This window comes from Flavobacterium wongokense (assembly GCF_021608265.1).
Taxonomy (GTDB): Bacteria; Bacteroidota; Bacteroidia; order Flavobacteriales; family Flavobacteriaceae; genus Flavobacterium; species Flavobacterium wongokense.
Window position 1 is genome coordinate 1 of sequence record NZ_JAKIHP010000001.1, and the last position, 57,671, is coordinate 57,671.

A 57,671-nucleotide genomic window follows, 5' to 3' on the forward strand; every position below is an offset into this window, starting at 1 on the left:
CAGCAATGAACAATCCCTCTCTTGCGGGGTGCAAATATAAAAACTAATATCTTCTACATCCAAATCTTTTTGAATGGTTTTAGAGAAGATTTTTTTAAAGCCTTGAATTCAAAGCATATTGCTTAATAACTTTAACAATATCTTAGCAAAAATGATGGCTTTGTAGCCCTGACTGAAATGAAAATCCTCGCTTGTTTTAGAATTAAACAAGCGAGATTGTAATGAAGGGCAGGAAAATGGATTGCTAAAATGCCCCAACCTTTCGCTCCTAATTGGTAGAATTTACTTTTTGAGTGCCTGTGCTTTCTTTTCCCAAAAGTCGTATAGTTGGTCTATATCTACTGGGTTGGCTGGTTTTTGTGGATACAGTCTGCCTCTTATGAATGCCCTATCGAGGATTGTTTCTATTAGGAAATCTTCGTTGACTTCATAAGGCGCGTATTTTGTTTTGAGATTGATATCAAATAGTCTAGCGGTATTGTTGGACCAAAAAGCTTTCCATCCGCTTTTGTAATCTTTGATTAATTCGAAAGTAGTATACCCTGTCTGGCGATGGATAAGTTTGACTAATATCTGGCCTTGCTTTCGGGAGAGTTTTTTTAATTGGCCTGTAAATTCATTCTCCATATAATCCTCTACTATTTTAAAGTATTTCTTTTTCTCCCTGTTGGTTTTCATTTTGTCCATATTCTTATTGAGCATTGTCAATCTTTCGGCCGCAATTTTTGCTATGGGATAAACTTTGTAAACCCTGTTTTGAAGTAAAAGAAATTCCTTTTTTTCTGCTGCATTCCATTTATGCCTATATACAACAACTTCTTCCAACGGAACGATAGTGTCGTTTTCATCTTCTACAACCTCTTTTTTAATGATGGAATCGTTTGTGATTTGAGCATTGGAAATAAAAGAAACTGTAAACAATAAAAAGAAATAAAGTAGCTTGTTCATTGATTTGAATTATTAGGGTAAAAATATAGAATATCCTTAACAACTCTAATGCCAAATTTATATTTTAGCAAAAAAAATATTTTATGGCAGCTAAATCCATCCTTAACAAATCATCGCTTACTTTTTTAGAAACCTATTTAAATAATGCTTCACCTACGGGTTATGAATCGAATGGTCAAAAGATTTGGATGGAATATTTGAAACCATACGTAGATACTTTTATTACCGACACTTATGGAAGCGCTGTTGGTGTAATCAATCCCGATGCAAAATATAGAGTGGTCATCGAAGGACATTCTGATGAGATTTCGTGGTATGTAAATTATATTACCGATAATGGACTTATATATGTAATTCGAAATGGTGGCTCTGACCATCAGATTGCTCCATCAAAAAGGGTTAACATCCACACCAAAAAAGGAATAGTGAAAGGAGTTTTTGGCTGGCCCGCAATTCATACCCGTAACCGTGGCAAGGAAGAATCGGCTTCGTTACATAATATATTTATTGATTGTGGCTGTTCCACTAAAGCGGAAGTTGAAAAATTGGGAGTTCATGTTGGTTGTGTCATTACGTATCCTGACGAATTCATGATCTTGAATGGCAACAAGTTTGTTTGCCGTGCGATTGACAACAGAATGGGTGGTTTTATGATTGCAGAAGTTGCCAGGCTTTTAAAGGAAAACAAAAAGAAACTGCCTTTCGGTTTATATATTACCAATTCCGTTCAGGAAGAAATTGGGCTTCGCGGTGCCGAAATGATTACCAATACCATCAAACCAAATGTAGCAATCATAACTGATGTCACTCATGACTCTTCTACTCCAATGATTGAGAAGAAGATTGAAGGCGATCTGCAAATAGGCAAAGGACCAGTCATTGCTTATGCTCCAGCGATTCATAATACATTGCGCGATTTAATCATTGATGCTGCTGAAGCCAATAAGATTCCGTTTCAGCGCAGTGCCATTTCAAGGGCAACAGGAACAGATACTGATGCATTTGCCTATAGTAATGGCGGAGTTCCATCGGCATTGATCTCATTACCTTTAAGGTATATGCACACAACAGTTGAAATGGTTCATCGTGAAGATGTTGAAAATGTCATCAAATTGATTTATGAAAGTTTGCTGAAAATTGAAAACAACGACACTTTTTCGTATTTCAAATAATATCAAAAGCCTCCCGATTGGGAGGCTTTTTTAAACCTTCGCATTCCTGCGAAAGCAATCAACCTAAACTTATAATTTTAACTCTGCAGCTTTTATCGCGTTATTGTGGACTTTAACGCTTTTAACTGTATGATTGATTCTCTCAAAATCCAAAGGGAATGTTTCGTCAGAAAGATTGCTTTCAATGATTTGATTTTGTTCTGCAATCCTGTCTTCAACAGTGTAACCTAAAGAAAGTGGCTGAGCTGCTTCTTCTTTACTTTCTGTAACCAATTTGTTTTCGGCAATAACATCTTCAACTGTTTTTACATAAGTTGATTTGATGACTGTGTTGGGGTCAAAAATTGCAGGATCATTTCCGGCATTTAGATTTGAATTTGAGAATTCCTGATTAACAAAAGTCAATTGACTTTCGCTTTGTGTGTTAACTACATTGAATGTAGTAAATTCTTGTTGGTCTAAATCTTGAGATTTAAACTCGTTAGCTGCTTTTGCAGTTGTGAAAGTTAAAGCAATTAGTCCTAAAAAAATGATTGATGATTTCATGATGATTTGATTTTTGTGATTGATGATTTATTTGTTTGGATTAATATCCTATGCAAATATATGGCTAAAAACAGGTATCTTGTTTTACATAGTACTTAAATTTAACAAAATTTTAACTTTTTAAACGGTTTTATTGAGGTTGGGATATAGTTATTGGAAATTAAAAATGAAAAAGCACCGTCTATGAACACAAACGGTGCTTTCCTCCTTGATAATTAAGCTTGTTTCAAAAATTCTAAAGCTTCCATTGATTTTGAGTTCTCAGCATATTGCATTGCTGTATTCCCTCTTTCATCTTTAAGTTTTTTGTCTGCACCTTTTTCCAATAAGTATTTGATGATTTCTACTTTGTTGTAACGAGCTGCAAACATTAGTGGTGTTAAACCGTTTACCATTTCGTTTACATCGGCGCCATATTCGACGAATTTTTTAACTGTCGCCAAGTCTCCTTTTAGAATAGCGTTGCACAATGGGGAATTTCCGTAATTCACAATTTCAGTAGAAGTTGTAACAGTTGAAACAGTGCTTGCTCCGGCTACATTTGTAAAAGCTACCAGAGCTAATCCTAGGATAATGATTGTTTTTTTCATGATGATGATGATTTAAAATTGTTAATGATTAGAAGTAAGACTATATAGTTTAAAATTCGTTACAGCGTAAATAAAAATTATAACATATTTTTAACAAATAGCCTGATTACTAACACATCACAAAGAAAAACCATCCGTGTTGAGGGATGGTTAGTTTATCTTTATTTGTATGTTATATCATTAGCTTCAATAAAGTTTTACTATTTTGTTGTTTTTCAAAATTCCCTTAAATTTCAAGGTGTCACCCTTTCTTAGATTATACACCATCATTGCGAATCCATATTTCCACTGTGGCTCACCCTGACTATAATAACCCTTCCTATCTTTCCAATACAAATCATAACCTTTCATTTCGGGAAACTTATCAAGCATTCCAGTTAGTATTTTATGCTTCCTAAAATATTCTCTCTGCTCAGGTGTCATTTTAGGATTGTCTGAAAATTTATAGTGAACTAATAGTGTGGTATTAATATTGTAATCGGTTTTAAACTCTACTTCTTCAACTCCCAATTTGTCTTTTTCTATCGCGTCATCAGGTAGAGTCGTAACAAATAAGTCATTTAGAGAAAGCTTATACGCTAAATTATTGACCGTAACATTAATCGAATCCCTCCCATATCCCTGGTAATCTCTATTGTAAATTATTTCATAGACATAGCCCGGCCTACCCGAAACACGAGGTAAGCTACGCTTAAAGCGACTATATTTGTACGAGTTGATAGTTCCGATTTTTATAAGTGAAACAGCGACAGGTTTATGATTAAAAGGTGAGAAACTTAAATTATCATCTGTGATTACCGCCTTGATTTCAGGAAGATTTTTGATTCTATCCAACTCTTTCTGCCTTACTTTTTGAATGCTGTCAGTGTTAACCGTTTTCTCGTCTTTAATAGCCATAAACATCCCGAAAAAAGCAACTAAGGCAATGATAGCAATCACGGCACAACCGCCAACAAAAAAAAGGAGTATCCTTTTCATTATTGTCTCAGAAAGGCCAGCACGTTTTTCTCGATGCGTTCATTGATATTGGAAATATCAGCCTTAATGAATTTTTCACCAATGATATTCTCATACAATTCGATATAGCGTTCTGAAACGGTTTCTATATACTCATCAGTCATATTTGGAATTTGTTGACCTTCTTTTCCTTGAAAGCCATTTTCTATTAACCAACGACGCACAAATTCCTTTGACAATTGCTTTTGTTCTTCACCATTATCCTGTCTTTGCTGGTAACCGTCGGCGTAAAAATAGCGCGAAGAATCCGGCGTGTGGATTTCGTCAATAAGAACAATTGTCCCGTCTTTGGTTTTGCCAAATTCGTATTTGGTATCAACCAAAATAAGCCCACGCTCCAAGGCAATTTCTGTACCGCGCTTGTATAAAGCATGTGTATATTGTTCAAGAATCAAATAATCTTCTTCTGATACAATAGTGTTTGCCAAAATTGCTTCCCGCGAAATGTCTTCGTCATGTGAACCGTTATCAGCCTTGGTAGTTGGAGTAATTATAGGTATTGGGAATTTGTCGTTTTCCTTTAATCCTTCAGGCATTGACACGCCACAAATCGTTCTTTTGCCAAGAGCATATTCCCGTGCGGCATGTCCTGAAAGATAACCCCGGATTACCATTTCAACCTTAAAAGGTTCGCAAAGATGTCCAACCGCAACATTTGGATCTGGAGTTGCAATAAGCCAATTGGGAACGATGTCCTTTGTAAGATGCATGAATTTTGTCGCAATCTGATTTAATATTTGCCCCTTGTAGGGAATTCCTTTTGGCATTACGACATCAAAGGCCGACAATCTATCAGTGGCAATCATCACCAATAATTCGTCATTGATGTTATAGACTTCGCGGACTTTACCACGATAAACAGATTTTTGTCCAGGAAACTGGAAATGGGTTGTAGTTATAGTATTCATTATGTTGTGTTGTTGTGGGTGCAAAAATAGAAATTTGGTACAACATTTCAGCCATCAACTTAAATTAAAAAAAGAACCCTGTCAAAATTGACAGGGTTTGTTTTTTAATAATCATTGTTCTCAATGCTCTTATAGGCATCGATGACTTTTTTCACCAATCGGTGACGTACAATGTCTTTGTCATCCAGGTAAATAATTCCAATACCTTCCACATCTTTCAGCACAAGTATAGCTTCTTTCAATCCTGAAATGGTTCGGCGTGGTAAATCAACCTGTCCGGGATCACCGGTAATGATGAACTTGGCATTTTTTCCCATACGCGTCAGGAACATTTTCATTTGCGAGTGTGTAGTATTCTGTGCCTCATCCAAAATCACAAAAGCATTATCAAGCGTACGCCCACGCATAAAGGCTAAAGGCGCAATCTGAATGATTCCTTTTAAGATATAATCCTCCAAAGTTTGTGGCGGAATCATATCGCGTAAAGCATCATATAAAGGCTGCATGTAGGGATCGAGTTTTTCTTTCATATCGCCAGGAAGGAAACCAAGGTTTTCACCAGCTTCTACTGCAGGACGCGTCAAAATGATACGCTTAACCTGTTTTTCCTTTAAGGCTTTTACTGCCAAGGCAACTCCGGTATAGGTTTTACCGGTTCCAGCAGGACCTACGGCAAAAACCATATCGTTTTTGTTTACATAGTCAACAAGTTTTTGTTGGTTAGGGGTCATTGCCTTAATAAGCTTGCCTCCTATTCCGTGTACCAGGATTTTATCGCTGTCGGGCATGCGCTGCTCTTCCTGCGAATTACTTTGTATGACCCGGTCGATAACGTTATCATCAATATTGTTGTAGCGTGTAAAATGCAGCATTAGTCGGTTAAAGCGGTTTTCGAACTCATCTAACTCTTCTTTCTCTCCGAATGCTTTAAGGGTAGTGCCTCGGGCTACGATTTTGAGTTTAGGGTAATATCTTTTAATGGTTTCAAGATGAGCATCTTGAGCACCCCAAAATTCTTTGGGTGCGATGTCGTGTAATTCAATGATACGTTCGTTCAAATGCAGTAGTATTAAATTAAAATAATTCGCTATATATTGTTAGCTTTGTATCCAAATTTAATCAAATAAAAGAATAGCTTTTACTATTTTTGAAACCGATTTCCATCAAGTTATAAACAATTTATGTCAATAATTACCTTAACCACCGATTACGGATTAAAAGATCACTTTGTTGGTTCATTAAAAGGTAAAATATTATCCGAGTTCCGTGAAGCCTCGATTATTGACATTTCCCACAATATAGATGCCTTTAATGTTGCCGAAGCAGCTTATATTATTGGCGCAGCCTACGGAAGCTTTCCTAAAGGAACCGTACATTTGATAGGTGTTGACATCGAATTGAACAAAGAAAACCAGCATATTGCCATGCAATGGAACGATCAGTACTTTGTTTGCGCCGACAATGGCATTCTCAGCATGCTGATACAAAAGATTGTGCCGCAGAAATTGGTTGCCATCAACATCCATGACCGTTTGCCAAATGACGCTACCGATTTGGACGTTTTTGTAAAGGTGGCCTGTCATTTAGCCAAAGGCGGCCTGCCAAATGTTATTGGCAAGGAAATAAAAGCCATAAAAGAAGTAACCGAACTTCAGGCGGTGGTTCAGGAAAGCCAAATTAAGGGTTATGTAATCTACATTGACCATTTGGGGAATGCGGTGACCAATATTTCGAAAAAAATGTTTTTGGAAACCGGAAAAGCAAGGCCGTATACTATTCAGTTTAAAAACCAGACCATAAAAACCATATTACCTAAATATTCAGACATTGGGATTTCCGAAAAATATCCTTTAAAGTATTATGAAGGTGAAAAACTGGCGATATTCAATGAAGCCGGTTTCCTGGAGATTGCCATCTTCAGGAGCAATCCTGAAACAGTTGGTTCTGCAACTAGTTTATTAGGCTTGGGTTATAGGGATGTAGTTAGCATTGAATTTAAAAATCAATAAATACTAATTTGAATAAAATTTCGTTTAAGTAATATCCAAACAAAAAAAATGTTTATCAGAATAGTAAAAATGAGTTTCCACGAAGAGCATATTCCCAAATTTTTGGAGAATTTTGACGTGATGAAAGAAAAAATACGCGGTGCAAATGGGAATCGATTCCTGGAGTTATACCAGGACAAATACAATCCCTGCATCTTTTTCACCTATAGCTTTTGGGAAACCGAAGATGATTTGGAAAACTACCGTCGTTCAGAGCTGTTTTATGATGTTTGGACTTTTACCAAAAAATTATTCAACGAAAAGCCCGAAGCATGGAGTGTGGACAAGGTAGTTTCGTTACCTTAAAATTAAAAATTACGAATAAAAGAATTATATGAAATCAATAGCGTTACGCGAAATAAAATCCTTCTTTGGTTCCCCAATAGGCTACCTCGTGATTGGATTGTTTCTACTACTCAACGGCTTGTTCCTTTGGGTTTTTGATGGCGAATACAACATACTGCAAAGCGGTTTTGCCGATTTGAGTCCATTTTTCACTTTGGCACCATGGATTTTCATTTTCCTGATTCCGGCCGTGACCATGCGAAGCTTTTCAGATGAGAAAAAGCAGGGAACGATCGAATTATTATTGACCAAACCTTTATCGCTTTGGCAGATTGTGAACGGAAAATTTTTAGGTTCATTCCTATTGATTGTAATCGCATTGATTCCGACTTTGGTTTATGTTTATGTCATTTCGAGTTTGGGACTTCAGGAAGGCAATATCGATATGGGAAGAACCATGGGTTCTTACTTTGGGTTGCTGTTTTTGGTTGCGGCCTATACTTCAATTGGTATTTTCACTTCAACGCTTTCTGAAAATCAGATTGTGGCTTTTTTGCTTGCCGTGTTTTTGTGTTTCCTTTTTTATTTTGGATTCGAGGGTATTTCAAGTTATGCTAAAGGTTTTCAGGATGCAGTTGCGCGCATCGGAATGGATTACCATTTCAAAAGCATGTCGCGTGGTGTTTTGGATACAAGGGATATTTTATACTTTTTGAGTGTGGCATTTTTGTTCCTGTCATTTACTGTTTTTAAACTTAAATCCTTGAAATCGTAATGAGCGCAGCCAAAAATAACTTCAAGAAAATTGGTGTTACTATTGGGATAATAGTACTGCTAAACCTGGTTGGGCATTTTGTTTTCAAACGATTTGACCTTACAGCCGACAAACGGTATACGCTTTCGCAGACTTCATTGAATATCATCGACGAAGTCAAGGAACCCTTATATATTGATGTATTCCTCGAAGGTGATTTTCCGGGTGAATTCAAGAAACTCCAAACCGAAACCCAGCAGTTATTAGAAGAGTTTAAAGCACAGAATTCGAATATCATTTTCCAATTTGTCAATCCGCTGGAAGACGAAGACAACAAGGAAAAAACCATGCAGTCGTTTCTTGAACGTGGCCTGACTCCGGTAAACGTTACGGTAAACGACAAAGGACAGCAAACTCAGGAAGTGGTTTTTCCGTGGGCTGTAGCTACCTGTGGAAACCGTTCGGTGAAAGTGCCTTTACTGAAAAATATGATGGGCGCTTCAACAGCTGAAAAAGTGGTGAGTTCAGTGCAGCATTTGGAATACGCTTTCGCGAATGCCATTAATACAGTTGCAAAGGCCAAGCAGAAAAAAGTAGCCGTAATCCAAGGGAATGGCGAGCTGCACGATATTTTGATTGCCGATTTTGTAAAGTCGGTTAAGGATAATTATTATATAGGTCCGTTTACTTTGGATTCGGTGGCTAAAAGTCCGGTCGAGAGTCTGAAATACCTAAAAAAATACGATTTGGCCGTTATTGCCAAACCAACGGAAGCTTTCTCTGACGAGGAAAAGCAAGTTCTGGATCAGTTTATCATCAATGGCGGAAAAGCGATTTGGCTTGTGGATCAGGTGAATATGGAAATGGACAGCCTTTACAATCAATCGGGAACCAATTTGGCCTTTCCAAGGGATTTGAATCTGAACGATATGTTCTTCAAATATGGCATCCGAATCCAACCCGATTTGATTTTTGATTTGCAGAATACACCTATTGCTTTGGCAACCGGAGATGCGGGAAGTTCTACACAATACACCCAATATCCGTGGTTTTATTCGCCAATGATTTATCCAACATTGAAAAACCCAATTGTGAGCAATCTGGACGGAATTAAGTTTGAATTTGCAAGTCCGATTGAACCTTTGAAAAATGATATCAAAAAAACCGTTTTATTGCAATCGTCCAAATATTCAAGATTAATTGGAACGCCTGCAGAAGTAAGCCTGAAAATCGTTTCGGAAAGACCCGAACAAAAAGATTTTGTGGGCAAAGGAAATTATCCGGTTGCGGTTTTATTGGAAGGACAATTCCATTCGGTTTATGAAAACAGGGTCTTACCATTCAAGGATGCTACTTTCAAAAACGCCGGAAAAGACAGCAAAATGATTGTGATTTCGGATGGTGATGTCATCAAAAACCAATTAGACAAAAACTTCCAGCCAATGGAATTGGGTTATGATAAATGGACGAATAACTTGTATGCCAATAAGGAATTCATGCTGAATTGCGTCAATTATTTACTGGACGATAACGGACTTATTAACATTAGAAGCAAGGAAGTGGATTTGCCTATTTTGGATAAGGAAAAAGTCTATGCCAACTACACCCAATCACAAGTCATAACTGTTGCAGTTCCAATCGTTATTTTGTTGCTGTTTGGAGTTGTATTTACCATTTTGCGCAAGCGGAAATACAGTAAATAAGTGTTAATAAAAAACTTTTTGAAATCACCTACTTTAAGATATATTTGTAAAAATTAAATTCACTATGAAATTTATAGTATCGAGTTCATACTTACTAAAACAATTACAAGTACTGGGAAGTGTTATTAATAGCAGCAACACTTTACCCATTTTAGATAACTTCCTATTTGAGTTAGACCACAAAAATTTAAGTGTTTCAGCTTCCGATTTAGAGACAACCATGTCGGCTACTTTAGAAATTGACTCAACCAGTAAAGGAAGCGTTGCAGTTCCTGCAAAATTGCTATTGGACATCCTGAAAACATTTCCAGAGCAGCCTTTGACCTTTACTGTTGAAGAAAACAGCACAATTGAAATCAGCTCAAACTCAGGTAAATATGCGATTGCTTATGCTCCGGGAGAAGAATTCCCAAAATCGGTAAACCTTGATAACCCATCATCAACTGTAGTTCCGTCAGAAGTATTGGCGACAGCAATCAGCAAAACCATCTTTGCTGCCGGAAACGACGATTTGCGTCCGGTAATGAGTGGTGTGTTTTTCCAGTTTTCTCCGGAAGGTTTGATTTTCGTAGCAACCGATGCACACAAATTAGTGAAATATGCACGTGCCGATGTAAAAGCGTCTCAGGTTGCGGATTTTATCATGCCAAAGAAACCTTTGAATATTTTGAAAAGCATTTTAGGAACTTCTGATTCGGATGTGACTATTGAATACAATGATTCAAATGCAACCTTCTCTTTTGACAGTTATATTTTGACCTGTCGTTTAATCGACGGAAAATATCCAAATTATGAAGCGGTTATTCCAAAGGAAAATCCAAATAAGTTAATGATCAACAGAGTATTGTTATTGAATTCGGTTCGTCGTGTTGCGATTTTCTCTAACAAAACCACGCACCAGATTCGTTTGAAAATTGCCGGTGCCGAATTGAATATTTCTGCAGAAGATATTGATTACTCAAACAAAGCTGAAGAAAGATTGACCTGTGATTACCAAGGTGATGACATGCAGATCGGATTTAACTCGCGTTTCCTTTCTGAAATGTTGACCAACCTGACTTCTGATGAGATTATGTTGGAAATGTCGATGCCAAACCGCGCCGGAATCTTAACACCAATTGATGGCCTTGATGAAGGCGAAACCGTTACCATGCTTGTAATGCCGGTAATGCTGAACAATTAAATATAAACTAACCTTTATACCAGAGAACCGTAATTTCGAAAGATGTTACGGTTCTTTCATTTTCAACGCTTGTTAACCCATTGCCAGCGTTTGTTCATCCAACGCCGTCACTTATTCATTTCTACAAACTGCTGATTTAAATCTTCATTTCTTTGGGAATGATTTTAAGAGAAAGCATGAAGAATAAATATTCTTTTGCCGTTGGCATTTCAACTTTTATACTTGCATCGTTAATTATAGTGCATTGGGCTTTCATTTGTTCTTTTGATGAATTCTTCCATTTGTACAAACGCGGGTTCAGTCCACAGACCATAAAAGCTTTGCCTCTTTTTTTAAAACCATTATATAAAGGCGTTCCCAATTTAATAACACTGATTAGTTATGTGCTATTTACCTTTTCGGCTTTCTTTCTTGTAGGGCAAAAAAGGAAAACTTATTTTTATATGGGAATCAGTTCTTTTTTAATGATTGCGTACCTATTTTTATTTTTAGTTAATGCATAACTGTTTCATCATTAACAATGTTAAAAAAATAACATTAATCTTAAATAGTTGCATCTATTTTTTAATATATTTGGCAACCTAACAATTAAAAACCAATTAATAAAATGAAAAAAAATGTACTTGCAGGCTTAGTATGTCTTGCTATCGGAATGAGTGCTTCTGCACAGAAATTAGGAAGTTTTGGCGCTGATTTGGCAAAAAAATCAGTAATGGGAAAAGAAATCAGGGTTCCTTATACAGATATGATAAGCTACTACGGTTTTATCAAGCCAGGTTCTAAACCAGACGAAGTTAAAGGCGGAAAAAAAATGTATTACATCTATGTTTGGGTTCCTGTTGCAGCTCCTGAAATTGGAGTAAGAATGATTTCTCCAGTACCAGACAGCATGAAGCCTTCAGATAAGGATTATGTTTCTGCAGATTATACTGCAAATGCATCAAACACAACAAGTTTCTTCGATACTTGGATAACTTTGGAAAGAGCTGACGGAATTTTTAAAGTGGAAGATGTTGCTGGAAAAGCAAAATCTGCATCTTGGACAAAAATTGAAGTAAATGATGATTCAAGTGAAATGCCTGCAAATCCAAAAGGGAGCAAGTATAACTCTTTGATGAGAATCACAAGCGAGGTTTCAAACCCAACAAAATCTTTGGTTATGGGGTTATACAGAATTGGGTTCACCACTTACAAAACAGGTGAAGTTGAAGGAAGCTTCTTAGCTCAATTGGGTGCTCCGGTTAAACTTCCTGGAGTTCAGGTAGCGGTAAATCCGGCTGACATCAAGAAAATGTAATTCTTAACATCAATAAAAACAAAAAGCCTCTCGTTTTGAACGAGAGGCTTTTTGTTTATTCGTGTATTGCCAAAATCGGAGTTTTGGAATGCAATGCCATTTTCTGTGTAGTCGATGTGGTAAAAAGTCGCGTGAAAAAGTTCTTTTTGTGCATCACCATTGCTAATAAATCAATGCTTTGGTTGATCATAAAATCCTCAATCGTTGCCTCGATATCATCACTTGGAATTATAAAGAATTCCAGATTATCTTCATTTTCAAATACGGATTCCCAATATTGGATTTTTTCTCCCTTGAAATCGGAATCCGGAGTTTTTACATAAAGGCATTTTACTTTCGCATCCAGTTTTTTGGCCAAGGATAAAATTTCGTTTAATGCATAAATTTCATCTTCTTTGTAACGGGTCCTAAATCCAATGGTTTTGATTTGATGGAATTTGGTATCATGCGCCACGCTCAAAACCGGAACATCAATATCTGAAATTACGCTGCTGGTATTGGTGCCTATAAAGGAATCAAACCAACCGGAAGCGCCGTTGGTTCCCATTACCACAAAATCAATGTTTTCCTGTCGAACCACTTCCTTGATACAGTAAACTAAATCGCCATTCATCATAATATGGTTCAGTTCTATGGAACCTGCATTATGTTCCGTGGCAATTTCATTCAGCGTGTTCAATTCTTCTTCAAAATGATTGGAGTTGGTAACTTCCAGAGTGTCGTAAATTTCAGCATAATTGACAGGCACAACCTGACTGTCTACAATTGGCAGCTCAAAAGTATGGAGCAAAACCAAGTCGGCATTGTACAATTTCGCCATTTCAAGCGCATATACAAAAGCATTTTCAGAAGTCTCTGAAAAATCTATCGGGACAAGTATCTTTCTCATGGCAGTTGATTTTAAATTCAGCATAAAATTACAACCCGTTCATACAAATAAAACATTAATTATAAGCACGTTAACATTTTAGTTTTTATATATAATTTATGCTGAAAATCATATAAACATCGCGTCTTAAGTTTTATTACCTTTGCGCTTCCAACTTTGTTAAAATGATTTCACAAGAAACTATTGTTGCCTTAGCCTCGCCTTCAGGCGCTGGCGCCATTGCTGTCATCAGGCTTTCAGGTAAAGACGCATTGACCATTGCAGAGCAGGTTTTCCAATCGGTTTCAGGAAAAAGCATTTCCAAACAAAAAACGCATACCATTCATCTTGGTCATATTGTAGATAATGGAAAAATCTATGACCAGGTATTGGTTTCGATATTTAAAAATCCGAATTCCTATACCGGTGAAGATGTGGTCGAGATTTCCTGTCATGGTTCGACTTATATCCAGCAACAAATCATTCAATTATTATTGCGAAAAGGCTGCCGAATGGCACAAGCCGGTGAATTTACCTTGCGCGCTTTTTTAAACGGCAAACTCGATTTATCACAAGCCGAAGCAGTTGCCGATTTGATTTCATCAGACAACGAAGCCAGCCATCAGATTGCGATGCAGCAAATGCGTGGCGGTTTCTCGAACGAAATTGCCAAGTTAAGGGAAGAACTGTTGAATTTTGCTTCGCTTATCGAACTTGAATTGGATTTTGCCGAGGAAGATGTAGAATTCGCAGACCGAACCCAGTTCAGCGATTTATTGAACCGAATCGAGTTTGTCCTAAAACGACTGATTGATTCCTTTGCAGTTGGAAATGTCATTAAAAATGGAATTCCTGTAGCCATTGTGGGTGAACCCAATGTTGGAAAATCAACTTTACTGAATGCTTTGCTAAACGAAGAAAGAGCTATTGTTTCGGATATTGCCGGAACAACGCGTGATACCATTGAGGACGAATTGGTCATTGAAGGCATTGGTTTCCGCTTTATTGATACAGCCGGAATCCGTGAAACAAAAGATGTAGTTGAAAGCATTGGTATCAAAAAAACATTTGAAAAGATTGAACAGGCGCAGGTAATCGTCTATTTATTAGATAGTTTAGAATATCAGGTTTCAAGTTCCAAATTCCAGGTTGAGCTGGAAAAAATCAAAAACCAGTTTCCATTAAAACCTTTAATTATCATTGGAAACAAGGTTGACAGGCTTTCTGCCGAAGAAGTTTCAAATTTAAAGTCGCAAATCGAGAATATTTTACTACTTTCGGCGAAGGAAAAACAAGGAATTGAGAATTTAAAAGCCCAACTACTTTCTTTCGTTAATACCGGTGCTTTGCGCAACAACGAAACTATAGTAACCAACACCCGTCATTACGATTCGCTTTTGAAGGCATTGGAGGAAATCCAGAAAGTGAAATTTGGAATGCAGAGCAATTTGTCTTCCGATTTGATGGCAATTGACATTAAGCAGGCATTGTATTACTTTGGCGAAATAACAGGCGAAGTTACCAATGATGAACTTTTAGGAAATATTTTCGCGAATTTCTGCATCGGAAAATAAAATTTCAAGACTTATCGGTTGGGATTTTCTGTAAATTTATACATCTTTTCATCCTTTAAAAAATGACAATTAAATGAGTTTCAAGAGAAATTGGACAAAGCTCTCAAAATGGTTTTTGACAAGGCCCAACACTTCCGGAACTTTGGTTTTCCTTTTGTTGCTTTTGTTTGTGTTCTTTTTAGTGAAATTCAGGTATAATGTTGCCAAAGAAAATCAGCATCGTGAAATGTCGAACATCATTAATGTTGTTCAGCAAAACTTTGAACAAGTCCTAAAGAATAGTTATGTAACAACATTAACGCTTGCCATGACGGTCAATGACGAAGGCAAGCCTGAGAATTTTGACAGGATTGCGGCCCAACTTGTAAATTCAAATCCTTCCATTGATGCGGTGCAGCTTGTCCCAAATGGTGTGATTCAATATGTTTATCCGTTTGAAGCAAACGAAGCGGCGATTGGTTATGACATCCTGAACAGTCCGAAAGTAAAACAGGAAGCGCTGAAATCGATAGAAACCAAACTGATTTATTTTGCCGGGCCTTTGAAATTAAAGCAAGGCGGAATGGGCGTTGTCGGAAGGCTGCCCGTTTTTATGGAAAATAAATTCTGGGGATTTTCGGCAGTGATCATTCGTCTGGAAACTTTGATAAAAGTCTCCGGTATTGAATCCATTGATGATTCGAAATATTATTTCCAGTTTTCAAAAGTAAATCCGACTACCAGAAAAGAGGAATTTTTCCTTTCCAATAAAACTGATTTTTCCGATCATTATTTTCAAACCGTTACAATTCCTGACGGTGACTGGAAATTGTATTTAATTGCCAGGGAAAAAAATGCACTCATTTATCAGGTCTTCATTTTCTTCTTTTTTGGGTTTTTATTATCGCTGTTGTTTGCGCTTTGGGTAGTTTCGATTATGAAAAAACCGGCTCAGCTGCAAAAAAAGGTGTTCCAGCAGGCACAAAAAATACACGAAAGTGAAACAGAATTCAAAACCTTGTTTGAACAGGCACCTGTTGGGATTGCCAAAGTTGACAGTGACAATGGTGATTTTATTACAGTTAATAGTGAGTTTTGCAGGATTGTTGGTTATCCTGAAGAAGAGCTGACCAATTCCAATTTTCAAAAAATTACACATCCTGATGATCTTGAAAATAATATAAACTGCCTTCACAAACTGAAGGACGGAAGCCTGCATGAATTTGCCATGGAGAAACGTTACCTGCACAAATCTGGAAGAACGGTTTGGGTAAATGTGATTGTTTCCAAATTATGGAAATCGGATGGAAATGTGAAATGCAATATTGCCATCGTTGAAGACATTACCGATAAAAAACGCGCTGAAGAAGAACTAAAACAATCCTTTCAATTGGTTTCAGACCAGAATAAAAGGCTCCTGAATTTCTCGTATATCGTTTCTCACAACTTAAGGTCACACACCAGCAACATCCAGACTATTTCTGATTTTTTGGAATCAGCCGAAACCAAAGAGGAACGTGACGAAATGATTGATTTATTGAAAAGGGTTTCGGATTCCCTTAATGAAACGATGTCCAACCTGAATGAAGTGGTTAGCATCCGAACCAATATTAATTTAAGCATTGAGCATCTGAACCTCAATGAATATATCGAAAAGGCCAAACTGATTTTAGGACAGCAAATCCTTAAGAAGGAAGCCCTGGTCCAAAATTTGGTTTCCAAAACCATCGTCATCGATTATAACGCTGCTTATCTTGAAAGCATCCTTTTCAATATGATTTCGAATGCAATTCGGTATAGCCACAATGACCGAAAACCGGAAATTATCCTTTCCTTTGATGAAGAAACAAAATCGCTTAAGATTCAGGATAACGGAATTGGAATCGATTTAAAGAAAAATGGGGATAAACTTTTTGGCATGTACAAGACGTTCAACAACAATCCTGATTCAAAAGGAATTGGATTGTTCCTTGTAAAAAACCAGGTTGACGCCATGGGTGGAAAAATTAGGGCAGAAAGCAAACTGAATGAAGGCACAACATTTACAATCTATTTCAAATGAGTAAAGTGATATGCATCATAGACGACGATCCTATTTATCAGTTCCTGATTAATAAGATTATTGATAATTCCAAAGGCAATCATGAGGTTATGTTCTTTAAAAATGGAAAGGAGGCCTTGGATTATTTTACATTGGATATTGCTAAAAATCTGCCCGACATCATCCTTCTCGATTTGGAAATGCCTGTGATGGATGGATGGGATTTTTTGAAGGAAATAGACAAACTCCACATCGACGATACCGCAATTTACATAGTAAGCTCTTCCATTTCAGACGAAGATAAAAGGCGTGCTAAAAAATTCCCGAAAATAAAAGGGCACTTTTCAAAACCAATCAATTCCAATAAAATACAGGAAATCACCAAAAAAATCGAATAAGCTTAAATTAATCGATTACCAATTTTTTGGTTACCACTTTAGCATCTGCCGTTATTTTTGCCATGTAAACTCCCGAAGCCAAATCAAGGTGCACATTGCTTTCACCAGTAAAATTTTGTTCGAAAACCTTTTGTCCAAGAGCTGAATAAATTTCAATTTTCCCTTCATTGGCAATACCTGCAATAACAATGTTGTCTTTAGCCGGGTTTGGATATACTACAACTTTTGTAGTATCGAATTCAGAATTTGCCAGGGAAGCAAACCATGGCTGCCCTACATTTGGACCGAATACGTAATCAGCTAAAAGCGGATAATCAATAAACGGATTTCGGTTAACCTGCCAGGTATAGATATAATTGTTTCTATTCATTTCAAAATCATCCCTTGGGTCAGTATGGTTCCATTGCAACAGCAACGCCAAATCACCTATTTGCCCCACAGTTGTATTAGCTGGATTTCCATTGACAACACTCAAACCATTATAACGGCAGGCCATGTAAAACAATGCTCTTGCCACGTCACCGCGCCAGCTTCCCTGAGTACCAACCGGACCCATATATTCGCCATAATCCTTATTGTTTCGGATGCTGTTTTCGGGTCCGTCTTCTGCCCTGATATGGTGTGCATCGCCATGGCCGGCCATGATATCGTTGGCACTTGTTGGCAGCCAGTTGTTTATTCCATCTGCATCAGGAGAAGTTCCGTCAGTAAATCCGCCTCTGGATTGCGGATAAATGTGTTCCCTGTTCCATTTTCCTGTGTTCACACCGGTTTCCTGTAAATCGAGTTTGGAACGTGGCTGCTCTACATACATCAGCCAAACCTGATTGCTGTTCAGTGGATTTTGGTCACAGGCTTTTAATATTGTTTCAATGTCGCCATAATTGTGTGCATGGACAACGGCAGGATTCGCAATGATATCCTGGATAGCCTGTTTTAAAACCGCACCCGATTTGCCTTCAAGCGAATTATAATAACCTGCAGGTGTTGTTGGTGCAACGATTCCGTAAGTTGGGTTTAACGGCGTTCCCCATGGTGAAACGGTAAAATCGTTATCGATTACCCTAAACTGAACCTGATCGTTAAGTCGGTTATACCCACTTGGAAGTGTTCCAAATTTGACAATCGCAACTTCATCTCCTTCATCCAAAACATCATCCACAAAAGTGATTGTTGTTGTAAATGTTGAAGAACCTGTTGGGATAAGTACACTGGTGTTACCTGTAAAATCTGGATTATTAATTGAACCACTATTTAGGGTAAAGGTAAAATTCAAATTAGAAGTTACCGGAGTTTGTGTAGTAAAGGTAATGTTGATGGTGTTTCCTTCTGTTACCTGAGAGGCCGGAACTGAAATTGTAATTCCATTGAAAATAACACCCGTTCCATCATTATTGGCACCCGGAGTCGGAGCCTTTGTTTCGTAAGTCCCGTCATTTTTCCTTTGGATTGACTGTGTGGTTTGTGCCGCATTGGCATTTTCGTCAATTTGCGAAGTCACATTCAAAGCCGTCATTAACGCCGTTGCATCTGCATCGCTGGTATCATAAACCAGGGCATTTATTAAATTAGTTGTCGTAGCTGCAGTTCCTGCCGGAAAATCGGTGGCATTCCCTAAATACAATCCAACGCCGTCAGGACCATTTTGGAAAATGTTATCAGGTAATATTTTTGATGGGACCGGAGAAACCAATAAGTCTCCAATGCTTACAATTCCGTTGGCATCGGTTGTCAAACCATCCAAATCGATGGCATAATAACTCAATGTGGCCTGGCTGCCTGTTCCGTTGAAGAAAACAAGGACATATCCGGTAAGGGAAAAGTTAGGCGTAGTCGATTTTAACTCAATAAACTCCTTGTCATCCGTACTTGGAGTATCTGAATCCAATTCATTGATAACAACCTGAGCATTAGCTGAAAAAGAAATCAGCGCTATAAGGAATAGTAATTTTTTTAGCATCATTCATAAAATTGTGGACGACAAATATATTTATAAGAATGAGTTAAATCACATTTATGTTCAGGAATTAACTATAATATCACATCTCCAGTACCTTAATAGGGAAAAACTTTAAAATCAGTAAGATATTTTTTCACTATTTTTACAACATCAATCTTTAGGATGCTTGAATTATTAGGTTATATCGGCGCAATATTCATTGGCTTAGTGTTGGGAATCACTGGCGGTGGCGGCTCTATACTTACCGTTCCTATATTGGTTTACATCCTAAACTACAATCCGGTGATTGCAACCGCCTATTCCCTATTTATTGTAGGTACGACTTCGGGATTTGGTACCATTCAAAACTTCAAAAAAGGACTTGTCATTCCGAAAACCGCATTTCAGTTTGCCATACCATCGCTGATTGGTGTTTACCTGACGCGTAAATTCATTGTTCCGAGAATACCGGAAACTATCTTATATTTTGGTTCTGCCCAATTATCAAAAGAAACTTTTCTTATGATCCTTTTTGCGGTCATGATGTTTATGGCTTCGTTTTCAATGCTTAAAAATAAAAAGGAAGACGACATTATTCAAATTGGCAACAAATCATTGGTTGTTGTTGTGATTCAGCTCTTTTTTGTTGGGATTCTTATTGGGTTGATTGGTGCCGGTGGCGGATTTCTAATCATTCCGGCTTTATTGAAATTTGCCAAACTGCCCATGAAGAAAGCCATTGGAACTTCACTTCTGATTATTACAATAAACTCTTTGATTGGTTTTACCGGTGATATCCAGAATATGGAGATGGATTGGATATTCCTGATTTCATTTACCACTTTCTCGGTAATTGGAATCTTCATCGGGCTTTACATACAGCAGTATGTCAATGAAAAGCATTTGAAAAAAATATTTGGTTTTTTTGTTTTGATAATGTCTTTTGTGATTCTCTACAAAGAAATTTTATCATAAATATTACCAAAATCCACTCCTAACTTTATGCTTATTCTTTAATTTTGTCAAAACTTTTTTTCTAATGAAAATCGAACAAATTTATACCGGATGCATTGCCCAGGCTGCTTATTATTTGGAAAGCAATGGCGAAGCAGCAATTTTTGACCCTTTGCGTGAAGTACAGCCTTACCTCGACAGGGCTAAAAAGGATAATGCAACAATAAAATATATTTTTGAAACGCATTTCCATGCGGATTTTGTTTCGGGACATTTGGATCTGGCTAAGAAAAGTGGCGGGAATATTGTTTATGGCCCAACAGCCAATCCCGAATTTGATGCCATAATTGCAACCGACAACCAGGAGTTTAAGGTTGGGAATTATACTGTAAAAGCAATCCATACGCCGGGACATACTTTAGAAAGCACCTGTTACCTTCTTATAGATGAAAACGGAAAACAACACGGAATCATAACGGGTGATACCTTGTTTATCGGTGATGTTGGCCGTCCAGATTTGGCTCAGGCGATGACCGATGATTTGACACAGGAAAAACTGGCTTCCTATCTTTTTGATTCCTTGCGAAACAAAATAATGCCTTTGGCGGACGACCTGACTGTATATCCAAGCCATGGCGCCGGAAGTGCCTGCGGTAAAAACATGAGCAAGGAAACTACCGATACTTTAGGCAATCAAAAGCGTACCAATTATGCGTTAAGAGCCGATATGACCAAAGCCGAATTCATTAAAGAACTGTTGGACGGTTTGGGAGCTCCACCGGCTTATTTCCCTCAGAATGTGATGATGAACATCAAAGGATATGACAGTTTGGACAGCATCATTGAAAAAAGCAATATTGGTTTGTCACCAAGGGAATTCGAAGCCGTTGCCAATCAGGGTGATGTTGTGGTTTTGGATGTAAGGCATGAAAATGACTTTGTAAAAGCACACATTCCGAATTCGATATTTATTGGAATCCAGGGGAATTTTGCGCCATGGGTTGGTTCGATGTTGAGGGATGTTAACCAAAAATTGCTTTTGGTCATTCCGGAAGGAAGAGAAGAAGAAACCATTACAAGATTGTCACGCGTTGGGTTTGACCATGTTTTAGGATATTTAAAAGGAGGAATTCCAGCCTGGACAGAAGCAGGTTTTGAAACCGATTCGATCCATTCCATTTCTCCTGAAGAGTTTGCCAATCAATTGAATTCAGACAGCATCGTAATTGATTCCAGAAAGCCCGGAGAATACGAAGCAGAGCATGTGGAAAATGCCATTAACCTTCCGTTGGACAACGTCAATGAAAACTTTCAAAGTGTTCCGAAAGGGCAAAATTTCTTTTTGCATTGTGCCGGTGGTTATCGTTCGGTAATCATGGCATCGATTTTAAAATCGAGAGCCATCCACAACATGATTAATGTTGAAAAAGGAATGAGTGGGATTAAGCAAACCAGCGTGCGTTGCACCCAGTTTGAATGCCCATCAGGCAAAAAATAAATTGTAAAAAAAGTAAAATTACTACATAATCAATTCGCAAATTAAATACATTTGCATTCGTTAAAAATTTAAAACAAAAAAATGAAAAAAATAATTCTTTTAGTAGCCGTTGCCGTAGGTCTTTATTCATGTAAGAACTTAGGAGAAGGTGAATATGAAATTACAGGAACTGTAAAAGGAATGAAAACTGGTTTGGTTTACCTTGAAAAACAAAGTCAAATGGGAATGGGAAGTCAGGCGATTGACACTGTGAAAATTGTTGATGGAAAATTCGAAATCAAAGGAAAAACCAATGAGCCGGAAATTTCTTTTCTTCAGATTGATAAAGTAAATGGTAAAGTTCCTTTCATCCTTGAAGGAGGAGAAATTGAAATCACTGTTGACAAGGACAGCCTTTTCAAATCAAAATTGGCAGGAACATACAGCAATGAAGAGTTCAGTAAATTCAATGAAGAGTCTAATAAAATCCAAAAGAAATTACAGAAACAGGTAATGGCTTTTCAAATGAAGAATATGGCGGTAATGAATGAAGCTCAACAAAAGGGTGACACGGTTACGATGAACAAGTTGAGAAAAGAATACGATGTACTTCAAAAACCAATAACAGATTACACTTTTGGTTACCCAAAAACACATCCAAAATCTTTTATCAGCGTTTTGATTCTTCAAATGATGGCAAACAACCCAAAATACCAACCGGAACTTGAAGGCCTTTACAACTCACTTGACGAGTCTTTGAAAAAAACAAAGCCAGCCAAATCGGTTAAATTAACTGTTGACAGCCTAAAAAAAAAACCGGCAGTAAAGTAGTCGCTGCAGTCGGTCAGTTAGCTCCCGATTTTAAAGCTCCAAATCCTGAAGGCAAAACCATTTCCCTGAAGGAGAGTTTAGGTAAAGTTACTTTGATTGATTTTTGGGCATCCTGGTGCGCACCGTGTAGAGAGGAAAATCCAAAAGTTGTTGCGCTTTATGCAGAACTGCATAGCAAAGGATTAAACATCATCAGCGTTGGATTGGAGACGGATGCTGTAAAATGGAAAGAAGCCATTGCGAAAGACAAGCTTAGCTGGGCACAGGTTTCCAACTTACAGGAAATGAATGATCCAATTGCTTTAAAATATGGTGTGACACAAATTCCAACCACATTTTTGTTGGATTCAGACGGAAAGATTGTGGCCACTGAAATATATGGCGACGATTTGAAAAACAAGATTAAAGAGCTTTTAGGAATAAAATAACTCCTGAACATAATAAAAAATCTCCTTCGGGAGATTTTTTATTTTACTTAAAACCAAAGGATTAAAAAAAGGTTTACGAATTAGTCATTTTTTTGTTTGTGAAGCTGGAAAGTGTTTTTATATTTGCAACCGCATAAGCAATGGGGAGATACTCAAGCGGCCAACGAGGGCAGACTGTAAATCTGCTGTGAGAACTTCGCAGGTTCGAATCCTGCTCTCCCCACACAATGTTTAAATAAGAAAAAACCACAAGCTCGCTTGATGGTTTTTTTGCTTTAAATATTGTGCGTAAGGGTTCACCCTTACGGAACACGAAGTAATCCTGTAAATAATTCAGCGCAGCTTTGAAGGATGTTGAGAAGCAAAATCCTGTTCACTTATTACAATTGCAGCTCATAAAAGTTTGCCCTTATCGATCACGAAGTAATCCTGCAAATAATTCAGCGTAGCTTTTAAACAATCGAAATACAATCCTGCCCATTATCCTTCCCAAAACTTTAACATTCCATCAGTTAAAGCTAAAATCAAAAAAAGTATCTTTGGTATTCATCAAACAGAGATATATGAAATCACATTTACTATTCAATCCACTTTTATCACTCTCTCTTCTGTTTATCGCTTGCAAAAAGGAAGAAGAAGCCGCAGTAACTTCAAGTGAAACGCCAAAAGAAATCATAGTACCAAGAGTTCAGCCCATTCCGGATCAAACTTACGTACAACCAATGGCTCAAAATACAGCTGTTCCCCAAAATCAAATGGGTGCACCTGTTGCTATAAACCAACCGCAGGCTGTAACTAAACCCGGAATGAATCCTCCTCACGGACAAGCCGGACATCGTTGTGATATTCCTGTTGGGGCTTCGTTAAGTTCTCCGGTAAAAGCCCTACCAAAAGCTGGAGCAACAATTACTCAGCAAACGATTCCTACGCCAACAACGACTTCCATATCACAACCCGCTGGTGCACCGGCACTTCTAAAAGGAGATACACAGGTTACTGCTCCGGGTATGAACCCACCACACGGACAGCCAGGCCATGTATGCGGAACTCCTGTTGGATCTCCATTGCCAAAAACAACTGAAACAGAAACAAAAGCACAATAAAAAAAGCCTCGAAAAATTTCGAGGCTTTTTTGTTATGGTTTTATATTTTTTATTCCAGTGCGAAAGTTACACTTACATTGGTGTTGATTTCAAGTTCACCAACAGCTAATGTTTCTCTTTGTGCTCCATCAGCTGCCATAGCAACCATATTTGATTTGTACATAGGTATTGGAATATTGCTTTGCGTATTATCTGTAATCAATAACGCCTTTCCTATTTTTTGCCCTAATACCGAAACATAATCCTGAGCTTTTTGTTTGGCATCTAACACAGCTTTCTTTCTGGCTTCCTTTTCATAATCTTCCATTTTAGACGATTTGAATTCTACTCCGCTAATCGAGTTTACACCTGCATCATTCAATCCCATCATTACTTCATCGTATTTTGATAAATCCTTTAAGGTAACTGTCAAGGATTGGCTTGCCTGAAAATTGTATTTCTTTTTTTCATAGTCGTAATTTTTATACAGGCTCACATTTGTCGTTTTATAATCGGTTGATGGAATTCCGGTTTTTTTCAGGAACCTGATTACCTTATCAACTACTTCATCATTGAGGGTTTTTACTTCTTTGGAATCTTTTCCGGTATTTTGGAATCCGATGCTTATTACCGCCTGGTCTGGAACTATTTTTATTTTTCCTTCCCCTGTAACCGAAATTTGTGGCACCTGAGGTCTTTGATCTTGTGATTGTGCCTGAGCGGTCAATCCAAATACTGTTGCTAAAATTAATACTGTAGTCTTCATAGGTTTTTTATTTAATGTTTGTGTTGTGCGTTTTTCAAAAGTTATGCCAATTATAATTTCCCCAGCTTCGCCATAACAAAAAGAATAATGATGGGAATGGCTAAAAGAATGACCATCAATGTGTTTTGTTCCAAAAGTGCCGGATCTTTAATTAATGTAATGGCGTAGCCACCAATGGCACCACCAAAGTGCGCGGTATGCCCGATGTTATCGTTCTTGGCTTTCATTCCGTAAATCGAATACAACAGATAGGCAATCCCAAAAATATAAGCCGGCATCGGAATAATCCCGAAAATCCCAATCGTCATGTCGGGATAAATCAGTATTGCCGAATAGATAATTCCTGTAACCGCTCCGGAAGCCCCAACAGCCCTATAGCTGTAATCGTTTCCATGGAAAACCATAGTCAGCAGGCTTCCAAAAATCAAACTTCCTGCATAGATTAACAGGAACGTCCAATTGCCTAACGTTTCTGTCACAACCGGCGCAAAAGAATATAGGGCAATCATGTTGAAAGCCAGATGCACAAAATCGGCGTGAAGGAAGGCTGAGGAAAACATCCTGATTTGTTCTCCGGCTCTTATGGCTCCAATATGAAACTGGTATTTCCTAAAAAAATATTCGTCGTTAAATCCTTTAATACTGATTATAACATTGGCTACGATGATTGCCAATACAAAAATATTATCCATTGTTTAAAATGTTTTACTTGCTAAAGTTCTCCGCTATGACGGATTGAGTGTAAAAATAATAATACTTATTTAGCAATTGTTAAATGGAATGCGTTAAAATAACTTTAAACTTTATATTTGCATAAAATTACAGTACATGCAATTACTTCTTTTCATTATTGTTTACCCAATCATCTGGCTGATTTCCATACTTCCGTTTCGGTTGCTTTATATATTTTCTGATTGTGTCTGTTTTTTGGTGTACAATGTTTTTGGTTACCGAAAAAAAGTCGTGCGCCAAAATCTTGCTATGGCATTGCCTCATTTATCGGAAAAGGAACGCTTGAACATCGAAAAGAAGTTTTACCACCACATGTGCGATATGTTCCTTGAAATGATCAAAACGATGTCTATTTCCCAAAAGGAAATGGAAAAGCGATTTAAATTCACCAATCTGGATTTATATCTTGATCTGGAAAAAAAAGGAAAAAGCATCGCTTTGCTTTGTGCACATTATGCTTCCTATGAATGGGCAGTTTCAATGAATTACCATATCACTTTTACCGGTTATGGCGTTTATAAAAAGATAAACAACAAGTATTTTGACAATCTGATAAAAAAAATCCGTGGCAGGTTTAGAGCTCCTTTGATTACAACCAGGGAAACGATTCCAACTATCGATAAAAATAACAAGAGCGGTAATTTATCTGTTTATGGTTTGGCGAGTGACCAATCTCCTCAGGCTAGCAAAGCCTATCATTGGGCACCATTCATGGGAATTGAAACTCCGGTGCATACTGGTGCTGAAATGCTTGCCAAACGTTTTGACATGAATGTGATTTTTCTTAAAAATAAGAAAGTAAAACGAGGCTATTACGAGGCTACGTTTGAACTTATGGCAGAAAACCCAAAAGAGGTTCCTAACTATGAAATCTCAGACGACTTTTTGAGAAGGGTTGAAAAACAAATCCATGAAGCTCCGGAATTTTATTTGTGGACACACAAACGCTGGAAACACAAACGGACAGCGAACAATTAGAATTTAAACCAATTTTTTACCATTGCCTTTTCCTGGGACAGTGAATTTTTGTGTGCGAATTCGTTTGTAGCCGCATCATATTCGTAATCTTTTGACCATTCCTGATGATTTTGTGCCAAAGCCTTAATGCTGTCGCAAACCATTTTAATTTCTTCGGAAGTTGTTGTTGGATGAATGGACATCCTGATCCATCCCGGTTTTTTGATTAAATCTCCCGAAGTAATCAGGCAGACCAAATCATGTGAAGTCTGCTGGTCAACGTGCAGTAGATAGTGCCCGTAAGTTCCGGCGCAACTACAGCCTCCGCGTGTCTGGATTCCAAATTTATCATTGAGTAATTTCACGCCAAGATTAAAATGCAGGTTTTCAATATAAAAAGAAATCACGCCCAACCGCTCCTGATGCTGATTGGCTAAGATTTTAAGGTTATCGATATTGTTCAGTTCCGAAAAAACGTACTCCACGATTTCGTGTTCTCTTTCAAGGATGTTCTGAACACCCATCTGTTCCTTCAGCTGAATTGCCAAAGCTGTTTTTATCACCTGAAGAAAACCCGGAGTTCCGCCATCTTCCCTATCTTCAATATTGTCGATGTATTTGTGTTCGCCCCAAGGATTGGTCCATGAAACCGTTCCTCCTCCAGGGCAATCAGGCACATTATTGTGGTATAGGTTTTTATTGAAAATCAAAACGCCCGAAGTTCCCGGTCCGCCCAAAAATTTATGCGGCGAAAAGAAAATAGCGTCCAAATAACTTTCGTCATCCGGATGCATATCAATGTCAACATAAGGTCCGGAACAGGCAAAATCCACAAAACAGACACCATTATTCTGGTGCATGATTTTGGCCACTTCGTGGTAAGGCGTACGAATTCCGGTAACGTTGGAACACGACGTAATCGATGCAATCTTAAAACTCCTGTCTTGGTATTTTTTAAGCATTTCCTTGAATTCCCCGAGGCAGAACAATCCTTCTTCATCAGCCGGAATTACAACCACATCGGCAATGGTTTCTATCCAGGAAGTCTGGTTCGAATGATGCTCCATGTGCGAAATAAAAACAACCGGTTTTATCTCTTTTGGAATTTCGATAAAGTCTTTAAGGTTTTCAGGAATTTTGAGTCCGAGTATGCGCTGGAATTTATTGACCACTCCAGTCATTCCGGTTCCTGTATTGATTAAAACATCATTATCATTGGCATTTACATGGCGCTTTATGATGTGTTTTGCTTCGTGGTAAGCCATTGTCATCGCAGTTCCCGAAATGGTTGTTTCCGTATGCGTATTGGCCACAAACGGACCGAAATCATTCATCAGCTTTTCCTCAATTGGACGGTATAATCTTCCACTGGCAGTCCAATCGGTATACACTATTTTCTTTTTGCCGAAAGGCGTTTCAAATTCCTGGTCAATGCCAATGATGTTGTTTCGGAATTGCCTGAAGTAGTGCTCTAATTTAGTTTCGGTTGCTGTGGTAATCATGCTGTAACAATTTGAGCTCAAAGATACATTATTTTTAATTTTGGGTAAATAAAAAAGGGTTGTCAAATTGACAACCCTTTTTTTATATTGAAACTAAACGGATTAGTTACCGTGTCTTTTTTCGATATCCTCAACGTCTTTTTTACCCATTGTATCCACCAATACCGGAGTTGCAATGAATAATGAAGAGTAAGTTCCGATAATGATACCAATCAACATCGCGAAGATAAATCCACGGATGGATTCACCACCAAAGATGAACATGATCAATAATACCAAAATCATCGTTAATGACGTATTCAATGTTCTAGATAATGTTGTATTAATAGAAGCATTTACGACATCCTTAAAGTGTCCTTTTCTGTCACCAGCCAGGAACTCCCTGATCCTGTCAAATACGATTACCGTATCGTTCATTGAGTATCCAATTACCGTAAGGATTGCCGCGATAAAGTGCTGATCCATTTCCATGTGGAATGGCATGTATTTGTATAATAAAGAGTAAACTCCCAATACGAAAATAACGTCGTGAACAACTGCAGCCAAAGCTCCAAGTGAATACTGCCATTTACGGAATGAAATTACAAGGTATAAACAAACTACCAACATCGCACCTAAAACTGCCCAGAATGAGTTTGTTTTGATATCTGCAGAAATTGCAGCACCTACTTTAGAAGATTGCAATACTCCGACTTTTTTACCATCATACGAATTGATGAATTTGTCGTAAGTGACAGCTGGACCATAATACTTTTTCAAAGCATTGTAAAGCTTCTCATTTACTTCCTTGTCAACTTCAACACCTTCTTCCTTGATTTTGTATTTGGTAGTCAATTTCAATTGGTCATCGCTACCAAAAACTTTTGCTTCAACGGTTGTACCAAATGCTTTAGACAATTCTTCAGAAACAGTAGTAGACTCAACCGGTTTTTCAAATTTCACCTGGAATGTTCTTCCTCCAACAAAATCAACACCTTCGTCCAATCCGTTAAAGTAGAAAGAAATGCAGCTTACAATTACAACTACTGATGAGAATAAGTATGACCATTTTTTGATTCCGATAAAATCGAAATGGAAACCTGTAAACCAGTTTTTAGTGATTCCTGTAGTGAATGTTAAATTTTTATTGTGTGCGATATCCCTGTCGATAAAGATTCTTGCAATAAAGATTGAAGTAAACAACGAAGTGAAGATACCAATCAATAAGGTTAATGCGAAACCTTGGATCAATCCTGTTCCGAATACGAATAAGATGGTTCCGGTTAAAACGTGTGTTACGTTTGCATCAATGATCGAACGCATAGCACCTTTCCATCCGTAAGAAGTGATTACTGCATCTCCTAATGATTTGCCTTCACGCAATTCCTCTTTCGCCCTTTCGTAGATGATGATGTTCGCATCTACCGCAGTTCCTAATGTTAAAACGATACCGGCGATTCCAGGCAATGTCAATACAAAACCGAAACTTGCCATTACACCAAACAAGAACAATAAGTTCAATACCAATGCAGCATTAGCATACCAACCTGCTCTTCCGTAATAGAATATCATCCATAAACATACGATAAGGAAACCAACGATTGAAGAAATTAATCCGGCGTGGATTGCGATTTCTCCCAATGATGGCCCAACAACTTCTGACTGAATGATTTCAGCAGCAGCAGGTAATTTACCAGCTCTTAAAACGTTGGCTAAATCTTTTGTTTCAGCAACTTCAAAGCTTCCGGTAATTTCAGAACGTCCTCCGGAAATTGGTCCAGAAGTTACACCAGGAGCAGAATAAACTACATCATCCAATGCAATAGCGATAAAGCTTTTTTGTGTAAATGCTCTTCCTGTCAATTCTTCCCAGGTTCTTGCACCAGCACCGTTCATTTGCATAGAAACGGCTGGTTTACCCATTTGGTCGAAAGTATCTCTTGCGTCAACAATTACACCACCGCTCATTGGAGCAACGTTATCCCTGTTTCCTTTTAAAACGTATAATTCAACTGTTTCCGATTCCTTTTTGGTTTTCTCGTCAACTTTTACATCTGGTTTACCCCAGACAAACTTTGCATAACGCTTGTCTGCAGGCAACATATTGCGGATTTCAGGTCTTTTGAAATAACCGTTGATTGCTGCTGTATCTTTTGGAGAGGCAACAAACAGGATTGGTCCACCACCTTGAGATAACATTTTGTCAAACAAAGGGTTGTTTCCTTTTTTAGCTGCAGTTGAATCTTTGTCTTTATCAGTCAATAATTTGGTAAGTGAATCTGCCGGTTTAGCAGTTTCAGCTTTTACATCAGCTTTAACAGTAGCTTTCAAAGCCTCGTTAGCCGACTGTAGGAAAGGATAAAATTCTTCAGCCTTATATGTTTCCCAGAACTCTAATTCTGCTTTGCTTGAAACTAATTTTTTGATACGGTCCACATCTTTTGCGCCTGGCAACTCGATAAGGATTCTTCCTGTCTGACCTAATTTAGCAATGTTTGGCTGTGTTACACCGAATTTATCGATACGGCTTCTCAATACACCAAATGCAGATTCTACAGACTCGTCTACTTTTTTAACCAAGACTTTTTTCACCTGGTCATCAGACATATTGAAATCAATCTGTCCTTGTAGGTTCCTGTTAGCAAAAATATCAGGAGAAGCTAATCTTGTTCCTCCACCATTTGCAGCAAATGCTTCGAAAAAGGCATCAAGATAGGATTGATTTCCTCTTTGATTTCTGGTTGCATCTTCTAACGCCTTGTTGAATGCAGGATTTTTGGAATTGTTTGACAACTGCTTCAAAACATCCTTTACAGAGATTTGAAGGATTACGTTGATTCCTCCTTCAAGGTCAAGACCTTTGTTGATTTGTTTGTCTTTTACTTCATTGTACGTGAAAAAATCAAGGAAGACTTTCTCTTTTCCAATCGAGTCAAGATATTTAATTTCTTTTTCAGGATTTCCTCCTGCAAAGTTTTTGGCATCATCTTTTACTTTATTGGCCACGAATGTGAAAGAAAGTTGGTAGATACTTACCAATGCAAATAGAATTGCGAAAAATTTAACTAGTCCTTTATTCTGCATTATTACTAAAAATTAATTAATTCTTTGGTTTAATATTATTGGTGTTAAAAAAGCAAGAAACACCTGAAACACAACGGCTTACATGATAATCCTTTGTATTCACAAGGTTTCGGCTTTTTTTGAAACGTGCAAATATATAATTCTAGGAATGATTAACCAATATTTTATCGATTAATATCAAAAAAAAACTGCGAATAACGCAGTCTTTTAAAATAGGTCTATAAATACTATCCAAAAACGGATTTTAAAAAGCAAATCAGCACTTATTCCTTTACAAATTTTAGCGCCATGCTGCCTAACTCAGAGCGGCATTGAATCAAATAAATCCCGCCTGCCAATCCGCCTACTTCTATAGTTGCATAATCTCCTGAAACTGTTTGCTTGCGGACTAATTTACCTTCAACAGAATAAATTCCGAGTTGCTTATCTCCCTCATCATCAAAAGACAAATACAACATATCGCCAACCGGATTGTTGAGCAGTTTTATACTACCTCTTTCAAATTCAGAATTTGACAAAAGAGCTGTATCGAATTTTGAAATATAAATACTTTGCGGACCCATTGCGGTAGCGTAATCATGACTCCCTCTCGGATTAAAGTCTGCATTGCCCTTATAAACACATGTTAAATATAAATTTGAACCATATAAACCCATACGTGCCCAAACGTTGGAACTGCCATTGTTTTTCTGATTAGTTCCCCAATAATAATCACCTTGCGGATTTAAACTTATTGCATACTGTGCTTGATAAGAAACAGAAAAACAGAGGATTTGGGTTAGGGTATCCGGATAGTAATAAAAATTCCAGTTTAAATCTCCCGTGACATAGATATAATTATTCTCATCTATCTTTAAATCTTCACAAGTATACCCTTGTATTCCTTTAACCCACATAAAATTCCCTGCAGCATCAAATTTCACAATGAATTGCCAGGCATTGGAATTTATAGTATTTATCTGGGATGAAGGATTAAAATCTATTCCTGATGTAGCTTCACCACAGGCAATTAAATTATCGTTATGATCTACTTCTATTCCATGAATCCAATCGGTTGATGAACCTGTAAGTTCGTAGTTCCAGATTTCATCACCCTGAGGGTTTAGTTTTTTGATGAAGGTGTCATAAATATTCGACATCCATCCGGTTATATATATATTGCCTTGACTATCAATAGCAGAATCCCTGGTATCGGATGCAACTATCTGCTTAACCCAGATAAAGTCTCCATTCGCAGCCAGTTTAAGGCAAAAACCACGATAGGCACCATTAGTATCCAGGGTTTGACTAACCCCTCCGGGGTTAAAATTAACCGCGCTTCGAAACACTCCTGAAACGATTACATTATTGTTTGCATCAGATTTAATAGACGAACCAGATACATCATGCACACTTGTATAGGACTTTGCCCATATAAATTCGGCATCGGCGGTCAATTTTGCTGCAAATCCGCTACCAAGGCCAGTTGGATATAACAAATATTGACCTGGGCCAAAGTCAAAATCCTGCGTTGCATGTAAGCCACCAGTTAGCAGCAAATTTCCGTTTTGATCAAATTCCAAGCAAGCAATACTGGTAGAAGTTGACAACGTCTTAACCCAAAGGAAATTCCCGTTGCTGTCATATTTAAGTATATAAGTAGAATCCGTTACATTGTAAACAGCCGCAGAAGGGTCAACATCAGCAGTCCCTATGATTTGACCATAACTAAAGACATTTCCCTGCGAATCCGTTTTGATTCCTCCCGAATAACAATAAGAGTTAGTATCCAAGGTCCTGGTCCATTGGTATTGCTGTCCGAATGAAACAAAGGAATCGAACAAAAAAAACAGGCCTAAAAAATATTTAAACACTGTGGTTTTTGAGTCGACAGGATTGCTGTAAAAATGTGCCATAAAAAAAAAGATTGTACACTAAAGTACAATCTTTTTTTAATATTTATTCAATGCGGAATTTTATTATCCTAAAATCGATTTTAAATCGCCATTCATGGCTCTGACAGCATCGGCACTTTTTGCGAATTTTGACTTTTCGTCATCATTTAAAGTGATGTCTACGATTTTTTCAACTCCATTTTTACCGATGATACATGGAACACCAATACAGATATCGCTTTGACCATACTCTCCTTCAAGGTAAACCGAACACGGAATCATTTTCTTTTGGTCGTTCAAAATGCTGTCAACCAAAAATGCTACAGAAGCTCCTGGCGCATACCAAGCCGAAGTTCCCAACAAGGCTGTTAACGTTGCTCCTCCAACCATAGTGTCGGCTGAAACTTTTTCCAATTCTGCAGCCGATAAAAACTCAGAAACCGGAACTCCATTGTAAGACGCCAATCTGGTCAACGGAATCATAGTCGTATCTCCGTGGCCACCAATCACCATTCCCTGGATATCATTTGCCGGTTTGCCCAAGGCCAATGACAAATAGGTTTTGAAACGAGAGCTGTCAAGCGTACCACCCATTCCGATAATCCTGTTTTTTGGCAGGCCTAATGATTTGAAAGTCAAATACGTCATCGTATCCATTGGGTTGGAAACAATCACAAAAATTGCATTTGGGGAAGCTTTCAGCAAACTTTCAGCCACACCTTTTACAATCCCTGCATTGATTCCAATCAGTTCTTCACGTGTCATTCCCGGTTTTCTCGGAATTCCCGATGTAATAACCACCACATCACTTCCTGCGGTTTTAGTATAATCGTTGGTACTTCCCGAAACTTTGGTATCAAATCCCAAAGTAGTCTGGGTCTGCGTAATGTCTAATGCTTTTCCTTCTGCAAAACCTTCTCTGATATCCAGCAATACAATTTCACTGGCAATTCTTCTGTAAGCAATAGCGTCTGCACAAGTTGCGCCAACGTTTCCTGCTCCTACAATCGTAACTTTCATTTGTATATTAATTTGTTGTTGTTTTAATTTTTTGAAGCTAATCGGGCTATCCGCGCTACATGGTAGCTTGCTCCAAATGCGAAGCATTCACCGAACACTTATTCACAAATAAGAACTTGGTGAGGTAATCCCGGCTAGTTACGCATCGATTTTTGCATACACAGCATTCTTCTCGATAAACTCTCTACGTGGCGGAACCTCATCACCCATCAACATTGAGAATACACGATCGGCTTCTGCCAAACTTTCGATAGTCACCTGGCGCAAAGTCCTGAAATCAGGATCCATCGTAGTTTCCCATAATTGTTCCGCGTTCATCTCTCCAAGACCTTTATAACGTTGGATTGCAGCGCTTCCTCCCATTCTTTCATTAGCTGAATCACGTTGATCATCATTCCATGCGTATTCTTTCTTGTTCCCTTTTTTAACCAAATACAAAGGTGGCGCAGCAATGTAAACGTGGCCGCCTTCAATCAGTTCTTTCATAAAACGGAAGAAGAACGTTAATATTAAGGTAGAGATGTGGCTGCCATCGACGTCGGCATCACACATGATGATTACTTTGTGGTAACGCAGTTTTTCCAAGTTCAACGCTTTGGAATCTTCCTCAGTTCCGATTGTAACTCCAAGTGCTGTAAAGATATTTCTAATCTCCTCGTTTTCAAAAACCTTGTGGTGCATCGCTTTTTCCACATTCAGGATTTTACCCCTCAATGGTAAAATCGCCTGGAAGTTACGGTCACGGCCTTGTTTAGCCGTTCCACCTGCCGAATCTCCCTCGACAAGGTACACTTCACATTTTTCCGGATCCTGTTCTGAACAATCGGATAATTTCCCAGGCAAACCTCCACCGCCAAGAACGGTTTTACGTTGTACCATTTCACGTGCTTTTTTAGCCGCATGACGCGCCTGAGCAGCAAGGATGACTTTCTGAACGATGATTTTGGCATCATTCGGATTTTCTTCAAGGTAATTCTCAAGCATTTCAGCAACCGCCTGGGAAACCGGAGAAACAACTTCCCTATTACCCAATTTGGTTTTGGTCTGTCCCTCAAATTGAGGCTCGGAAACCTTTACAGATATAATTGCCGTCAATCCTTCACGGAAGTCATCACCGGTAATTTCGAATTTTAATTTATCCAACAATCCCGACGAATCAGCATATTTTTTCAACGTACGCGTCAATCCCATACGGAAACCCTGCAAGTGCGTTCCTCCTTCGTGGGTATTGATGTTGTTTACATAAGAGAAAATGTTTTCAGAGTAGCTGGTGTTGTACACCAAAGCAACCTCAACGGGAACCTCCCCTTTTTCGTGCTCCATGCTGATTACGTGCGTAATGATGGCTTCTCTTCCTTTATCCAAAAAGCGGACGAACTCCTTCAATCCTTCTTTGGAATGGAACACTTCTGAAGCAAATTCGCCTTTGTCATTCACATCCCTTCTGTCAGTAAGTGTAATCGTGATTCCTTTGTTCAGGAAAGACAACTCACGCATACGCGCAGCAAGTGTATCATAAGAATACTCAATTGTTTGTGTAAAGATGGTTTTATCAGGATGGAAGGTAACCATAGTTCCGCGTTTGGCAGTTTCGCCAATCTGCTTCACAGGATACATCGCTTTTCCTTTTTCATATTCCTGCTCGTAAACTTTTCCTTCTCTGTAAACAGTAGCCCTTAAATGATCTGACAAGGCATTAACACAGGAAACCCCAACACCGTGAAGTCCACCCGAAACCTTATACGAATCTTTATCAAACTTTCCTCCTGCTCCAATTTTGGTCATTACAACCTCAAGCGCAGAAACTCCTTCTTTTTTGTGGATGTCTACCGGGATACCACGTCCGTTATCTTCAACTGTAATAGAATTGTCTTCGTTTATAATCACACCGATGGTGTCACAATGCCCAGCTAACGCCTCATCGATAGAGTTGTCTACAACCTCGTAAACCAAGTGGTGTAAACCTCTGACTCCGGTATCTCCAATGTACATGGATGGACGCATTCTTACGTGCTCCATTCCTTCTAACGCCTGAATACTATCGGCCGAATAACTGTTCTTTTTAATCTCGTCGCTCATATTATTTTATCGTAAAAAATCCATTTTTTATGTAACGAGCAAATATACAAAAGCGCATAGGATTTCCTATTGAAATTAACTTAGAATAGCCTTAAGTTATTAACATTTTTGGCATTATTTCAACAAAAAAACGCCCATCAAAAATGACAGGCGTTTTTAACAAACAAACTAAACTTCAATCCCAACTCAGGCCAACAAAACCTGAGCTTTATTTTTAAGGCGGACCTTTCTTTTTAAACTTTTACTTCGGGCTTTACATAGGCATCTTCATGCACTGCCGCCACCGCTCTTCCAGACGGATCATTCAGGTTTTTGAATGCTTCATCCCACTCCAAAGCAACTTTTGTACTACAGGCAACGCTGGCTTCCTGAGGCACGCTTAAAGCTGCTGCATCGCTTGGGAAATGTTCGTGGAAAATAGAGCGATAATAATACTCTTCCTTGGACGTTGGCGTCTGTATTGGGAATTTGTATTTTGCATTCGCTAATTGTTCGTCAGAAACTGCCTCTGCAACCATTTCCTTTAGCGTATCAATCCAACTGTAACCAACACCATCGCTAAACTGTTCCTTCTGCCTCCAGGCAACACTTGCCGGAAGCATATCTTCAAAAGCTTTTCTGATCACCCATTTTTCCATTCGTTCGCCATTGATCATTTTGTCCTGTGGATTGATGCGCATCGCAACATCCATGAATTCCTTGTCCAAAAACGGTACACGTCCTTCAATTCCCCATGCAGCCAGACTCTTGTTGGCACGAAGGCAGTCATACATGTGGAGCTTGCTCAGCTTGCGAACCGTTTCTTCATGGAATTCCCTTGCATTTGGCGCTTTATGGAAATACAGATAACCTCCAAATAATTCATCGGAACCTTCTCCTGACAATACCATTTTGATTCCCATCGATTTGATGACGCGTGCCATCAGATACATTGGTGTGGAAGCCCTTATAGTAGTCACATCATAAGTTTCGATATTGTAAATTACGTCGCGTACAGCATCCAATCCTTCCTGTATTGTAAATTTGATTTCGTGGTGGATTGTTCCTAAATGATCGGCAACTTTTTGGGCTGCAGCCAAATCGGGCGAACCTTCCAAGCCAACTGCAAATGAGTGCAGTTGTGGATACCAGGCATCAACCGTATCACCGGATTCAATGCGTTTTTGCGCATATTTTTTGGCTATAGCCGAAGTAATTGAAGAATCCAATCCGCCTGAAAGCAAAACCCCATAAGGGACATCACTCATTAACTGCCTGTGAACCGCAGCTTCCAATGCTTTTTTGATTTCTGCTATGCTGGTTTCATTTTCCTTTACAGCATCAAATTCGGTCCATTCCCTTTTGTACCATTGTACAAATTCACCATCAGTACTCGACATATAATGTCCCGGAGGAAACAATTGGATTTTGGTACAATAACCTTCCAGAGCTTTTAATTCGGAAGCGACATAGAATGTACCATTTTCGTCCCAGCCAATATAAAGTGGTATGATTCCCATATGGTCACGGGCAATGAAATATTCGTCCTTTTCAACATCATATAGGGCAAATCCAAAGATTCCATTCATTTCATCAATAAAACGCACCCCTTTTTCTTTGTACAAAGCCAAAATAACTTCGCAGTCACTTTCTGTTTGGAACTTATATTTTCCTTCAAACTGTTTGCGTAAATCCCGATGGTTGTATATTTCGCCATTGGCAGCCAAAACCAGGCTTTTATCTTCACTAAACAAAGGCTGTTTCCCTGAAGCCGGATCAACAATCGCCAAACGCTCATGAGATAAAATCGCTTTATCATTGCTAAAAATCCCACTCCAGTCCGGGCCACGGTGGCGAATGATTTTAGACATTTCCAACACTTTCGGTCTTAAGGTTTCTGCTTTTTGTTTAAGGTCAAAGGCGCATACAATTCCGCACATATTCTTTCATTTTATTTTGATAGGGCAAAGATGTAATAATAGTTATAAATGAAAAACATTATTAACTATTTAATTACAAATTATAACTAAAAAATAAAATACTATTAACTTATGAAAGTTAAAAAATCTAAAAGAGTGATTTGACTTTAAATTTGTTATGATACGCTTTCAATCGAGTAGGGTTTTCCATTCATATCAAATAAAAATCCGGTTTCGTTTCCCATTAATTTGCTCCCGAGTGGCGATTGTGGTGAAAGTGCAAAAATATTTTTGCCGTCAATAGTTAATTTTGGCAAAGCAGCACTGATGAACAGCAGCATTCCGTTTGCCTGGACCATACTTCCCAATGCGACTTTTTTGTGGATTTGTGATGCGTCAATTTTATCAAGTATGTTTTTTTGCTCAAGGATTTCCCTGAGTTTGTGATTGAGTTTTTCCTGTTCGAGATGCATCATGGACAAGGCGGTTTCATGTTTGTCGCCGGCCGAACCTTTGGCATCATTTTGGGCGTCTTCGGTAAGCCCCGAAATCATATCCTGAAAGACATCAATCCGGTCCTGAAGCATTTCTTTATAGCGAAGTAGAATTTGTTGTTTTAAAGTCATAGTTACCGGAAATAAAAAATCCTGTAAAGCAAAGATACTCTACAGGATTCATTTTGGAATTATTTCTGTTAAAAATCAAATTTATAACTCGCACCACCCAAAACCTGAATTCCCTGCACAGGATAATTCAGCCATTTTTGGTAATCCTGATTTGCCAGGTTGTTTCCTTTTAGGAAAAAGGTCATGCGCTCACTGAATTTGTATCCAACATGGAGATTCAAATCGAAATAGCTTTTTAAGGTCACCTCCTCAATTGGGAACGGAGTAATCAACGAACTTGTAATGAATTGGTCTTTTCTTTCGCCAACAAAGAACAGGCTTGAACCTGCATACCATTTTGGCGTAATGGTTACGTCTAAAGTCGTAGCTAATTTTATCGAAGGCAGGTTCCAGGCTTCTTTTTCTACATCGGTTGAAAAGCTGCTGAAGGTTCCGTTGATTCCGAAAGAAACGTTTTTAGAAAAATCGGCTTTCAGTTCACCAAAGAAACTGATTGTTTTTACCTTGTCATAAACTACGTTAAACGAGTTTCCATAAGTATATCCTTCAGTATTGGCGTTGCTGTCATCATAGCCATTACTTTTGAATAAAGCCTTTCCTTCTTCGGCTTTGTATGAACCACGGATATTATAACTCACGCTACTTGCCAGTTTTCCTTTCAATCCGGCAAAGACATCATATTTTTGGTCTGTTGGTGCTACGCCCAATGTTGGCGAAACAAAGAAATTTTCCTGTACAAAATCGTGATACGAATTTTGCTGCAATGTTCCTTCGATACCGGCATAAAACACCATCAAATCGCCCACAACCTTGAACGAACCTGTAACCTGCGGATAAATGAAGAATTTGCTTTCTCCGCCTTCCTGCGCAGCGCTGTAAAAGAATCCGACGCCGGCATTCATCGACAAATCACCTTTATTGATTTTGATGCTTGGCTGGAAACCGAAATTGGTAAATCCATATTTATAAGAACCACCGCCATTGTAAGTTTGGTCAAATGAACCGCTGATGTAATCCAATACAAAATCGGCTTTGATTTTTTGCTCTACAATGTCAAATTCCAGGGATGGTTTTGCTACAAAACGATTTTCCGCCGAGCCAAAAGCATCCCAAAAACGGGTAAACCTCAAGCTGCTTTCCTTTAAGACATTGTCCAATCCCAGCCTTCCGCCAAGGTATAAAGTATGATAGGTTTGACGCTCATCAATGTTCTCAATTGTCGCATCATCAAAAATTCCGGGATGCAATCCGTACCAATTGTAAATTTGGTGTTGGTAACCCAAATCGGCATTCCAGGATAAACCTTTGGCCCTGCTTCCATAAGTCAGATCCAACGAAGTATTGAACATCTTGTCGTCCAAAACGATTTCGTCTATTCCGCCCTGAGTAGAATTATGGCGGAGCATCCCACCGAAATAATCGGTGTTGCTTACATTTTCGGTAACAAAAAGTTCGGCATTCACTGTGCCGTAATTTCCTGCTCCAAGCGTCATATAATTACTGTATATTTTTTCTTCGGCACTTTTATCAACACTCGCAGCCCTTCCTTTTGCCGGAGCAAAAGTGGAAGCCACCGGAAATGAAAAAATATTGTACTGAATGTTCTCTTTTTTCGAAGTTTCCTCATCATCAAGAGTTGGCGTTTCCTTTATCTTAAATGCATCCGAAATTGACGGCGTGTAAGGCTTCACTACATTTACTACTTCGGTTCCGATGTTGTCATCCTTCTTTTGGGCAAAAGAAACCTGAGTCAAACCTAATAGTGCAATTACTGATATATATTTTAACTGTTTCATATTCTTAGATTCTTTGGGCTTATTCTGTTAATGATGAATTCGTTTTGGCAGCTTCGCCTTTAATGATTTTAAGTTCGGCCTGAGCTTCTGCAGTTACATCATCAAATTCCTTGAAGTTTTTAATCACACTGTCCAGGATTGATGTCGCGCTGAAATTGTCCTTCAACTGATAATAGTTTTTAGCCATTACAATCAATCCTTTGGCACCAAAATATTTATAACCTGAATAATCTTTGGCCAGTTTCTGAACCGTTTTATTCGAATCCTCATATTTGCCATCCTTATTTTTAAAATACGCATCATAATACAACGCTTCTGCCGCCAATTCTCCTTTGGCGATGGTCAGTAATTTGGCATAAGCCGTTCTTGCTTTGGCTTCATCATTTGCTTTTATTGCCGAACGTGCCACGATTATTTGCGCATCACTTTTGATTTTGTTATCAGTTTTTGGATTTGCCAAAACCTTATCAGCATAAACTACGGCTTTAGGATAATCTTTCTGGTCGTAATAAGCACGCATCAAATTCGCCTGCGCGAAGGTTACGTTCTGCGGAAAATCGGCTTCGGTTTCCAAGCGTTCCAAAACAGGAACCGCTTTAGTATAATCGTCTTTTTTCAAATGGATTTCTGCCAAACGCGCCAAGGACTGTTCGGTAAATTCATTCCTCGATTTTCCAATTACGAATTCATAATTTGGGACAGCGCTGACTTCCTTTCCGTCAGCGTAAAGTGATTGTGCCAGATAGAAATTGGCTTTTAATGCATGGATTCCGTTTGGAAATTGTGAAACATAGCCACTCAAACTAGTGATGGCTTGTTTGGTATTGTTCTGAAGGTATTGCTTTTCAGCGGCTTCGTAGGTATCATTATCCAAATCGGCATCGGTAACTTCAACAAAGTCGAGTGTTCTTACCCAAGCTGCATAATCTCCGACTTTGCCCATATCCATATAAACCAATCTTGCGGTTGCAACGGCTTCCGAAGCTTCCGGTGTTCTTGGATATTTGGCAGCCACTTCCTTGAATTTGGTAATTGCCTGCTCATTTCTCTGGCTATTGTAATACACCAATCCCTGGCGTAAAATCGCTTTTGACGCAAAGGAACCATTTTTGAATTCGCTCAACAATTGGTCATAAGTCCTAATCGCCATATCGCCTTTGTTTTCGGTAACGTAAGTATTTGCCAATTCAAACAAGGCGTCATCACGGTATTGTGAGGTTTTAAATTTGGCCAAAAACGAATTAAAATCATCGATTTTCTTGTCATTCTTTCCAACAAAACCATAGCTCAATGCTTTCTGGAATGCGGCATAATCAGCATCAATTCCTTTCATGTCAATCGCTTTGTTATAAGCATCCATTGCCGGCCAGTATTTGGAAGTTACGAAACGGCTGTCACCCAATCTAAGGTAAGCGTCGTTCAAGCGTGCCTTGTCGTCTTTTGGTCCGTCAACGTATTTCTGGAAATAATTCCCAGCCTGGTCGTATTCTTTTTGTTTGAAATAGGCGTAAGCGATATTGTAGTTGATGTTCTTGAATTCAGGGCTGTTTTTGGCTTCCGATGAAGCTTCAAATTGTTTGAAACTCGCTTCAGCATCGCTGAAATTATCCAGGACATATTCGGTTTCCCCTTTCCAGAAAGAAGCACGAGCGGTAATTTTTTCATTCCTTGGATTGGCAATTGATTTTTTAAACATGCTCAATGCATCTTTGTAACCACCATCGGTGTATAATTCGATTCCTCTATAGAACAATACTTTTTGATAAGCTGCTTTATTTTCAGGAGAATTGTTTTTTTCCAATAAGGTCAGCGCTGCTTTGTAATTTTTAGAAGTAATGTACGAGTTGATCAATAAATTCTCAATCTCACTTTTAGCCGGCGAATTTGGATACTTTTCTAAAAAAGCTGACAAAACATCTGGCACACTTTGGTAGGAATTTCCAATTTCATAGCTCAGTTTGGCATAATTCAGATTCGCATCTTCCTGGATTTTTTTGTCGAAATCCATTTCGGAAGCACTTTTGAAGGCATTCAATGCCTGTTGTTTTTTATCGGTTTTGAAATAACATTCACCCAAATGGTAATACCCATTTTGCGCTACAGAATCCTTCCCGTCTATGATTTTATTGAATTGTAGGATTGCATTTTCGTAGTCTTTTTGTTGGTAATAGGTGTAACCCAATTGATAGAAATCGGTGTTGCTCCATTTTCCTTTTTTGCCTTTATATTCCTTTAGATAGGGCAGCGCTTTGTCGTATTGTTTCAGGTTGAAATAACTCTCACCAATGATTTTGTTCAATTCCGATTTTTCCATCGCATTCGACTTCGGCATCGCTGTCATTCCGGCATCAATGGCCTTTTGGAAATTCCCTTCCTTAAACGCCATATCAGCCTTGAAATACGATAATTTCTCTGCGTATTTATCTTCGGTTTCAACCTGTTCAAAATACTTGTTGGCTTCCTTGTAATTATTGCCTTCATATTGCATGAAACCTAAGTAATACTTCGCCTGCGTTCCGTACTCCTTAGAGTTTTCAGATTTTGACAAATAAGCCTGGGCCTGTTTTTTATCGCCAGCAGTGAAATAGGCGTAACCTTTTTGGAACGTAAATTTCTCTTCCTGTTCGTAAGACAGCGAATTTTCATCCACTTTCTCAAAATACTGCAACGCCTGTGGGAATTTGCCTTGCTCAAAGTAGTATTGTGCCACTTCAATGTAAGCCTGGTTTTGCTTTGAACTCGTTGGATAATCCGCGATGAATTTTTCAATCAGTTCATCGGCATTATTCTGGTTCAGGTGAATGGCGCAGATGCCGATATAATACGCGCAATCAGCCTGTACATCCTGGGAGTCATTGGCCTGCTTTACTTTTTCGAAAATAATTTGGGCCGATTGGTATTGCTTGTCCTTAAACAATTTAACCGCATTGTCAAATTCAGAAAGATTGTTGGTGTAAATGGCAGATTGTTGTCCTGAAACCGTAGAAACCCCAGCCAAAAGGAACATAAAAAATAACATTAAAACGTTGCGCATGATTTTTATTTTAATTTATCCAAAAATATTACTCTATTACCTATAACGTAAAAACTACATGATTTATTATAAACATTCTTGTAAACAATTTTAACAAATTGGGTTTTACAAAGTTGGAAGTGGAAGTTGTTTTACGAAAAGCATGCCAATAAGTATTTTGGAAAATAATTTTGAATACAAACGGTAATCTTATTACTTTTACCCAATAAACAAATTATACATGTCAGCAGCAGTTTTATCCCTAAAAAATGTAACGATTTATCAGGAAAACAAAGTGATTTTGTCACAAATAAATCTTGAGGTTAAGGAAGGCGAATTCCTTTATATCATTGGTAAAACCGGAACCGGGAAAAGTAGTTTCATGAAGACGCTTTACGGTGATTTGCAACTGACAGTTGGTGAAGGGAATATTGTAGGCTATGATTTGGCGAAGCTGAGAGAAGATGACATTCCGTTCCTAAGAAGGAAAATCGGAATCGTATTCCAGGATTTCCAATTGCTTCCCGACCGAAACGTAAATGAAAACATGCTGTTTGTTTTAAAGGCGACCGGCTGGACTGACAAGACGTCAATGCAGGTTAAGATTGACGACGTTCTGACGCTTGTTGGCTTACGCAGCATTGCCAATAAAATGCCGCATCAGCTTTCGGGCGGAGAACAACAAAGGGTTGCCATTGCAAGAGCCTTACTGAATGACCCCGAATTAATCCTGGCAGACGAACCAACGGGAAATCTTGATCCACAAACCAGTGCTGAAATTTTAGGTGTTTTGAAAAAAATCAATGACAACGGAAAAACGGTAATCATGGCAACACACGATTATGCTGTGATTATGAAATTCCCTGCCAAAACCTTGAAATGCGAAGACAATACTATTTTTGAAGTGGTTCAAAAAACGGTTTAAATCGTTTGGTTTCCGATAAATATTTTGCCAAAAGCAGGAACATAAAAGGGAAAACCATCAAATGAAACCGGTCGCCCTGGCCACAGGAAATTCCGGATGTCCCCACAACATACAGCATAAACAAACTGATGAATGTCAATGGATTTGGCCTTCTAAAGGTTTTAAGCAAAAACAAAAAGGCAAGACATAAGGAAAAGAGCGTGTAAAAACGGTTCTGCCATTTACTGACATCAAAAAGGAATGTTTTGACAAAATCGAATCCCTGTCGTTTTTTAAAATTCCTGATTTCCGAAAGGCAGCTGTTACCACTTACCGTGTTTTCCTTTACATCCAAAGCATAGGCTTTTAGCAGATTCGATTTATTATAATGAAGTTGGTTTTTCAAATCTGCGCCGGCAATCCTCAATTTATCCTCAGGTTCATTACTCGCTAAAAAATCGGCTCGCGGATTATTCCTTTGGGTATATTCTTTCCCAAACTTCAGGCACATAGCCTTGCTTCCGATATAATCGTAATAGGTCACCGAATCGATATAACTAATGGTAAAGCTCCCAAACTGGTACTTCATTCCACCACATTGAATTGCTATCATCAAAAGGCTGCCATAAATCAAAAACATGCTTTTCGATTTATAATTTTTGATGATTTCCTTAATGAAATAAAGCGTTATGACGATTGCCAAAAACTTGGAACCAGGTTTTATCAGCATGCTCGCCAGGAAAATGGAAACCGAAAAAGACAAATACCAAAACGTTTTCGTTTTATAATATCGAACCAATAAATAAAAGGCGGAAACGATAAAAAATTGATAAATCGTTTCGGTAAGCAGGTGAAAAACATGCACCGTATTCCCTATGATTAAAATTGCCAAAAGAGTAAAAACGAAAGCTGCCTTTGGTTTTACGTACGATTTCAGGATTTCGAAAAAAAGCAGGAATGAAGCCAGCCAGCAAAACAGATTAACATAAAAGCTAAAGCTGAAAATACTCTCATCAGAACCTCCAAACAAATAGGGAATTCCTGTAATTGCCGACATTAAGATCGGCCTGTAAATATGACCTTTATAAAAAACGTAAAGGTTTTTTGCTGCTTCCTGATAGTTAAACGAATCCGAGTGCATCACACCCTGAATGCTCATTTGGGTTACAAAATCGAATACTGAAATCCAGCTTATCGCAATAAAGAGTATAAAAATGTGGTATTTATATTTTTTCAAAAAATCCATACTTGCCGAAAAATATATTTTCTTTGTAAATATATTATTTAATTCCGCTTCCTGAATGATTTCAATTCTAATTCCAAGCTATAACTACAATACCCTGCCATTGGCTAAGGAATTGCACAGCCAGGCAGTTTTGGAAAACATTGAATTCGAAATCATTGTGCAGGATGACGCTTCTCCTGTCAATGAAAATACTTCGCAAAATTCAGGGATCAATCAGATTCCGAATTGCCGTTTTGAACGCAATGAAATTACACTTGGTCGTGGACAAAACAGGAATTCATTGGTAATGAAAGCCCAATATCCATGGCATTTGTTTTTGGATTGCGATATGCTTCCACAGCATTCCGACTTCATCAGAAAATATGTCGAAAGCATCAAAAATGATTCACTGCAGGCAGTTTATGGTGGAATTGCCTATCGCAAGGAACAACCTAAAACCGACGAAATGCTTCGTTGGGTTTATGGAAAAAAAAGGGAAGAAATCCCTTTGGAAAAAAGAATCAGGTTTCCCTACAGGCATTCGCTGATGTCCAATTTCCTGGTAAAAAAGGAAATCATCCAAAAGTTCCCCTTTGATGAAAAACTAGTCCAATATGGCTATGAAGACATCGTGCTGATCAATGATTTTCAGCAAAATAACATTACGATTACCCAAATAGAAAATGCCGCTTACCATCTGCAATTGGAAAATTCGGCCGTATTCCTCGAAAAGACAAAAGAATCGCTCTCCAATTTAAAGCTGCTGCTTGACCGGAAAGTTTTCAGCGATGACCATACTTCGTTAGTCAAAACCTATCAGCAGGTTTCGAATTTGGGTTTGCGGAAAACGGTAGCTTTCCTTTTTAAAAAATTTGAAGGTGTTTTAACCAAAAACCTGCTTTCCAAAAGTCCGTCACTAAACTTATTCCTGCTTTATAAATTAGGTTACTTTTGTCAATTAAATTCACGCTGATGCCTTATTTTTCAATAGTCATACCGGTATTTAACAAAGAAAAATTTGTTGCCAAAACATTGCAAAGTGTTTTAGCGCAACCCTTTTCCGACTTCGAGGTTATTGTAGTAAATGACGGTTCAACAGATGGAAGTGAAGTAGAAATTTTAGCAATACAGGATGACAGGATTCGTTATTTCCATAAAAAAAATGAAGGCGTTGCCATTGCCCGAAACTTTGGGATTGAAAAAGCAACGGCAGATTTTATCTGTTTTCTTGATGCCGATGATTATTGGTATCCCGATTTTTTGAAAACGATGCATCGGTTTATTGCTGAACTTCCAGAGCAGAAAGTATTTGCTGCAGCCATTGAAATTGAAACGTCCAACAAACTCCTCAAAGCGCATTATTCCATTCCGAAAAAATCTGATTTTGAAATTGTCGATTTTTTTGAAGCCAGTCAAAAGGAATGTGTTTTATGGACTTCCAGCGTCTGCATCCACAAAAACGTTTTTGAAAAAGTGGGTGTTTTTGACACCAAAATAAAGCATGGTGAAGACACCGAATTGTGGATTAGGATTGGGCTGCAGTTTCAGATTGTTTTTATAAACGAAATCTTGGCGCGCTATGTTTATGATGCCTCAAGTATTTCCCGAAATCAAAACTATTTTTTTGAAAAATATACTTTTGAAAAATACGCTTTGGAAGAAAAGAAAAACCCTGCCTTGAAAAAATACATGGATTTGAACCGGTTTTCGGCAGTAATAAAATGCAGACTCAGCGGTGATTCAGCCACAGCGCGCGAAATCTATTCCGGAATTGATTTGAAAAATCTAAGCCAAAAGAAAAGAATCCTGCTTCAACTGCCTGCTTTCGCAATAAGGATGCTTCTTGCTTCTCAGCAATTGTTAGGGAATTCTGTTTTTAGATAACTTGTAATCGTCAAAATTGCGGATATAATCTTCCTCTTCAAAAATTGCCGAAGCCAATACCAGGCAGACTGAACCCGAAGAAAAATTTTCCAATTCACGCCAAAGGCCATTCGGAATCAACAATCCAATATTGGGTTTATTGAGTGTGACCGTTTTTTGTTCGCTGCCGTCATTGATAATCACATCAAAACTTCCGCTCAACGCCACTAAAAGTTCCTGGCATTCCTTGTGCGAATGCCCGCCACGCCTTCCTCCACTCGGAATATCATAAAGATAATAAACGCGTTTCATTTCAAACGGAAGTGCATCTCCCTGAATTACGGAGAGATTACCACGTGTATCGTGGACTTTGGCAATATCAAGAACAATGGAGTCGTGTATGGTTGTCATTAATTTTGGGCTAATAAATGTTCCCATTGCTTTGCAATGTTTGTCAAAGATAAATGTTCTACGCTTTTTTGCGCATTATTTTTACAGGTTTGATGCAAATCTTCATCAAAAACCATATTGGAAATAGCTTGTGCCAAGGCTGCCTCATTATAATTTGGAACCAATAATCCGTTATGATTATTCCTGATGATTTCCTGTGGACCACTCTCGCAATCAACTGAAATCACAGGCGTTCCGGCTGCCAGCGACTCTACAATGCTCATTGGGAAACCTTCAAAATGACTGGTAAGGATGGTGCTTTTTGCATTTTGTACAAAAGCCGTTATGTTTTTTTGGAAAGGCAGCACCAACACAAAAGATTCCAATTGCAATTCCTTTATTTTGGCCTGAATCCAATCCTTGTCTGAGCCATCGCCTATCAACAACAACATTGTCCCTTTGCTATAAACCTTAGAAAGCTTAAACGAATTGAGCATGAGCGTAAAGTTTTTGATTTCTTCCTCAAACCTGCCAAAAAATAGGATATAATTTTTCGGGATTAGATTCGGCAATTGATAAGTTGTTTCAGGAAACGCGACCGGATTATGGATGGTTGTGGTATTATCCAGATTGTATTTTGCCTGAATCCTGTTTTCAATATCTTTTGAAACGCAAACCAATTTGGCTGCTTCCTTATACAAATAACCTGCGCCAAGTGAAAATTTTGAAAAGTACATTTCAAGATTGTAACTGTGGATCATGAAATACGTTTTGCGGTTTCCATAAATCCATTTGGTGAAAACCTCACGGATAAAAACAGGTCTTGAACGGTTGTCAATTACTGTCTGTATCTCATTTTCTGATAAATATTTCGCTATATATTTTCCTTTTTTCAAAGCACGGAAAACACCCTTCTCATTGGCAAACAATTTTCCAAGATTGACCAAAGTTCCTTTATACTCATAATCAACATGATCTAAAATGATGATATGGTGCACTTCATAACCCAAGTCCTGCAACATCAAACTCAACAAACCTGCAAACCGCTCAGCGCCACCAATACCAAGTGATGCGGAAACTATGGCAATTTTGTTGTTGTTTTTCATTTGTTACTTATATTGCAGTTCTATTTGCCAAATATAGAAAGAAATGAAGATTTTACTCATTGGAGAATACAGCAGATTGCACAATTCCTTAAAAGAAGGACTGCAAAAGCTTGGAAATGACGTTACCATTTTGGGTTTCAAAGATGGTTTCAAGGATTTCCAGGTCGATTTTCCATTAGAGAAAAAATGGGATTCGGGCTGGCTTAAAAAGATCAAACTGATTGTTTTGGTTGTCACAGGTTTTGATATCTCTTCGTATCTCACCTATCGTCAATTCCGGAAAAAGCGCGAACATTTTAAAAATTTTGATGTCGTTCAGTTGATTAATGAAAATAGTTTTTTCTGTAATCTGAAGTATGAGAAAAAGATTCTGGAGTTCATTTTTGCCCACAATAAAAAAGTGTTTTTGCTTTCGAGTGGCGACGATTATATGTATGTGAATTACAATTTTGAACACCCCGAAAATCCTTCGATTGTACAGCCTTACCTTGCGGGAAAGATTGCGGATAAAAACTTCTCGAATGTACTTAAATTCAGGACGAAGCCTTTTGAAAAACTGCATCATTACATTTATCAAAACATACAGGGCGTAATTGCGACTGATGTGGATTACCATCTTCCGCTGCAAAATCATCCACAGTATTTGGGGCTGATTCCAAGTCCGATGAACCTCGAAAAGTTTCCTAAAAGAGAAATGGAAATAAGTGACCGGATTATCATTTTCCACGGCATTAACCGCGAAAGTTATTTCAAGAAAGGAAATGATTTTTTTGAAAAAGCCCTCGAAATCATCAAACAAAAATATGGTTCGAAAGTTGAAATCCTGACTTCTGAAAACCTGCCTTATAACCAATTCATAAACCTGTACGACAGGGCGCATATTTTACTCGATCAATTGTACGGACACGATCAGGGAAGCAATGGTTTGGAAGGCATGACCAAAGGAAAAGCCGTTTTTACCAATGCCAGTGAATTGTTTGAAAAACAATATAAGCTAACTGAAAAAGTTGCCATAAATGGTTTGCCCGATGTGGACTATCTCGTAGCTGAATTGTCTTCTTTAATTGAAAATCCGGATGAAATAAAAGCCATTGGAAAACGTGCCAGGTCTTTTATAGAAAAGGAACATGATTATATAAAAACAGCGCAGAAATACCTTGATGCCTGGAGTTAAACAATCAGCCATTTTTCAAGCTGCTTCATCTCTCCTTCCCAATCCCGTGAAATATTTGTTTTTAAAAGTTCGACCGGAATTCCTCCCAAAAGGATATTATTCCCAAGCGAGGTATAATCTTTTGCGCATACACTGTTGGAAGCTACCGTACAAAAATCGGGAGTATTGGTGTTGGCCAAAATGGTAACCCTGTTGCTGATATAATTGTAATTGCCAATATTTATTGGTCCGGTCATCGGATATTTTTCATTGGTAATGGTATTAATCATCTGATGCACCGTTGTATCGGCAAGCTGTGATTCATAACCAATCCGGGCGTAATTGCCAAAAGTGATTTTGTGGTAACAAATGATTTTTCCGCTGTGACCCAAAGAAGCCATATTCCCCATTTCAAGCTGTGCTCCCGGAGCGATATGAACGAGATAATCTTTTCCAAATTGTACATGGCCGTTAAAAGTAATCTTCCCTTCCAAGTTGAATTCAGCTATTCCTTTTGAGCGTGAGATAATTTCGTAAGGTTGCCCAAAACCAATCATTCCGGTTTTTATTGGAGCATTAATCTGTATTTCGCCTGAAATATCCTTGAACTTTACACTTCCATAAAAATAAACCGGAAGCTTTTGTGCGGTATCAAATGGGAATTTACTGAAATTGAAATACAGCGTTTTGATCCAGTTGATGGAATAATAGAATTTCAATTTTTGATAAAAGCCTCCCATACTAGTTATTTTTTCCTGAAATGAAATCCTTGAAATGCAATCGTTTGTTCAATTGAATCCATGAAAAACATAGCGAAATTAAGATTAAAATTGACAACAGCGAATATTTTAGGAAAACTAAGTCGATTGACAAACACAAAAAAGCCGCAGCACAAATGCATAGGCAATACAAAAACAGCCTGTAAAATCCGGCATCAAAAGAGAAATCGTATCGTTTGGAAACTATCATTTTCAGCACAATGAAATGGATCAGATAGTTCACTAAAAATGTAATTCCCAAGCCTTCAAGCCCGTAATAATAAAAGCCCAGAATATTGATAATCAGGAAAACCGTGTTGAAACCAATCGATGTTTTGACAAAAATCCGGGAATGCCCTTTTGCAATCAGAATATAACCCATTGACCACGAAACAGCCTTAATCACCATTCCAAGGATTCCCCAACAGACAAGCGGCACAATCGGTAAAAATTCATCCGAATAAAGTACTTTAATCACTGTTGGCGCAAAAACCAAAAATAGTACAACAATCGGCGTTAAGAGCAAAATGGCTATTTCTGATTGTTCTTTAACCAGTTTCTTCACGAGCGAATTGTCATTGCAGATTTTGGCGAGCCTTGGATAATAATCGGTTGCCATTGCGGTGAAAATCACACCAACATAAGTATTCAGAATCGTAAATCCTGCAGTGTAAAAACCAACTTCGGTGACATTTTTGAAATTGCTGATGAAAACCTGAAGCAGATACGAAGACAAAGTGGTCAGCAAACCAATAAAACTCAGTGAAAACCCAAGTATGATCAAATGCCTGCCTTCGCTAAAGACTTCTTTATTGCTCAGCGCGACACTTCCAATCCTGATTTTCTGCCTAAAAATCAGGGCGATGAGCATTGCAATCAATGAAGAACCAACAATCGAAGGAATGATTCCGTCAATTTTCAGATAATAATACAAAGGTACTGAAATCAGCAGGCCGAATAAATTCCCATAAAAATTGGCCTGCGCCAGATACTTTATTTTACTCAATCCCTGCAAAACCAACAAGTTACCACTGGTCAACTGCTTAAACAACAAGGTTATTGCTATTAGGATAAATGATAGGGTTTTGTCGGTTGAACCAAAGGTGACCTGGCTCAACAAAGGCGATAAAACCACAACGGTGACCGAACCTAAAATACCGGTGATCCAAATGAGCCTGTTTAGGATGGACACTTCCTTTGCCAATAATTTCACATCATGGCTGACCGTCGAAACAGCCTTGACACCACTGGTTTCAATTCCGGCATTTGTAAAACTTGCAATGAGGTTTAGTGCCGAATTCAACAGGCCGATAAGCCCAATTCCTGCTGGGCCAATTAGTATTGCAATGATTTTTGACCTAATCAATGAGATAATCATATTGAACACCTGAACGCCTCCAAAAATTGAAGTTGATTTTATGATTTGGCGGTAAGATGATTTTGAATCGGTCATCAATATTATTTTATCAAAACGTTTTCTAACAATGGAAAATTTTCGGTTGCAACCTGGTAATAATCCTGAACGGTGGTTTTGGCTCCAAATGTTTCCTTCCAGAACAGTATTCCTTCATTGATTTTCTTTCCGTTTTCTTCATGTGACGGTCCAAAATCAAAGAAGTTTTTATCCTTGAAAATATCAGTTATCAGATGATTATAAAGATAATCGAGGCTGCCCAATTCATTCTTCTGCGGATTCCCTGAAATATACTGTGGATGCGCCACTTTATCGGTTATGAAAATGGTTGTCCCAGCTACAATTTTACCTTGATGGTACACATTGAAATGACGGATGTTTTTTGGGAATTTTTGTTGCAGCCTTATAATTTCGGCCGCTGTATGAACCGGTTTTGCGCTGTGCTTTTTATCGAGGTTCGGGATTAGGATTTCGTTCCAGAACAAATCAAATTCCAATTCCTCCTTAATTTCCAAATGGTTCTTTTCCCCACGACGAATGCTTTCCTTTCTTGTTTTGGTAAACGAAAAAGGTTTCGTCATATCGATAACCGAAAGGCAATCCCTACGAACCAGTTTGGCTTCGGTCAAAAAAAGGGCATATTCAATAGCTTCGGCAAAATAGTGGTTGTAAATGGACGGAACCAATTTCAATTGGAAAGTGCTGATTCCGTTTTGATTCAAAAACTGCAAAACGTTTTTAGCAATGTCAAGCACTGCTCCAAGCCTGATTTTGGCATCAAAAACAAAACCTCCATAAGTCAGTCCCTGATGTGAATAAACAGCAACTCCAGCCCTATTTGCCGGTATTACGGAAACAAGGTTTTCCTCATCGAAAACCATCAGTGAAAAATCTTCAAAACGGTCTTTATGATACTCCATAAAATCGCGGTGAAAAAGAAAAGTTGCATTGTTGGCTGTGCTTATAAAGGCATTCCAAACCGCAAAATCTTCCGAAGCATAACGTCTGACTGTATAGTTTTTCACATGAGATTTTTAGACATTGGAAAATTAATCATTTATTTTTAAAAAAGTAGCCCTTATCAAAAATTCCATTTTCGGAAATAATTGTTTAATTTTAGCTCTTTAACCCATTTGCTTTGAGATTAGAACGTTACTCTTTGCTTTTTATTTTGCTGTTTTGCTTCATTTTTAAAACAAATGGACAGAATGTTTCTTTATACAATCAGTTCAATGGGCGTTTTGATTTTACCTTTATCGGTAACACTTTAAATGAATTCCCCAATGGTACCGGAGCGCCGTGTGTGACCTTGCCTAGTTCAGATGCGACGCTAAATTTAGGGCCGAACGATGTTATTGAAAGGGCATATTTATATTGGGCTGGCTCAGGAACCGGAGATTTTGATGTGAAACTGAACGGAGTCGACATTACTTCTGAACGCAGTTTTTCAGCAATACAAACCATTACTTTCCCCGAATTCTTTACACGTCCGTTCTTTAGTGCTTTTGCAGATGTAACGGCACAACTCCAGGCAACAGGTAACGGTTTGTATACTTTGACAGAGCTTGACGTAAATCCTTTTTTTGACGACACACATTATTGTAATAATGCAACCAATTTTGCAGGATGGGCAATCGTAATTGTATATAAGAATCCTTCATTACCTCTTAATCAACTGAATGTTTATGACGGATTGGAAGCTTTATCAAGCCCAAATCCTGATGTTGTGGTGGATCATTTGACCATTAATCTGGGGAATTTGAATGTTTTGGATAATTCAGGTGCCAAATTGGGCTTTATTGCCTGGGAAGGCGATGCCAATATTTTTAGCCAGGAATCCTTGCTGATCAACAATCATGCTTTGAGCGATGCGCTGAATCCTGTTGGCAATCCTTTTAATGGCACGAACAATATTACCGGAAACAGCCAGTTGAATAATATGGATTTGGATATTTATCCGATACAGAATTTTATAACCATTGGCAACACCTCTGCCACGATAGACATGACCACTGCACGTGATTATGTGTTAATCAACGCCATTGTGACCAAATTAAACAGCCAGTTACCCGATGCCACAGTTGTTGTAGATTCCGTTGAACAGGAATGTGATTCGAGGACTATCACGTTGAATTATACGGTTTCCAATTTGAATGCTACCAATCCATTGCCAGCCGGAACGCCTATTGCCATTTATGTTGATGGCGTATTCACCGCTTTTGATGAAACCACACTTCCTATCGATATTGACGACAGTATGAGTTTTCATTTAACAATGGTTATTCCCGATACTGTTCCGCTGGATTTTGAAATAACCGTAGTTGTTGATGATACCGGTAACGGAACCGGAATTGTCGCCGAGCTCAATGAAACGAATAATAACAGCGCAATAATTCCTGTCTCGCTTTGGGTTTCCCCAACATTCAACACTTTGGAGCCTTTGGTTTCCTGCAACGAAAGCTTTACTCGTGGTACTTTCGACTTTACATCTTATGAAAATTTAGTCAAAACAAATCCCGAAGACCATGTGAGTTTTCATGAAACTTACGATGATGCTGCTATAGGTGCAAACGCGATATCCGACCCAAATAATTATATCGCAGCCACAACACCAAAAGAAATTTTTGTGCGCATTTACAATGACAATTGTTTTAGTATTACTTCATTTTTACTTACTACCCGGAATTGCCCACCAACGGTTTACAATTATATTTCAGCCAACAACGACAGCTATAACGAAACTTTTTTTATAGCAGGATTACGCAACATTTTTATGGATTTCAAGTTGGAAGTTTATAATCGTTGGGGAAGATTAGTCTGGACAGGAAACAACAATACAGAAGACTGGGATGGCCATATCAAGGATGGTTTTAGCGGCAAGAATGCTACCGATGGCACTTATTTCTACCTGCTATTTTTAAACGATGTTGATTACCCCGAACCGCTTAAAGGATTTTTATATATAAACCATTAAAAAAAGAGTGTATATTTGACATGTCAATTAGTGCGTTAAAAGTGGCTTCACCTTTATGAAACAAATTTCTTCTTCGCAAAATCCGTTTGTAAAATCACTGATGCAGCTTCAGGAAAAAGCCAAAGCCAGAAAACAATCAGGCACTTTCCTGATTGAGGGAATGCGCGAAATTGAACTTGCCATCAAAGGGAAATACGAAATCGAAACAATCCTTTTCCTTCCTGAATTGGTTTCCGAAACACAAATCAAAAAGCTCAGTAACAATTCGGAAGTGATTGAAATTTCAAAAGAAGTCTATCAAAAACTGGCTTATCGCGATACAACTGAAGGCATTTTGGCTGTAGCCAAAACCAAAGCACTGCAGCTATCCGATTTAAAACTTCCCGAAAACCCGTTGATTTTAGTAATGGAAGCCATCGAAAAACCGGGAAACATTGGCGCTGTCCTGCGTACCTGTGATGCTGCGAATGTTGATGCCGTAATCATTGCCAATCCAAAAACCGATTTATACAATCCGAATATTGTGCGCTCCAGCGTTGGCTGTCTGTTTACCAATCAGATTGCAACCGGAACAACTGAAGAAGTCATCGATTTTTTACTCAAAAACAATATCAATTTCTATAGCGCTACGCTACAGAATTCTACCTCATACCACACCCAAAACTACACCTTACCTACAGCATTGGCCGTTGGCACAGAAGCCACGGGATTAACCCAGCTTTGGCGCGAAAAAGCTACCCAGAACATCATTATCCCGATGCAGGGCGAAATTGACAGCATGAATGTTTCTGTCGCTGCAGCAATTTTGATTTTTGAAGCAAGACGCCAGAGAGGATTTTAATTTATTAAAATTTAAACAATGAGATTTAAATTAGTGCTGCTGCTTGTATTGGCAAACTTTGTTGTTTCTGCCCAGATTTCTGAATCCGAAGTTGATGCCTTGGTTGAGAAAACCCTGAAAACCTTTAATGTTCCCGGAATTGCCGTCGGAATTGTAAAGGATGGAAAAATTGTTTTGGCAAAAGGATATGGTGTTACCAACATCAAGACCGGTCAAAAGGTTGATGCCAATACGCTTTTTGGCGTAGCTTCCAACAGCAAATCGTTTACCTCGGCAGCTTTGGCAATCCTCGTTGACGAAGGAAAAATCAATTGGGATGACAAGGTTATCAAATACCTTCCGGAATTCAAAATGTACAATGACTATGTGACCAATGAATTTACCATTCGTGATTTACTGACACACCGCAGTGGTTTGGGTTTAGGCGCAGGTGATTTAATGATTTGGCCCGACGGACATGATTTTACACCCAAAGATATTGTAAAAAATATTCAATATTTAAAACCTGTTTCTGCGTTCCGGACCAAATATGACTATGATAATCTGTTGTATGTCATTGCTGGCGAAGTCATCGAAAAGGTTTCCGGTAAATCGTGGTGCGAATTTGTAGAAACCCGAATTATGAACCCAATCGGAATGGATAAAAGTGCCTGTTCCTGGTCGCGTTTGAAAGACACCACCAATACCATAGTTCCGCATGTTCCAACCAATGGAAAACTCGAGGTCATTCCGCGTTATACCAATCACATTTTTGATGCTGCAGCCGGAATTTATTCCTCGGTGAATGATTTGAGCAAATGGCTGATTGTTCAGTTAAATGACGGGAAGTACAACAACCAACAGTTATTCAGCAAAAAACAGCACGATGAAATGTGGAAACCACAAACCATCATGCCGCTCAGCAATACCAAACCTTATAAAACCTTATTCAGGAATTACGCTTTGGGATGGCGTGTAGAAGACATTAATGGCTATTTACAGGTTTCACATTCCGGCGCTTTGGACGGAATTGTTACACAAACACTGATGATCCCTGAACTTCAGTTAGGGATAATTGTACTAACCAACCAGCAATCCGGCGCTTCGTTTACCGCGATTTCGAATACAATAAAAGACCGTTATTTGGGCATTACAAATCCGGATCACGTACTGACTTTAAGTGCCGACAGAAGGCAGAAAGAAGACGATGCGGATAAGATTACCGACGAAGTTTGGGAAACTGCAGCGAAGAACCTAAAGGATAAAACCCTAAAAACCGACTTCAAAAAATACGTTGGAACCTTTAAGGATAATTGGTTTGGAGACGTTTCGCTTTTTGAGAAAAAAGGCAGGTTATATTTCGCTTCGAAACGTTCTTCAAGATTGATGGGAGAAATTTTTTATTACAAAGACAATACTTTTGCAGTAAAATGGAATGTGAGAAGTTTCCATGCCGACAGCTTTATTTTCTTTGATCCGGATGCTAACCATTTCAAAATGAAAGCCATCTCGCCACTGACCGATTTTAGCTATGATTTCCATGATCTGGATTTTAATCGGGTAAACTAAACCGCAAAACCGATAGCCTGCAAATCATTTGCACAGTTCAATTGTAATGCTTATTTTTAGCTAATAGATTGAACATGCTATGATTGAAATAGATTTAGAAGAAGAAAAAAAAGCAATTGCCCGAGAATACAAAGAATTACTTCGCAT

48 protein-coding genes, 1 tRNA gene and 1 pseudogene (1 of these 50 running past the window's edge) are annotated in these 57,671 nt (G+C 38.3%); 25 read left to right on the forward strand and 25 right to left on the reverse strand.

The window, feature by feature from the left end; translation table 11 throughout:
- Positions 1–282: 282 nt before the first annotated feature.
- Entirely contained in the window at positions 283–948 is a 666-nt protein-coding gene (locus tag L1S31_RS00005) for a DUF4294 domain-containing protein (RefSeq protein WP_236460015.1), read from the reverse strand.
- Positions 949–1,031: 83 nt separating this feature from the next.
- Between L1S31_RS00005 and L1S31_RS00010 the strand changes: the two genes are divergently transcribed.
- Complete coding sequence (locus L1S31_RS00010; RefSeq protein ID WP_236460016.1) at positions 1,032–2,120, forward strand: M42 family metallopeptidase; 1,089 nt, start codon at positions 1,032–1,034, stop codon at positions 2,118–2,120.
- Positions 2,121–2,189: 69 nt separating this feature from the next.
- On the opposite strand, the gene L1S31_RS00015 is transcribed toward L1S31_RS00010, so the two are convergent.
- From L1S31_RS00015 to L1S31_RS00035, 5 genes are all read right to left on the reverse strand, one after another.
- Positions 2,190–2,666 (reverse strand): hypothetical protein, encoded by a 477-nt coding sequence (locus tag L1S31_RS00015; RefSeq protein ID WP_236460017.1) that lies wholly within the window; start codon positions 2,664–2,666, stop codon positions 2,190–2,192.
- 215 nt (positions 2,667–2,881) lie between these two features.
- On the reverse strand, positions 2,882–3,256 hold the full coding sequence (locus L1S31_RS00020; protein ID WP_236460018.1) for an ankyrin repeat domain-containing protein: 375 nt from the start codon (positions 3,254–3,256) through the stop codon (positions 2,882–2,884).
- Between the two features lie 186 nt (positions 3,257–3,442).
- Positions 3,443–4,234, reverse strand: a complete 792-nt coding sequence (locus L1S31_RS00025) for a hypothetical protein (RefSeq protein ID WP_236460019.1) — start codon at positions 4,232–4,234, stop codon at positions 3,443–3,445.
- Positions 4,234–5,181: a phosphoribosylaminoimidazolesuccinocarboxamide synthase gene (locus tag L1S31_RS00030; protein ID WP_236460020.1), complete on the reverse strand. Its 948-nt coding sequence runs from the start codon at positions 5,179–5,181 to the stop codon at positions 4,234–4,236. The genes L1S31_RS00025 and L1S31_RS00030 overlap by 1 nt, the downstream gene beginning before the upstream one ends.
- Before the next feature lie 104 nt (positions 5,182–5,285).
- A complete protein-coding gene (locus L1S31_RS00035; RefSeq protein ID WP_236460021.1) occupies positions 5,286–6,239 on the reverse strand; it encodes a PhoH family protein in 954 nt (317 codons plus the stop codon).
- 123 nt (positions 6,240–6,362) lie between these two features.
- Here L1S31_RS00035 and L1S31_RS00040 point away from each other — a divergent pair, with 123 nt between their 5' ends.
- From L1S31_RS00040 to L1S31_RS00065, 6 genes are all read left to right on the forward strand, one after another.
- Entirely contained in the window at positions 6,363–7,190 is an 828-nt protein-coding gene (locus tag L1S31_RS00040) for an SAM hydrolase/SAM-dependent halogenase family protein (RefSeq protein ID WP_236460022.1), read from the forward strand.
- Between the two features lie 48 nt (positions 7,191–7,238).
- On the forward strand, positions 7,239–7,535 hold the full coding sequence (locus L1S31_RS00045; protein WP_236460023.1) for a putative quinol monooxygenase: 297 nt from the start codon (positions 7,239–7,241) through the stop codon (positions 7,533–7,535).
- 28 nt (positions 7,536–7,563) lie between these two features.
- A complete protein-coding gene (gene gldF / locus L1S31_RS00050) occupies positions 7,564–8,289 on the forward strand; it encodes a gliding motility-associated ABC transporter permease subunit GldF (RefSeq protein WP_236460024.1) in 726 nt (241 codons plus the stop codon).
- On the forward strand, positions 8,289–9,971 hold the full coding sequence (gene gldG / locus L1S31_RS00055; RefSeq protein WP_236460025.1) for a gliding motility-associated ABC transporter substrate-binding protein GldG: 1,683 nt from the start codon (positions 8,289–8,291) through the stop codon (positions 9,969–9,971). The genes gldF and gldG overlap by 1 nt, the downstream gene beginning before the upstream one ends.
- Before the next feature lie 64 nt (positions 9,972–10,035).
- Positions 10,036–11,154 carry a DNA polymerase III subunit beta gene (gene dnaN, locus L1S31_RS00060; protein ID WP_236460026.1) on the forward strand — a complete coding sequence of 373 codons (1,119 nt, stop codon included), beginning with the start codon at positions 10,036–10,038 and terminating at the stop codon, positions 11,152–11,154.
- Between the two features lie 607 nt (positions 11,155–11,761).
- Positions 11,762–12,451: a Lipl32 family lipoprotein gene (locus tag L1S31_RS00065; RefSeq protein WP_236460027.1), complete on the forward strand. Its 690-nt coding sequence runs from the start codon at positions 11,762–11,764 to the stop codon at positions 12,449–12,451.
- A 55-nt stretch (positions 12,452–12,506) separates the two neighbouring features.
- On the opposite strand, the gene L1S31_RS00070 is transcribed toward L1S31_RS00065, so the two are convergent.
- Positions 12,507–13,340, reverse strand: a complete 834-nt coding sequence (locus tag L1S31_RS00070) for a universal stress protein (RefSeq protein WP_236460028.1) — start codon at positions 13,338–13,340, stop codon at positions 12,507–12,509.
- 164 nt (positions 13,341–13,504) lie between these two features.
- Between L1S31_RS00070 and mnmE the strand changes: the two genes are divergently transcribed.
- From mnmE to L1S31_RS00085, 3 genes are all read left to right on the forward strand, one after another.
- Entirely contained in the window at positions 13,505–14,893 is a 1,389-nt protein-coding gene (gene mnmE, locus L1S31_RS00075; protein ID WP_236460029.1) for a tRNA uridine-5-carboxymethylaminomethyl(34) synthesis GTPase MnmE, read from the forward strand.
- 73 nt (positions 14,894–14,966) lie between these two features.
- Positions 14,967–16,934 (forward strand): PAS domain S-box protein, encoded by a 1,968-nt coding sequence (locus tag L1S31_RS00080; protein WP_236460030.1) that lies wholly within the window; start codon positions 14,967–14,969, stop codon positions 16,932–16,934.
- Positions 16,931–17,311: a response regulator gene (locus L1S31_RS00085; protein ID WP_236460031.1), complete on the forward strand. Its 381-nt coding sequence runs from the start codon at positions 16,931–16,933 to the stop codon at positions 17,309–17,311. The genes L1S31_RS00080 and L1S31_RS00085 overlap by 4 nt, the downstream gene beginning before the upstream one ends.
- Before the next feature lie 7 nt (positions 17,312–17,318).
- On the opposite strand, the gene L1S31_RS00090 is transcribed toward L1S31_RS00085, so the two are convergent.
- Positions 17,319–19,274 carry an endonuclease gene (locus tag L1S31_RS00090; RefSeq protein WP_370637777.1) on the reverse strand — a complete coding sequence of 652 codons (1,956 nt, stop codon included), beginning with the start codon at positions 19,272–19,274 and terminating at the stop codon, positions 17,319–17,321.
- A gap of 159 nt (positions 19,275–19,433) precedes the next feature.
- Here L1S31_RS00090 and L1S31_RS00095 point away from each other — a divergent pair, with 159 nt between their 5' ends.
- The 6 genes and pseudogenes from L1S31_RS00095 (at position 19,434) to L1S31_RS00120 (ending at position 24,043) form a co-directional block, all read left to right on the forward strand.
- On the forward strand, positions 19,434–20,225 hold the full coding sequence (locus tag L1S31_RS00095) for a sulfite exporter TauE/SafE family protein (RefSeq protein WP_236460032.1): 792 nt from the start codon (positions 19,434–19,436) through the stop codon (positions 20,223–20,225).
- Between the two features lie 64 nt (positions 20,226–20,289).
- A complete protein-coding gene (locus L1S31_RS00100; RefSeq protein ID WP_236460033.1) occupies positions 20,290–21,702 on the forward strand; it encodes an MBL fold metallo-hydrolase in 1,413 nt (470 codons plus the stop codon).
- Positions 21,703–21,783: 81 nt separating this feature from the next.
- Positions 21,784–22,512: a DUF4369 domain-containing protein gene (locus tag L1S31_RS00105; protein WP_236460034.1), complete on the forward strand. Its 729-nt coding sequence runs from the start codon at positions 21,784–21,786 to the stop codon at positions 22,510–22,512.
- A gap of 20 nt (positions 22,513–22,532) precedes the next feature.
- Positions 22,533–22,940: pseudogene (locus L1S31_RS00110) on the forward strand (TlpA family protein disulfide reductase); the annotation flags it as partial.
- 142 nt (positions 22,941–23,082) lie between these two features.
- Positions 23,083–23,163: transfer RNA gene (locus L1S31_RS00115), tRNA-Tyr, on the forward strand.
- A 340-nt stretch (positions 23,164–23,503) separates the two neighbouring features.
- Positions 23,504–24,043 (forward strand): hypothetical protein, encoded by a 540-nt coding sequence (locus L1S31_RS00120; protein WP_236460035.1) that lies wholly within the window; start codon positions 23,504–23,506, stop codon positions 24,041–24,043.
- Positions 24,044–24,092: 49 nt separating this feature from the next.
- Here the strand turns inward: L1S31_RS00120 and L1S31_RS00125 are convergent, their stop codons facing one another.
- Positions 24,093–24,788, reverse strand: coding sequence for an SIMPL domain-containing protein (locus L1S31_RS00125; protein ID WP_236460036.1), 696 nt, complete (start codon positions 24,786–24,788; stop codon positions 24,093–24,095).
- A gap of 50 nt (positions 24,789–24,838) precedes the next feature.
- Positions 24,839–25,480 (reverse strand): rhomboid family intramembrane serine protease, encoded by a 642-nt coding sequence (locus L1S31_RS00130; RefSeq protein ID WP_236460037.1) that lies wholly within the window; start codon positions 25,478–25,480, stop codon positions 24,839–24,841.
- Positions 25,481–25,616: 136 nt separating this feature from the next.
- Here L1S31_RS00130 and L1S31_RS00135 point away from each other — a divergent pair, with 136 nt between their 5' ends.
- Positions 25,617–26,498, forward strand: a complete 882-nt coding sequence (locus L1S31_RS00135; protein WP_236460038.1) for a lysophospholipid acyltransferase family protein — start codon at positions 25,617–25,619, stop codon at positions 26,496–26,498.
- Here the strand turns inward: L1S31_RS00135 and L1S31_RS00140 are convergent.
- The 9 genes from L1S31_RS00140 to L1S31_RS00180 all read right to left on the reverse strand — a co-directional run bounded on the left by L1S31_RS00140 (position 26,495) and on the right by L1S31_RS00180 (position 43,369).
- A complete protein-coding gene (locus tag L1S31_RS00140; RefSeq protein WP_236460039.1) occupies positions 26,495–27,979 on the reverse strand; it encodes an aminotransferase class V-fold PLP-dependent enzyme in 1,485 nt (494 codons plus the stop codon). The genes L1S31_RS00135 and L1S31_RS00140 overlap by 4 nt on opposite strands.
- 102 nt (positions 27,980–28,081) lie before the next feature.
- Positions 28,082–31,042: a protein translocase subunit SecDF gene (secDF, locus tag L1S31_RS00145; RefSeq protein ID WP_236460040.1), complete on the reverse strand. Its 2,961-nt coding sequence runs from the start codon at positions 31,040–31,042 to the stop codon at positions 28,082–28,084.
- Positions 31,043–31,305: 263 nt separating this feature from the next.
- Positions 31,306–32,937, reverse strand: coding sequence for a T9SS type A sorting domain-containing protein (locus L1S31_RS00150; RefSeq protein WP_236460041.1), 1,632 nt, complete (start codon positions 32,935–32,937; stop codon positions 31,306–31,308).
- A 63-nt stretch (positions 32,938–33,000) separates the two neighbouring features.
- A complete protein-coding gene (mdh, locus tag L1S31_RS00155; protein ID WP_236460042.1) occupies positions 33,001–33,936 on the reverse strand; it encodes a malate dehydrogenase in 936 nt (311 codons plus the stop codon).
- Positions 33,937–34,074: 138 nt separating this feature from the next.
- Entirely contained in the window at positions 34,075–36,015 is a 1,941-nt protein-coding gene (gene gyrB / locus L1S31_RS00160) for a DNA topoisomerase (ATP-hydrolyzing) subunit B (RefSeq protein WP_236460043.1), read from the reverse strand.
- Positions 36,016–36,248: 233 nt separating this feature from the next.
- A complete protein-coding gene (asnB, locus tag L1S31_RS00165; RefSeq protein WP_236460044.1) occupies positions 36,249–37,934 on the reverse strand; it encodes an asparagine synthase B in 1,686 nt (561 codons plus the stop codon).
- Between the two features lie 155 nt (positions 37,935–38,089).
- Positions 38,090–38,539 (reverse strand): hypothetical protein, encoded by a 450-nt coding sequence (locus L1S31_RS00170; RefSeq protein WP_236460045.1) that lies wholly within the window; start codon positions 38,537–38,539, stop codon positions 38,090–38,092.
- Positions 38,540–38,607: 68 nt separating this feature from the next.
- Complete coding sequence (locus L1S31_RS00175) at positions 38,608–40,335, reverse strand: porin family protein (protein WP_236460046.1); 1,728 nt, start codon at positions 40,333–40,335, stop codon at positions 38,608–38,610.
- Positions 40,336–40,354: 19 nt separating this feature from the next.
- On the reverse strand, positions 40,355–43,369 hold the full coding sequence (locus L1S31_RS00180) for a tetratricopeptide repeat protein (protein WP_236460047.1): 3,015 nt from the start codon (positions 43,367–43,369) through the stop codon (positions 40,355–40,357).
- 220 nt (positions 43,370–43,589) lie between these two features.
- On the opposite strand from L1S31_RS00180, the gene L1S31_RS00185 reads away from it, so the two are divergent.
- On the forward strand, positions 43,590–44,273 hold the full coding sequence (locus L1S31_RS00185) for a cell division ATP-binding protein FtsE (RefSeq protein ID WP_236460048.1): 684 nt from the start codon (positions 43,590–43,592) through the stop codon (positions 44,271–44,273).
- On the opposite strand, the gene L1S31_RS00190 is transcribed toward L1S31_RS00185, so the two are convergent.
- Positions 44,242–45,489: a glycosyltransferase family protein gene (locus tag L1S31_RS00190; protein ID WP_236460049.1), complete on the reverse strand. Its 1,248-nt coding sequence runs from the start codon at positions 45,487–45,489 to the stop codon at positions 44,242–44,244. The genes L1S31_RS00185 and L1S31_RS00190 overlap by 32 nt on opposite strands.
- A gap of 64 nt (positions 45,490–45,553) precedes the next feature.
- Between L1S31_RS00190 and L1S31_RS00195 the strand changes: the two genes are divergently transcribed.
- Together L1S31_RS00195 and L1S31_RS00200 are read left to right on the forward strand one after the other, a co-directional pair.
- Positions 45,554–46,450 (forward strand): glycosyltransferase family 2 protein, encoded by an 897-nt coding sequence (locus tag L1S31_RS00195; protein ID WP_236460050.1) that lies wholly within the window; start codon positions 45,554–45,556, stop codon positions 46,448–46,450.
- A complete protein-coding gene (locus tag L1S31_RS00200; RefSeq protein ID WP_236460051.1) occupies positions 46,429–47,361 on the forward strand; it encodes a glycosyltransferase family 2 protein in 933 nt (310 codons plus the stop codon). Before L1S31_RS00195 ends, L1S31_RS00200 begins: the two co-directional genes overlap by 22 nt.
- Here the strand turns inward: L1S31_RS00200 and L1S31_RS00205 are convergent.
- The gene (locus L1S31_RS00205; RefSeq protein WP_236460052.1) at positions 47,338–47,751 is read right to left on the reverse strand and encodes a sugar 3,4-ketoisomerase; all 414 of its coding nucleotides are present in this window, start codon (positions 47,749–47,751) and stop codon (positions 47,338–47,340) included. The two genes, L1S31_RS00200 and L1S31_RS00205, sit on opposite strands and share 24 nt — an antisense overlap.
- Entirely contained in the window at positions 47,751–48,836 is a 1,086-nt protein-coding gene (locus tag L1S31_RS00210; protein ID WP_236460053.1) for a glycosyltransferase, read from the reverse strand. The genes L1S31_RS00205 and L1S31_RS00210 overlap by 1 nt, the downstream gene beginning before the upstream one ends.
- 43 nt (positions 48,837–48,879) lie before the next feature.
- Between L1S31_RS00210 and L1S31_RS00215 the strand changes: the two genes are divergently transcribed.
- On the forward strand, positions 48,880–50,010 hold the full coding sequence (locus L1S31_RS00215; protein WP_236460054.1) for a glycosyltransferase: 1,131 nt from the start codon (positions 48,880–48,882) through the stop codon (positions 50,008–50,010).
- On the opposite strand, the gene L1S31_RS00220 is transcribed toward L1S31_RS00215, so the two are convergent.
- From L1S31_RS00220 to L1S31_RS00230, 3 genes are read right to left on the reverse strand one after another with little or no spacing between them, the layout of a single operon-like run.
- Positions 50,007–50,729, reverse strand: coding sequence for an acyltransferase (locus tag L1S31_RS00220; RefSeq protein ID WP_236460055.1), 723 nt, complete (start codon positions 50,727–50,729; stop codon positions 50,007–50,009). The two genes, L1S31_RS00215 and L1S31_RS00220, sit on opposite strands and share 4 nt — an antisense overlap.
- 1 nt (position 50,730) lies before the next feature.
- A complete protein-coding gene (locus L1S31_RS00225) occupies positions 50,731–52,200 on the reverse strand; it encodes an O-antigen translocase (protein ID WP_236460056.1) in 1,470 nt (489 codons plus the stop codon).
- 5 nt (positions 52,201–52,205) lie between these two features.
- Positions 52,206–53,186, reverse strand: coding sequence for a GNAT family N-acetyltransferase (locus L1S31_RS00230; protein WP_236460057.1), 981 nt, complete (start codon positions 53,184–53,186; stop codon positions 52,206–52,208).
- Positions 53,187–53,299: 113 nt separating this feature from the next.
- Here L1S31_RS00230 and L1S31_RS00235 point away from each other — a divergent pair, with 113 nt between their 5' ends.
- The 4 genes from L1S31_RS00235 to L1S31_RS00250 form a co-directional block, all read left to right on the forward strand.
- Positions 53,300–55,135: a T9SS type B sorting domain-containing protein gene (locus L1S31_RS00235; RefSeq protein ID WP_236460058.1), complete on the forward strand. Its 1,836-nt coding sequence runs from the start codon at positions 53,300–53,302 to the stop codon at positions 55,133–55,135.
- Between the two features lie 55 nt (positions 55,136–55,190).
- Complete coding sequence (locus tag L1S31_RS00240; RefSeq protein ID WP_236460059.1) at positions 55,191–55,976, forward strand: TrmH family RNA methyltransferase; 786 nt, start codon at positions 55,191–55,193, stop codon at positions 55,974–55,976.
- 18 nt (positions 55,977–55,994) lie between these two features.
- Entirely contained in the window at positions 55,995–57,524 is a 1,530-nt protein-coding gene (locus L1S31_RS00245; protein ID WP_236460060.1) for a serine hydrolase, read from the forward strand.
- Between the two features lie 79 nt (positions 57,525–57,603).
- A protein-coding gene (locus L1S31_RS00250; RefSeq protein WP_236460061.1) for a RelA/SpoT family protein crosses the window boundary here: on the forward strand, positions 57,604–57,671 show its 5' portion. Its footprint extends 2,152 nt past the window's final position; the window shows 68 of its 2,220 coding nt (coding positions 1–68); the start codon lies at positions 57,604–57,606; its stop codon lies beyond the right edge, outside the window.

What these genes read in the sequence shown, in the direction of transcription:
- L1S31_RS00005 (WP_236460015.1), bottom strand. Translation starts at nt 948, where the DNA reads ATGAACAAGCTACTTTATTTCTTTTTATTGTTTACAGTTTCTTTTATT.
- L1S31_RS00010 (WP_236460016.1), top strand. Translation starts at nt 1,032, where the DNA reads ATGGCAGCTAAATCCATCCTTAACAAATCATCGCTTACTTTTTTAGAA.
- L1S31_RS00015 (WP_236460017.1), bottom strand. Translation starts at nt 2,666, where the DNA reads ATGAAATCATCAATCATTTTTTTAGGACTAATTGCTTTAACTTTCACA.
- L1S31_RS00020 (WP_236460018.1), bottom strand. Translation starts at nt 3,256, where the DNA reads ATGAAAAAAACAATCATTATCCTAGGATTAGCTCTGGTAGCTTTTACA.
- L1S31_RS00025 (WP_236460019.1), bottom strand. Translation starts at nt 4,234, where the DNA reads ATGAAAAGGATACTCCTTTTTTTTGTTGGCGGTTGTGCCGTGATTGCT.
- L1S31_RS00030 (WP_236460020.1), bottom strand. Translation starts at nt 5,181, where the DNA reads ATGAATACTATAACTACAACCCATTTCCAGTTTCCTGGACAAAAATCT.
- L1S31_RS00040 (WP_236460022.1), top strand. Translation starts at nt 6,363, where the DNA reads ATGTCAATAATTACCTTAACCACCGATTACGGATTAAAAGATCACTTT.
- L1S31_RS00045 (WP_236460023.1), top strand. Translation starts at nt 7,239, where the DNA reads ATGTTTATCAGAATAGTAAAAATGAGTTTCCACGAAGAGCATATTCCC.
- gldF (WP_236460024.1), top strand. Translation starts at nt 7,564, where the DNA reads ATGAAATCAATAGCGTTACGCGAAATAAAATCCTTCTTTGGTTCCCCA.
- gldG (WP_236460025.1), top strand. Translation starts at nt 8,289, where the DNA reads ATGAGCGCAGCCAAAAATAACTTCAAGAAAATTGGTGTTACTATTGGG.
- dnaN (WP_236460026.1), top strand. Translation starts at nt 10,036, where the DNA reads ATGAAATTTATAGTATCGAGTTCATACTTACTAAAACAATTACAAGTA.
- L1S31_RS00065 (WP_236460027.1), top strand. Translation starts at nt 11,762, where the DNA reads ATGAAAAAAAATGTACTTGCAGGCTTAGTATGTCTTGCTATCGGAATG.
- L1S31_RS00070 (WP_236460028.1), bottom strand. Translation starts at nt 13,340, where the DNA reads ATGAGAAAGATACTTGTCCCGATAGATTTTTCAGAGACTTCTGAAAAT.
- mnmE (WP_236460029.1), top strand. Translation starts at nt 13,505, where the DNA reads ATGATTTCACAAGAAACTATTGTTGCCTTAGCCTCGCCTTCAGGCGCT.
- L1S31_RS00080 (WP_236460030.1), top strand. Translation starts at nt 14,967, where the DNA reads ATGAGTTTCAAGAGAAATTGGACAAAGCTCTCAAAATGGTTTTTGACA.
- L1S31_RS00085 (WP_236460031.1), top strand. Translation starts at nt 16,931, where the DNA reads ATGAGTAAAGTGATATGCATCATAGACGACGATCCTATTTATCAGTTC.
- L1S31_RS00090 (WP_370637777.1), bottom strand. Translation starts at nt 19,274, where the DNA reads ATGATGCTAAAAAAATTACTATTCCTTATAGCGCTGATTTCTTTTTCA.
- L1S31_RS00095 (WP_236460032.1), top strand. Translation starts at nt 19,434, where the DNA reads ATGCTTGAATTATTAGGTTATATCGGCGCAATATTCATTGGCTTAGTG.
- L1S31_RS00100 (WP_236460033.1), top strand. Translation starts at nt 20,290, where the DNA reads ATGAAAATCGAACAAATTTATACCGGATGCATTGCCCAGGCTGCTTAT.
- L1S31_RS00105 (WP_236460034.1), top strand. Translation starts at nt 21,784, where the DNA reads ATGAAAAAAATAATTCTTTTAGTAGCCGTTGCCGTAGGTCTTTATTCA.
- L1S31_RS00120 (WP_236460035.1), top strand. Translation starts at nt 23,504, where the DNA reads ATGAAATCACATTTACTATTCAATCCACTTTTATCACTCTCTCTTCTG.
- L1S31_RS00125 (WP_236460036.1), bottom strand. Translation starts at nt 24,788, where the DNA reads ATGAAGACTACAGTATTAATTTTAGCAACAGTATTTGGATTGACCGCT.
- L1S31_RS00130 (WP_236460037.1), bottom strand. Translation starts at nt 25,480, where the DNA reads ATGGATAATATTTTTGTATTGGCAATCATCGTAGCCAATGTTATAATC.
- L1S31_RS00135 (WP_236460038.1), top strand. Translation starts at nt 25,617, where the DNA reads ATGCAATTACTTCTTTTCATTATTGTTTACCCAATCATCTGGCTGATT.
- L1S31_RS00140 (WP_236460039.1), bottom strand. Translation starts at nt 27,979, where the DNA reads ATGATTACCACAGCAACCGAAACTAAATTAGAGCACTACTTCAGGCAA.
- secDF (WP_236460040.1), bottom strand. Translation starts at nt 31,042, where the DNA reads ATGCAGAATAAAGGACTAGTTAAATTTTTCGCAATTCTATTTGCATTG.
- L1S31_RS00150 (WP_236460041.1), bottom strand. Translation starts at nt 32,937, where the DNA reads ATGGCACATTTTTACAGCAATCCTGTCGACTCAAAAACCACAGTGTTT.
- mdh (WP_236460042.1), bottom strand. Translation starts at nt 33,936, where the DNA reads ATGAAAGTTACGATTGTAGGAGCAGGAAACGTTGGCGCAACTTGTGCA.
- gyrB (WP_236460043.1), bottom strand. Translation starts at nt 36,015, where the DNA reads ATGAGCGACGAGATTAAAAAGAACAGTTATTCGGCCGATAGTATTCAG.
- asnB (WP_236460044.1), bottom strand. Translation starts at nt 37,934, where the DNA reads ATGTGCGGAATTGTATGCGCCTTTGACCTTAAACAAAAAGCAGAAACC.
- L1S31_RS00170 (WP_236460045.1), bottom strand. Translation starts at nt 38,539, where the DNA reads ATGACTTTAAAACAACAAATTCTACTTCGCTATAAAGAAATGCTTCAG.
- L1S31_RS00175 (WP_236460046.1), bottom strand. Translation starts at nt 40,335, where the DNA reads ATGAAACAGTTAAAATATATATCAGTAATTGCACTATTAGGTTTGACT.
- L1S31_RS00180 (WP_236460047.1), bottom strand. Translation starts at nt 43,369, where the DNA reads ATGCGCAACGTTTTAATGTTATTTTTTATGTTCCTTTTGGCTGGGGTT.
- L1S31_RS00185 (WP_236460048.1), top strand. Translation starts at nt 43,590, where the DNA reads ATGTCAGCAGCAGTTTTATCCCTAAAAAATGTAACGATTTATCAGGAA.
- L1S31_RS00195 (WP_236460050.1), top strand. Translation starts at nt 45,554, where the DNA reads ATGATTTCAATTCTAATTCCAAGCTATAACTACAATACCCTGCCATTG.
- L1S31_RS00205 (WP_236460052.1), bottom strand. Translation starts at nt 47,751, where the DNA reads ATGACAACCATACACGACTCCATTGTTCTTGATATTGCCAAAGTCCAC.
- L1S31_RS00210 (WP_236460053.1), bottom strand. Translation starts at nt 48,836, where the DNA reads ATGAAAAACAACAACAAAATTGCCATAGTTTCCGCATCACTTGGTATT.
- L1S31_RS00215 (WP_236460054.1), top strand. Translation starts at nt 48,880, where the DNA reads ATGAAGATTTTACTCATTGGAGAATACAGCAGATTGCACAATTCCTTA.
- L1S31_RS00220 (WP_236460055.1), bottom strand. Translation starts at nt 50,729, where the DNA reads ATGGGAGGCTTTTATCAAAAATTGAAATTCTATTATTCCATCAACTGG.
- L1S31_RS00225 (WP_236460056.1), bottom strand. Translation starts at nt 52,200, where the DNA reads ATGACCGATTCAAAATCATCTTACCGCCAAATCATAAAATCAACTTCA.
- L1S31_RS00240 (WP_236460059.1), top strand. Translation starts at nt 55,191, where the DNA reads ATGAAACAAATTTCTTCTTCGCAAAATCCGTTTGTAAAATCACTGATG.
- L1S31_RS00245 (WP_236460060.1), top strand. Translation starts at nt 55,995, where the DNA reads ATGAGATTTAAATTAGTGCTGCTGCTTGTATTGGCAAACTTTGTTGTT.